Source organism: Rhizobium anhuiense (genome assembly GCF_003985145.1).
GTDB classification, from domain to species: domain Bacteria; phylum Pseudomonadota; class Alphaproteobacteria; order Rhizobiales; family Rhizobiaceae; genus Rhizobium; species Rhizobium anhuiense.
Window position 1 is genome coordinate 1 of the sequence record NZ_ML133537.1, and the last position, 53,834, is coordinate 53,834.

Annotated in this window: 59 protein-coding genes, 1 tRNA gene and 1 pseudogene (1 of these 61 running past the window's edge); 27 read left to right on the top strand and 34 right to left on the bottom strand. The window is 61.1% G+C overall.

Annotated features, from left to right (window positions below):
• The 4 genes from EEQ99_RS28890 to EEQ99_RS28905 all read right to left on the bottom strand — a co-directional run.
• Positions 1-284 (bottom strand): ACT domain-containing protein (locus EEQ99_RS28890; protein ID WP_127431528.1); only part of this gene is annotated, 284 nt, incomplete at its 3' end.
• Positions 285-546: 262 nt separating this feature from the next.
• Entirely contained in the window at positions 547-1,563 is a 1,017-nt protein-coding gene (locus EEQ99_RS28895) for an acyltransferase family protein (protein WP_127431529.1), read from the bottom strand.
• Positions 1,564-1,731: 168 nt separating this feature from the next.
• Positions 1,732-3,012, bottom strand: a complete 1,281-nt coding sequence (locus EEQ99_RS28900) for a hypothetical protein (protein ID WP_063474854.1) — start codon at positions 3,010-3,012, stop codon at positions 1,732-1,734.
• 2 nt (positions 3,013-3,014) lie between these two features.
• Positions 3,015-4,064, bottom strand: a complete 1,050-nt coding sequence (locus EEQ99_RS28905; protein WP_127431530.1) for a glycoside hydrolase family 5 protein — start codon at positions 4,062-4,064, stop codon at positions 3,015-3,017.
• Between the two features lie 135 nt (positions 4,065-4,199).
• On the opposite strand from EEQ99_RS28905, the gene EEQ99_RS28910 reads away from it, so the two are divergent.
• The 3 genes from EEQ99_RS28910 to EEQ99_RS28925 all read left to right on the top strand — a co-directional run bounded on the left by EEQ99_RS28910 (position 4,200) and on the right by EEQ99_RS28925 (position 6,860).
• A complete protein-coding gene (locus EEQ99_RS28910; RefSeq protein WP_028756349.1) occupies positions 4,200-5,813 on the top strand; it encodes a GumC family protein in 1,614 nt (537 codons plus the stop codon).
• A 57-nt stretch (positions 5,814-5,870) separates the two neighbouring features.
• Positions 5,871-6,200 carry a hypothetical protein gene (locus tag EEQ99_RS28915; RefSeq protein ID WP_028757897.1) on the top strand — a complete coding sequence of 110 codons (330 nt, stop codon included), beginning with the start codon at positions 5,871-5,873 and terminating at the stop codon, positions 6,198-6,200.
• Between the two features lie 363 nt (positions 6,201-6,563).
• Positions 6,564-6,860, top strand: coding sequence for a DUF982 domain-containing protein (locus tag EEQ99_RS28925; RefSeq protein ID WP_028756405.1), 297 nt, complete (start codon positions 6,564-6,566; stop codon positions 6,858-6,860).
• A 582-nt stretch (positions 6,861-7,442) separates the two neighbouring features.
• Here the strand turns inward: EEQ99_RS28925 and EEQ99_RS35505 are convergent.
• The 6 genes and pseudogenes from EEQ99_RS35505 to EEQ99_RS28955 form a co-directional block, all read right to left on the bottom strand.
• Positions 7,443-7,724 (bottom strand): poly(hydroxyalkanoate) granule-associated protein, encoded by a 282-nt coding sequence (locus EEQ99_RS35505; protein ID WP_080759943.1) that lies wholly within the window; start codon positions 7,722-7,724, stop codon positions 7,443-7,445.
• Positions 7,725-8,155: 431 nt separating this feature from the next.
• Positions 8,156-9,046, bottom strand: a complete 891-nt coding sequence (locus tag EEQ99_RS28935) for a hypothetical protein (RefSeq protein WP_127431531.1) — start codon at positions 9,044-9,046, stop codon at positions 8,156-8,158.
• A 121-nt stretch (positions 9,047-9,167) separates the two neighbouring features.
• Positions 9,168-9,526: pseudogene (locus EEQ99_RS35250) on the bottom strand (TSUP family transporter); the annotation flags it as partial.
• Between the two features lie 204 nt (positions 9,527-9,730).
• Positions 9,731-10,861, bottom strand: coding sequence for a hypothetical protein (locus tag EEQ99_RS28945; RefSeq protein WP_127431532.1), 1,131 nt, complete (start codon positions 10,859-10,861; stop codon positions 9,731-9,733).
• Between the two features lie 161 nt (positions 10,862-11,022).
• Positions 11,023-11,703: a hypothetical protein gene (locus EEQ99_RS28950; protein ID WP_127431533.1), complete on the bottom strand. Its 681-nt coding sequence runs from the start codon at positions 11,701-11,703 to the stop codon at positions 11,023-11,025.
• Positions 11,704-12,282: 579 nt separating this feature from the next.
• A complete protein-coding gene (locus EEQ99_RS28955; RefSeq protein WP_127431534.1) occupies positions 12,283-12,975 on the bottom strand; it encodes a recombinase family protein in 693 nt (230 codons plus the stop codon).
• Between the two features lie 528 nt (positions 12,976-13,503).
• Here EEQ99_RS28955 and EEQ99_RS28960 point away from each other — a divergent pair.
• Positions 13,504-14,154, top strand: a complete 651-nt coding sequence (locus EEQ99_RS28960; RefSeq protein WP_127431535.1) for a hypothetical protein — start codon at positions 13,504-13,506, stop codon at positions 14,152-14,154.
• A gap of 76 nt (positions 14,155-14,230) precedes the next feature.
• Here the strand turns inward: EEQ99_RS28960 and EEQ99_RS28965 are convergent, their stop codons facing one another.
• Complete coding sequence (locus EEQ99_RS28965; RefSeq protein WP_127431536.1) at positions 14,231-15,808, bottom strand: DUF6538 domain-containing protein; 1,578 nt, start codon at positions 15,806-15,808, stop codon at positions 14,231-14,233.
• 110 nt (positions 15,809-15,918) lie between these two features.
• Positions 15,919-16,005, bottom strand: a tRNA-Leu gene (locus EEQ99_RS28970).
• 168 nt (positions 16,006-16,173) lie between these two features.
• Between EEQ99_RS28970 and EEQ99_RS28975 the strand changes: the two genes are divergently transcribed.
• Positions 16,174-16,587 carry a BA14K family protein gene (locus EEQ99_RS28975; RefSeq protein WP_063474852.1) on the top strand — a complete coding sequence of 138 codons (414 nt, stop codon included), beginning with the start codon at positions 16,174-16,176 and terminating at the stop codon, positions 16,585-16,587.
• Positions 16,588-16,615: 28 nt separating this feature from the next.
• Here EEQ99_RS28975 and EEQ99_RS28980 read toward each other — a convergent pair whose 3' ends face one another.
• Entirely contained in the window at positions 16,616-16,909 is a 294-nt protein-coding gene (locus EEQ99_RS28980) for an Rdx family protein (RefSeq protein ID WP_028756410.1), read from the bottom strand.
• Positions 16,910-17,039: 130 nt separating this feature from the next.
• Here EEQ99_RS28980 and EEQ99_RS28985 point away from each other — a divergent pair, with 130 nt between their 5' ends.
• Both EEQ99_RS28985 and EEQ99_RS28990 read left to right on the top strand, forming a co-directional pair.
• Complete coding sequence (locus tag EEQ99_RS28985) at positions 17,040-17,777, top strand: type 1 glutamine amidotransferase (protein WP_127431537.1); 738 nt, start codon at positions 17,040-17,042, stop codon at positions 17,775-17,777.
• Between the two features lie 12 nt (positions 17,778-17,789).
• The gene (locus EEQ99_RS28990; protein ID WP_127431538.1) at positions 17,790-18,338 is read left to right on the top strand and encodes a sugar O-acetyltransferase; all 549 of its coding nucleotides are present in this window, start codon (positions 17,790-17,792) and stop codon (positions 18,336-18,338) included.
• A 54-nt stretch (positions 18,339-18,392) separates the two neighbouring features.
• On the opposite strand, the gene EEQ99_RS28995 is transcribed toward EEQ99_RS28990, so the two are convergent.
• A complete protein-coding gene (locus EEQ99_RS28995; RefSeq protein WP_127431539.1) occupies positions 18,393-18,869 on the bottom strand; it encodes a winged helix-turn-helix transcriptional regulator in 477 nt (158 codons plus the stop codon).
• Between the two features lie 114 nt (positions 18,870-18,983).
• Between EEQ99_RS28995 and EEQ99_RS29000 the strand changes: the two genes are divergently transcribed.
• Positions 18,984-20,417, top strand: a complete 1,434-nt coding sequence (locus EEQ99_RS29000) for an MFS transporter (RefSeq protein WP_210212252.1) — start codon at positions 18,984-18,986, stop codon at positions 20,415-20,417.
• A gap of 112 nt (positions 20,418-20,529) precedes the next feature.
• Positions 20,530-20,982 (top strand): GFA family protein, encoded by a 453-nt coding sequence (locus EEQ99_RS29005; RefSeq protein WP_028757882.1) that lies wholly within the window; start codon positions 20,530-20,532, stop codon positions 20,980-20,982.
• A gap of 4 nt (positions 20,983-20,986) precedes the next feature.
• Here EEQ99_RS29005 and EEQ99_RS29010 read toward each other — a convergent pair whose 3' ends face one another.
• The 4 genes from EEQ99_RS29010 to tenA all read right to left on the bottom strand — a co-directional run bounded on the left by EEQ99_RS29010 (position 20,987) and on the right by tenA (position 24,182).
• On the bottom strand, positions 20,987-21,286 hold the full coding sequence (locus EEQ99_RS29010; RefSeq protein WP_097543152.1) for a CcdB family protein: 300 nt from the start codon (positions 21,284-21,286) through the stop codon (positions 20,987-20,989).
• Positions 21,286-21,516, bottom strand: a complete 231-nt coding sequence (locus EEQ99_RS29015; RefSeq protein WP_047617515.1) for a type II toxin-antitoxin system CcdA family antitoxin — start codon at positions 21,514-21,516, stop codon at positions 21,286-21,288. The genes EEQ99_RS29010 and EEQ99_RS29015 overlap by 1 nt, the downstream gene beginning before the upstream one ends.
• A gap of 58 nt (positions 21,517-21,574) precedes the next feature.
• The gene (gene lepA / locus EEQ99_RS29020) at positions 21,575-23,407 is read right to left on the bottom strand and encodes a translation elongation factor 4 (RefSeq protein ID WP_028757881.1); all 1,833 of its coding nucleotides are present in this window, start codon (positions 23,405-23,407) and stop codon (positions 21,575-21,577) included.
• 76 nt (positions 23,408-23,483) lie between these two features.
• On the bottom strand, positions 23,484-24,182 hold the full coding sequence (tenA, locus tag EEQ99_RS29025; protein WP_127431540.1) for a thiaminase II: 699 nt from the start codon (positions 24,180-24,182) through the stop codon (positions 23,484-23,486).
• Between the two features lie 138 nt (positions 24,183-24,320).
• Here tenA and EEQ99_RS29030 point away from each other — a divergent pair, with 138 nt between their 5' ends.
• Both EEQ99_RS29030 and EEQ99_RS29035 read left to right on the top strand, forming a co-directional pair.
• On the top strand, positions 24,321-24,890 hold the full coding sequence (locus EEQ99_RS29030; RefSeq protein WP_127431541.1) for a helix-turn-helix domain-containing protein: 570 nt from the start codon (positions 24,321-24,323) through the stop codon (positions 24,888-24,890).
• A gap of 23 nt (positions 24,891-24,913) precedes the next feature.
• Complete coding sequence (locus EEQ99_RS29035; protein ID WP_028757878.1) at positions 24,914-25,432, top strand: GNAT family N-acetyltransferase; 519 nt, start codon at positions 24,914-24,916, stop codon at positions 25,430-25,432.
• A 15-nt stretch (positions 25,433-25,447) separates the two neighbouring features.
• Here the strand turns inward: EEQ99_RS29035 and EEQ99_RS29040 are convergent, their stop codons facing one another.
• On the bottom strand, positions 25,448-26,059 hold the full coding sequence (locus EEQ99_RS29040) for an HAD family hydrolase (protein ID WP_047617519.1): 612 nt from the start codon (positions 26,057-26,059) through the stop codon (positions 25,448-25,450).
• A gap of 135 nt (positions 26,060-26,194) precedes the next feature.
• Here EEQ99_RS29040 and EEQ99_RS29045 point away from each other — a divergent pair, with 135 nt between their 5' ends.
• From EEQ99_RS29045 to EEQ99_RS29055, 3 genes are all read left to right on the top strand, one after another.
• Positions 26,195-27,220 (top strand): histone deacetylase family protein, encoded by a 1,026-nt coding sequence (locus EEQ99_RS29045; protein ID WP_127431542.1) that lies wholly within the window; start codon positions 26,195-26,197, stop codon positions 27,218-27,220.
• 9 nt (positions 27,221-27,229) lie between these two features.
• Positions 27,230-27,781, top strand: a complete 552-nt coding sequence (gene recX / locus EEQ99_RS29050) for a recombination regulator RecX (protein WP_127431543.1) — start codon at positions 27,230-27,232, stop codon at positions 27,779-27,781.
• 169 nt (positions 27,782-27,950) lie between these two features.
• Positions 27,951-28,862, top strand: coding sequence for an EamA family transporter (locus EEQ99_RS29055; RefSeq protein ID WP_097543158.1), 912 nt, complete (start codon positions 27,951-27,953; stop codon positions 28,860-28,862).
• Positions 28,863-28,883: 21 nt separating this feature from the next.
• Here EEQ99_RS29055 and EEQ99_RS29060 read toward each other — a convergent pair whose 3' ends face one another.
• Complete coding sequence (locus EEQ99_RS29060; RefSeq protein WP_028757873.1) at positions 28,884-29,351, bottom strand: group III truncated hemoglobin; 468 nt, start codon at positions 29,349-29,351, stop codon at positions 28,884-28,886.
• A 171-nt stretch (positions 29,352-29,522) separates the two neighbouring features.
• Here EEQ99_RS29060 and mbfA point away from each other — a divergent pair, with 171 nt between their 5' ends.
• Complete coding sequence (gene mbfA / locus EEQ99_RS29065; protein ID WP_028757872.1) at positions 29,523-30,506, top strand: iron exporter MbfA; 984 nt, start codon at positions 29,523-29,525, stop codon at positions 30,504-30,506.
• A gap of 159 nt (positions 30,507-30,665) precedes the next feature.
• On the opposite strand, the gene EEQ99_RS29070 is transcribed toward mbfA, so the two are convergent.
• The gene (locus EEQ99_RS29070; RefSeq protein ID WP_028757871.1) at positions 30,666-31,265 is read right to left on the bottom strand and encodes a transglutaminase-like cysteine peptidase; all 600 of its coding nucleotides are present in this window, start codon (positions 31,263-31,265) and stop codon (positions 30,666-30,668) included.
• A gap of 165 nt (positions 31,266-31,430) precedes the next feature.
• The gene (locus EEQ99_RS29075; RefSeq protein ID WP_127431544.1) at positions 31,431-32,255 is read right to left on the bottom strand and encodes an alpha/beta hydrolase; all 825 of its coding nucleotides are present in this window, start codon (positions 32,253-32,255) and stop codon (positions 31,431-31,433) included.
• A gap of 177 nt (positions 32,256-32,432) precedes the next feature.
• On the opposite strand from EEQ99_RS29075, the gene infC reads away from it, so the two are divergent.
• The 5 genes from infC to pheT all read left to right on the top strand — a co-directional run bounded on the left by infC (position 32,433) and on the right by pheT (position 37,627).
• Positions 32,433-32,969, top strand: a complete 537-nt coding sequence (gene infC, locus EEQ99_RS29080; protein ID WP_080759946.1) for a translation initiation factor IF-3 — start codon at positions 32,433-32,435, stop codon at positions 32,967-32,969.
• Positions 32,970-33,296: 327 nt separating this feature from the next.
• Positions 33,297-33,500: a 50S ribosomal protein L35 gene (gene rpmI / locus EEQ99_RS29085; RefSeq protein WP_003570998.1), complete on the top strand. Its 204-nt coding sequence runs from the start codon at positions 33,297-33,299 to the stop codon at positions 33,498-33,500.
• Positions 33,501-33,538: 38 nt separating this feature from the next.
• Complete coding sequence (rplT, locus tag EEQ99_RS29090) at positions 33,539-33,943, top strand: 50S ribosomal protein L20 (RefSeq protein ID WP_027682113.1); 405 nt, start codon at positions 33,539-33,541, stop codon at positions 33,941-33,943.
• A gap of 149 nt (positions 33,944-34,092) precedes the next feature.
• On the top strand, positions 34,093-35,175 hold the full coding sequence (gene pheS, locus EEQ99_RS29095; protein WP_063474843.1) for a phenylalanine--tRNA ligase subunit alpha: 1,083 nt from the start codon (positions 34,093-34,095) through the stop codon (positions 35,173-35,175).
• 16 nt (positions 35,176-35,191) lie between these two features.
• Complete coding sequence (pheT, locus tag EEQ99_RS29100) at positions 35,192-37,627, top strand: phenylalanine--tRNA ligase subunit beta (protein WP_127431545.1); 2,436 nt, start codon at positions 35,192-35,194, stop codon at positions 37,625-37,627.
• Between the two features lie 55 nt (positions 37,628-37,682).
• Here the strand turns inward: pheT and EEQ99_RS29105 are convergent, their stop codons facing one another.
• Positions 37,683-38,042 carry a nuclear transport factor 2 family protein gene (locus EEQ99_RS29105; RefSeq protein ID WP_028757866.1) on the bottom strand — a complete coding sequence of 120 codons (360 nt, stop codon included), beginning with the start codon at positions 38,040-38,042 and terminating at the stop codon, positions 37,683-37,685.
• A gap of 90 nt (positions 38,043-38,132) precedes the next feature.
• Positions 38,133-39,128: an aldo/keto reductase gene (locus EEQ99_RS29110; protein ID WP_063474841.1), complete on the bottom strand. Its 996-nt coding sequence runs from the start codon at positions 39,126-39,128 to the stop codon at positions 38,133-38,135.
• 124 nt (positions 39,129-39,252) lie between these two features.
• Between EEQ99_RS29110 and EEQ99_RS29115 the strand changes: the two genes are divergently transcribed.
• Complete coding sequence (locus EEQ99_RS29115) at positions 39,253-40,161, top strand: LysR family transcriptional regulator (protein WP_047617531.1); 909 nt, start codon at positions 39,253-39,255, stop codon at positions 40,159-40,161.
• Between the two features lie 33 nt (positions 40,162-40,194).
• Here EEQ99_RS29115 and EEQ99_RS29120 read toward each other — a convergent pair whose 3' ends face one another.
• Positions 40,195-40,692, bottom strand: coding sequence for a YciE/YciF ferroxidase family protein (locus EEQ99_RS29120; RefSeq protein ID WP_028757863.1), 498 nt, complete (start codon positions 40,690-40,692; stop codon positions 40,195-40,197).
• Positions 40,693-40,842: 150 nt separating this feature from the next.
• On the opposite strand from EEQ99_RS29120, the gene EEQ99_RS29125 reads away from it, so the two are divergent.
• Positions 40,843-41,460, top strand: a complete 618-nt coding sequence (locus EEQ99_RS29125) for a hypothetical protein (protein ID WP_048338480.1) — start codon at positions 40,843-40,845, stop codon at positions 41,458-41,460.
• An 8-nt stretch (positions 41,461-41,468) separates the two neighbouring features.
• On the opposite strand, the gene EEQ99_RS29130 is transcribed toward EEQ99_RS29125, so the two are convergent.
• Both EEQ99_RS29130 and EEQ99_RS29135 read right to left on the bottom strand, forming a co-directional pair.
• Positions 41,469-41,912, bottom strand: a complete 444-nt coding sequence (locus EEQ99_RS29130; RefSeq protein WP_048338481.1) for a GNAT family N-acetyltransferase — start codon at positions 41,910-41,912, stop codon at positions 41,469-41,471.
• 15 nt (positions 41,913-41,927) lie between these two features.
• The gene (locus tag EEQ99_RS29135; RefSeq protein WP_048338482.1) at positions 41,928-42,875 is read right to left on the bottom strand and encodes an aldo/keto reductase; all 948 of its coding nucleotides are present in this window, start codon (positions 42,873-42,875) and stop codon (positions 41,928-41,930) included.
• A 181-nt stretch (positions 42,876-43,056) separates the two neighbouring features.
• Here EEQ99_RS29135 and EEQ99_RS29140 point away from each other — a divergent pair, with 181 nt between their 5' ends.
• Positions 43,057-44,043, top strand: a complete 987-nt coding sequence (locus tag EEQ99_RS29140) for a Gfo/Idh/MocA family protein (RefSeq protein ID WP_097543258.1) — start codon at positions 43,057-43,059, stop codon at positions 44,041-44,043.
• A 103-nt stretch (positions 44,044-44,146) separates the two neighbouring features.
• Here the strand turns inward: EEQ99_RS29140 and EEQ99_RS29145 are convergent, their stop codons facing one another.
• Positions 44,147-44,524, bottom strand: a complete 378-nt coding sequence (locus EEQ99_RS29145) for a GtrA family protein (RefSeq protein WP_097594984.1) — start codon at positions 44,522-44,524, stop codon at positions 44,147-44,149.
• Complete coding sequence (locus tag EEQ99_RS29150) at positions 44,521-45,528, bottom strand: glycosyltransferase (protein ID WP_097594983.1); 1,008 nt, start codon at positions 45,526-45,528, stop codon at positions 44,521-44,523. Before EEQ99_RS29150 ends, EEQ99_RS29145 begins: the two co-directional genes overlap by 4 nt.
• A 161-nt stretch (positions 45,529-45,689) precedes the next feature.
• Here EEQ99_RS29150 and EEQ99_RS29155 point away from each other — a divergent pair, with 161 nt between their 5' ends.
• The gene (locus tag EEQ99_RS29155; RefSeq protein WP_097543167.1) at positions 45,690-47,537 is read left to right on the top strand and encodes a hypothetical protein; all 1,848 of its coding nucleotides are present in this window, start codon (positions 45,690-45,692) and stop codon (positions 47,535-47,537) included.
• Between the two features lie 28 nt (positions 47,538-47,565).
• On the opposite strand, the gene EEQ99_RS29160 is transcribed toward EEQ99_RS29155, so the two are convergent.
• The gene (locus tag EEQ99_RS29160; RefSeq protein WP_063474837.1) at positions 47,566-47,811 is read right to left on the bottom strand and encodes a hypothetical protein; all 246 of its coding nucleotides are present in this window, start codon (positions 47,809-47,811) and stop codon (positions 47,566-47,568) included.
• Between the two features lie 306 nt (positions 47,812-48,117).
• Between EEQ99_RS29160 and xseA the strand changes: the two genes are divergently transcribed.
• A complete protein-coding gene (xseA, locus tag EEQ99_RS29165) occupies positions 48,118-49,698 on the top strand; it encodes an exodeoxyribonuclease VII large subunit (RefSeq protein ID WP_063474836.1) in 1,581 nt (526 codons plus the stop codon).
• A gap of 2 nt (positions 49,699-49,700) precedes the next feature.
• On the top strand, positions 49,701-50,294 hold the full coding sequence (locus EEQ99_RS29170; protein WP_063474835.1) for an NAD(P)H-dependent oxidoreductase: 594 nt from the start codon (positions 49,701-49,703) through the stop codon (positions 50,292-50,294).
• A 114-nt stretch (positions 50,295-50,408) separates the two neighbouring features.
• On the opposite strand, the gene EEQ99_RS29175 is transcribed toward EEQ99_RS29170, so the two are convergent.
• Together EEQ99_RS29175 and EEQ99_RS29180 are read right to left on the bottom strand one after the other, a co-directional pair.
• Positions 50,409-51,662, bottom strand: a complete 1,254-nt coding sequence (locus EEQ99_RS29175) for an aminopeptidase (RefSeq protein ID WP_097543168.1) — start codon at positions 51,660-51,662, stop codon at positions 50,409-50,411.
• Positions 51,663-51,788: 126 nt separating this feature from the next.
• The gene (locus tag EEQ99_RS29180; RefSeq protein WP_063474833.1) at positions 51,789-52,472 is read right to left on the bottom strand and encodes a glutathione S-transferase family protein; all 684 of its coding nucleotides are present in this window, start codon (positions 52,470-52,472) and stop codon (positions 51,789-51,791) included.
• A gap of 82 nt (positions 52,473-52,554) precedes the next feature.
• Here EEQ99_RS29180 and EEQ99_RS29185 point away from each other — a divergent pair, with 82 nt between their 5' ends.
• The gene (locus EEQ99_RS29185; protein ID WP_063474832.1) at positions 52,555-52,998 is read left to right on the top strand and encodes a MarR family winged helix-turn-helix transcriptional regulator; all 444 of its coding nucleotides are present in this window, start codon (positions 52,555-52,557) and stop codon (positions 52,996-52,998) included.
• A gap of 34 nt (positions 52,999-53,032) precedes the next feature.
• Here EEQ99_RS29185 and ybaK read toward each other — a convergent pair whose 3' ends face one another.
• Both ybaK and EEQ99_RS29195 read right to left on the bottom strand, forming a co-directional pair.
• Complete coding sequence (gene ybaK, locus EEQ99_RS29190; protein WP_063474831.1) at positions 53,033-53,506, bottom strand: Cys-tRNA(Pro) deacylase; 474 nt, start codon at positions 53,504-53,506, stop codon at positions 53,033-53,035.
• A 29-nt stretch (positions 53,507-53,535) separates the two neighbouring features.
• A protein-coding gene (locus EEQ99_RS29195) for an ArsC family reductase (protein ID WP_127431546.1) crosses the window boundary here: on the bottom strand, positions 53,536-53,834 show its 3' portion. It continues 52 nt past the right edge of the window; 299 of the gene's 351 nt are visible here — the last part of the coding sequence; its start codon lies beyond the right edge, outside the window — the gene reads right to left on this strand; its stop codon occupies positions 53,536-53,538.

Below are 53,834 nucleotides of genomic sequence, written 5' to 3' on the forward strand. Positions count from 1 at the left end.
AAGCGCGACACCATCAGCAGCACCTTCATGCGCTTCTCGCTGTCGTGAAACTCGTAATCCATCTCGAAGGGCGCGGCGACGGCTGTAAAACCGGCGTCGATATCGGCACCCGAAAGCCCTTCTTCCGAAATGAAGCTGACGCGCATGAAGAACTTGCCGGTATCGAGATCGTCGAACTGCGAGCTGTCGATGATGTTGCAGCCCTTCTCCGCCAGATAGCTCGAAATCGCCGCAACGATGCCGCGCGTCGATTTGCAGGATACCGTCAATACATAGTTTCTCATGTCTCTCCCTCTTCCTTCTTCAAGGCCGCAGCCGTGCTTAGATCAAAGCCCGGGCCGCGAATAGGCCGGCGCGCTTTCATTCCTGCGACAAATTGCAAGAGAAACCATCACGCTTCTGCAAGTTCTCTCATTGCCAAGTCTGAAGCTTAGGAGAAGTTGCGCAAAAAACTGTACCGTCAGCGCCGCTTGGATGCGTATTCTCGCCTTCGGTACGGAAACAGCGCTAAAGCGCGGCAAACGAATCTGACAGAATCGATGCGCGTTAGGCCGGCGGGCGGCTCGCCACGGCCGCTTTCCGGCGCGGCGTGGTGATTTCATAGATGATCGCGCCGCCGATCGACGAGAGCACCAATGAGAGGATCACGAAGAGCACCGGCTGCTGCAGGATGCCGATCGGCAGGCGATCGGCTGCGACCCTCAAGAAGGCGAGCGTGAAGGCGTGGGTGATATAGATGCTGTAGGAGCAGTCGCCGAGATAGTTCAGCCATCCCAGGACCGGCAGCCTGGAAAAATCGATGGAGACGGCGCCGTAAATGATGAAGATCGCCGGGATTCCCCAGGCATAGAACCGGCTTTCCGGCTGCATCAGCGCCTCGTTGATGAAGAGAAACGCAAAGCCCATGGCGAGTGCCGCCCAAGCCCAGCGGTTCGGCAGAAGCATCTTCTGCCCATAGAGCCAGGCGAGCACGACACCGGCGAGAAATTCCAGGATGATCGGCTCGCCGTAGAACCGGGTCACCGTCGATTCCGGCAGCAGCCGGCAGGCCACCAGAATGACGGTAAAGACGGCAAACATCGCCGGGATGCGGCGGACTTCCGAAAGCGGCAGCAGCAGCGCGAACACGAAATAGAAGAACATCTCGTAATTCAGCGTCCAGCCCGGAACGACGACTGGAGTGATCGTGCTGGGATCGGCGGGATTGCTCCATGGCAGGAAGAACAGTGAGGCGACGAGGTGCGGCAGGTCGAACACCGTCGATTTCAGCAATGACGGGGCCACCAGCGCCACCGCGGCCGAAAACAATGTCGCCAGCCAGTAGAGCGGCACGATCCTTCTGATGCGCCGGCGGGCGAAATCGATCGGGCTCATTGCGCGACCGCTCGTCGTCAGCCACATCACGAAACCACTTAAAACGAAGAAGATATCGACGCCGGTTTCGCCATAGATGAAGGCGGTGGCGTCGACGGCCGGATTGACCTTGGCGAGTTGCAATATCGCATGGAAATAGACCACCATCAGCGCCGCGATGGCGCGCAGATATTGAAGCTGGACAAGCATCGAGCGTCTTGCTCCCTAGCATGATGCCGAAAAGTGTGGGCGGTTTTCGGACGACATCATGCTCTATTTCTTTGATTTAGAACAGGATTCAGATTTTAGGCCAATCCGGCCTAAAATCATCCTGTTCTAGGGCTCGCGCGGGCGCCGGTCTCAGCCGCGCCGCTGCGGTCAACTCAATACATTTGTCGGACGACCCTGCCGGATGCGCGGGTTGTCGTGGAAACGCATATATCCGACGACGAACCACAGGAGACCGGCGATCTTCATCGAAAAGACTGCGGTTCCCCCGATCATCATATTCAGAAAAATGAAAAGAGAAAGTGAATGGGCGCAGCGCCGCTGCGCCGCCGTGCGTCCGGCGGGAAAGAGGCAGACGAACAGCCACAGGGCGATGACGCCGAAGATCGTCGCGGCATAGATCAGGTAGACATAGCCGCTATCGGCGAACTCGGCGACCCGGTCGACCGAAAGTCCGAGGATGGCGAGCGGATCGAGTTCCATGATCTTCTTCATCGTCAGGTTGATGCGGCCGGTGAAATTGTCGCCGGTCGCGTTGGGTTTCAGCACGTAGACGAGGAAGCCCGCGGCGACGATCAGCGGCATCAGCGCCAGATTGAAATTCTTCGGGATCTTCGGAAAGACGAAATAGCCGACGATGCAGGCAAAGCAGAAGATCAGCATCGTGCGCGTGTCGTTCGTCACCAGGATCAGGACTGCCGTGCTGATCATCAGCAACCGGTCCCAGCGGCCAAGCCTCTCCCACATCGAAATCAGGTAGACCGCGATCACCCCGCAGAAATTGGCCAGCGACACCTGTTCGAGGAAGATCGAGGAGGAACGATGGTCAATGATGCCGAAGGAGAAGCGTTCGGGAAAGCCGAGCGCATTCTGGAAAAGGCCTGTCGTGTTGTAGCTCAGCGGCAGCAGCCCGCGCGTATTGGCGAAATAGTCGGACGGATGGACGATGCTGACATAGAACGGCACGCTGACGATCTCGAAAATCAGGAAAATCATGACGACGAGGCTTGCCCAGCGAAAGACGAGCTTCATCGTCCTTTCGTTGCTCCAGCCGCCGAGCCCGGTGAAGCAGAAGATGATCAGCACGTTGCGGAAATGATCGATGAACAGCATGCGGTTGAGGACGCTGACATAGATGGTCACCACGAGCGTGAACAGCAGGAACAGGAAGGCTGGCAGGTCGGTTTCGTAGATCCCCTTGTGCAGGATGTAGATGATGGCGCTCGCCATGATCAGGCCTTCGCTGGCAGCGACATGCGTCAACGACAGCGGCATGATGTTGTGGTTGATGAAGGCGAGAATGCCGTTGTAAAGCACTGAGAGCAGGCCGAGCCAGAGCACCAGGTAATCGGTGCGCGACGCCGCCCCGGCAGCATCGAGCCGGTTGCCGGCGGCAGTAAAAGGCGCTGCCTTCTGGTCGACGACCGCCATGGTCAATTCCCCACAGGCTTGACGGCGGAACAAGTGCCGGCATCGGCTTTTGCCGATTGGGCGAGAAGCCGCATCTGCGGCCGCGCGGGGCCCTTTCGCGGCTGGACGTTGAACGGCTCGTTCGCGGGCCACCAATCGCCCGCCGCCCAATAGGACCAGCCGAGCCAGACGTCGCCATTACCTGTCATGGTGGCATAGATTTCGGTCAGCCCGCTCATGCAGTCCTTGTCGGCGGAGGCGCCGAATTCGCCGAGAAAGCCGCGTTTGTGGTTCCGCTTCAGCCAGGCGGTGACCCCGGCGATCGCCTCGACTGCGGCATCGGCACCTTCGCAGGTCGGATGGGTTCCGGAGGAATCGGCGTCGAGATACTGGTGGACCTCATAGGCGTAGAAATCCAGTGGATCGCGCACGCCGAGCATCACAGTGCCGTTGGCGCCGCCGATCACGTCCTTCTCCCAGCTTGCCGCGCCGCTCCATGCTGTGCCCGGCACCAGGATGAGGTTGCGCGCGCCGACAGCGCGGATACTGCGGATCGCGGCATTGGCCGCATCCAGCCAGTCTGTCGCCTTGATGTCGTGTGGTTCATTCATCAGGCCGAAGACAATGCCCTCCTGATTGGCGAATTCGACGGCGAGCCTCGCCCAGAAGTCACCGAAGGCGGCATCCGTCGCCGGCGCCGTGCCGACCTGGGTCTTGTCGTAATAACCGAAATTATGCGGGTCGAGCAGAACGGCCATGCCGCGCTTGCGGATCAGGCCGATCGTGTCTTTGATCCGCTGGAGCTCGTCCTCGTCGAGCCGCCCGCCGAGTGCGGGCTGCAGCCGTTCCCAGCGGAAGGGCAGCCGGATGATCGTCATGCCCTTTTCGGCGAAATAGCCGATCGTCTCTTCACTGGGATAGGTGTAGTTGGTGCCGTAGGTACCGCCGCGCTCGCCATATTCACCGCCGGAAAGATTGACGCCGCGGTAGCAGGGCGCCCCGACCGCAAGGGCCGGCGACGGGACGAGAGCCGCCGCAAGCAGCAGCGCTGTCAGATGTCGTGTCGTCCTCATGGCATCCTCGCAATCGCGGAAAATCGCAACATCGGCGTCGCTCCAGATTATTTTAACGGTCCGTTAGCTAAGAATTTCTAAAGTCTCGGCACCTCGGCTTCAGTCTTTCACGCTGGGCGGGACACGAGTGCGCGTATGAACCAGTATGACAGGAACAGGGTAAGCCGGCTCCCTGGCTGGCGCAGTTATGAGCCGTCTCAGACTGCGCCGGAAGGCGTACGCATGCGCAGTCCTGTCGTCCGCCCGGATGATTACGCCCGTCCGGCGCCTGAACCGACCCCGCCCCCTTTTGTGCCGCCGGCAAGCATGGCGGAAAGCCGTCAATATGAGCGTCCGGCGCCTCCGCCTCCGCCGGCAAGAGAGCCCGTCGTCGACGCGCCGTCGAACGCAGCCTCCCCACCTGCCGCACCGCTTCTCGACCTCCGCTCCAGCATCGCCGCGATCTGGAGCCGGCGGCTGGTCGTGCTGGGTCTGGCACTGCTCGGCGCCGCTGCCGGCGCTGTGGTGGCACCGCGGATCGCTCAGAAATTCACCGCCGTCAGCAGCCTCTATTTCGATCCGCGCCAGATCGGCCTTGCCGATGCCGGCGCGCAATCCTCCGGACCCTCGCCGGAAATGATCTCGACTCTGATCGACAGCCAGGTGCAGATCCTGACCTCGGGCAATGTGCTGCGCCGCGTCGTCGAGACGATGAAGCTCGACCAGGATCCGGAATTCACCGGCGGCCGCACCGATGGCGCCGCCGTGATCGGCGCCCTGCAGAAAGCACTTGTGATCACCCGCCAGGCCAGCACCTATGTCGTCACGCTTGCCGCCACGACGAATGATCCGGAAAAATCCGCAAGGCTTGCCAACCAGGTCGTCACCGCCTTCACCGAGGAGGAGAACAACGCCTCGAACGGCATTTACGAAAACACCTCCTCGACGCTCGACGGACGCCTCGACGATCTGCGCCAGAAGGTGCTGGAAGCCGAGCAGGCCGTCGAAACCTTCCGCGCCGACAACGACATGGCTGCGACCGAGGGCAATCTGATTTCCGATCAGCGGCTCGTCTCGTTGAACACGATGCTGGTGACGGCACAGGAAAAGACCATCCAGGCGAAAGCGCGCGCCGATGCCGTCGCCAATCTCCGCGTCGAGGACATCGTCGCCGGCAACCAGACGGAAGGCGGCGTCACCTCGCCGCTCGTCAGCCTGCGTCAGCAATATGCCACCCAGGCGGCCGCCGTCGGCAGCCTCGAAAGCCAGATGGGCACGCGTCATCCGCGCCTGCAGGCGGCCCGCTCCTCGCTCCAGAGCATATCAGGCGAAATCAAGGGCGAATTGCAGCGGCTCGCCACCTCGGCACGGGGCGAATACGAGCAGGCAAAGGCCGCCGAAGACAGCATCGCCAAGGAACTTGCGGTGCAGAAGGCGCTGCAGGCGAGTACCTCGGACAAGCAGGTGGAATTGAACGAATTGCAGCGCAAGGCGACTGCGGCGCGCGATATCTACGAGACGGTTCTGAAACGCTCCAGCCAGACGAGCGAGGAGCAGAACCTCAGCCAGAGTAACATTCGCGTCATCTCGCCGGCCGAGCCGCCTGTTAAGGCCGATGGTCCGGGGAAGATGATCCTGCTGGTTGCCGGCATCATCGGCGGTTTTCTCGCCGGTTTCGTCGTCGGTGCCGGTTTTGCCATCCTTGCCGGCCTCTTCGGCCATCCCGTCATCAGAAGTTATTTCAGGAAGTCGCCGGCTTCGGCCGCTTGATGACGGTCTTCGGTTTTCCTACATCTGGAGAGCGCCCATAGTCGGCAGGAGAGTTCCGTGCGGCTTTTGATGATTCTGATATCGCTGGTTGCCGTGTCGAGCCTCGCCCCGGCATCCGCCTCTGCCGTCGACTGGACGAAATCCGTCGATTCCGGCGTTCAGCCCCTCTATCCCTACAAGGGTCTTCCCGGCGTCAAGGCGCAGCCGGAGAAGAAGGAGGAAGAATCGTATAATTGCCGCACCGAAACCGTTCAGGTCCGCCGCCGTTATGACGAGATCTTCCGTTCGGGCGGCATGCCGACGCTGATGTATGTCTGCGAACGCGACGGCTTCATATCGATGGACGACAAGGTGCCGTTGCGCGGCCATTATCAGCCGGTGCGCTGACCGGACCTCCTAGGGGCTGCAACGTCGTGCGGTTGTGGCAGATCCGCGTCGACGCAAGATCGATCAGCATCGCCGCCACCCGCTCGATATCGGCCTCGCTCATGTCGTGATAGCTCGACGGGTTGATCGCCCGCTTCGGAATACTCCAGGCGTTGACGTTCTCGGCCAACTCGCGGGTGCTGCCGGGCAGGGCCGAAAGCCCCCTTATTAGATGTCCTGGTTGTGAAGCCGAAGGCCGCGAATGCGCGGCTTCTGCCGACGATCCCGGCGACTGGCGCGCAAAACCTCTAAAAACCGCCTCCGCCTCCACTGGCATTCTTCTTGCATTGTTACTAATATTCTAACTCTCAGGGAGAAAATGCCATGCAATGGAACACATCGGCGGATTTTGCGCCTCTTGTTCTCTTTCTCGGCGGCCGGCAAAAGTACAAGATCGTCAGGACGATCCGGGACGCAGCCGAAGTTCTGATGATGGACTGGCCGTTTGAAGATGGAGAGGAATACGTCGTGGCCGTAAAGGCCTGCGCCGATGCCATCACCGGGCAGATCGAGACGGGCGAGCTGAGGGAATTGCTCCTCAGCGCCGCCAGAGAAGCCGGCCTGGGGGTTTTGACCGTTATTCCCGACAGCGGGAAGACGACGCCCCACATGGCCGCCTGAAAAGCCGGAACCACGCCGCCATGCGTTGGTCGAAGCCGCGCTGATGCCTATCCGGATGCCGATACAGCGAATCGCCCGATAAGGGAAACGGCCCTCGCATCCCTGGTTCGTAGACTGCGCTCCCCGCCGTTCGAGCGTCTCCCGAGTGCCGAAGGTGCGTCCTTCCGCTTTACGAAGGGCGCCAAGCAGGCGCAGTTGATCCGAACAGAAGCGGCTGATCCCGATAGGACGGTGCTGGATACCGATGGCCGATGGTTGCCGACAGAGGCTGGCGCCTCGCACCAAGAAAAAATCCCACTTCGGATTCCCGAAATTCCCCCGCTTCGGGATTCCGAAATTCGTCGCATTTTCAGCGGTCTCGCCGTGAGCAAATATTCAATAATTTCAATCCGGCAACCAATTTCGGGATCCCGAAGTGCTCTATAGATAATGGTGGGAGTTCCCATGATCGCGGTGCGAATGTCCTGTCGGGCTTGATGATTTCCGACAGATCAAAAGAGGGCGGTTCGCCCTCGGGTCGCGGCTTGAGTTCGCAACCGCGAGGTTTCCAGCGCCGGCGCTTCCGGCATCGGCAACATGGGACTAGGCATCTAAACTAAGCTGGAGCGAAGTGTCGTCCGCTTCGACCTTAGGCTTGCGTTTTGTTGCTGCACGGCGCGGCGGCTTGGGGGTTTTCGGTCGAGTGTCGGAGCCGATCTCGCCTGACTCGGGGCTGGGCGGTAGCAGACCGGCCGCAGGTGCGGTAACCGCTGCATCAATGATCGGCGTGAGGGATCGCATTTCAAGGGCCGGCTTGGCGGCTGACACCACGCGGGCCTGTGGAGGCTCAGGGCGGCTGTCAGCGGATGCGGCGTATCGGATCATTGGCAAGACTCCATTCTGTTCGCTTTATGTTCGCATTTGGGGATGAGGGAGTCAATGGAGGGCAGCCCTCCAGAGCGGCAGGATATGCATTCTGGAATTGAGGATTTCGGCGCGTTCTTGGGAGCTATCTAGCGGCCAAGCCCTAAGCGCATCGTGATTGGCCTTTGTGACAAGGCATCAAATGCGCAACTTACCTGAAAAGGCTTAACTCCTTGATCTTGGTAGCGATCAAGAATGGAATGGTGCCCAGAAGAGGACAGGGCTCCAAGCGCTTCTTCTCATTGAAATTGCAAAGTAATTTTGCTCACGTTGGTTGCTTTGTGTAGCAGTCATGTGGGCATGATGCAACCTATCGATTTCAAGCCGCTAGATCGAAGTCCGGCCTATGCTCTCTCGTTGTCCATCACCGCGGCGACCAACACCGACGCTAATTAACGGAGCGCCGCTGGAAGAAACGACTTGATCGAAATAAGGGGGTCCGCGATATCCCAGAATATCTTAGCTCCAAGCGTCGCCACGATCAGCCACCAAAGGGCTCTGTGCTTCAAAGGCTTGGTCCTTTGCTCGGATATCTCCACGAGGGGAAAGGCCCACTTCGCATAGCTGAAGAGGATGCGGTAAATCCATATGGCGCAAAAGCCGATATAAAGATAGGCGGCACCGATCACGACGGGGCCCGCCTGGGAAAGGGCGCCATTGACGAAGGGGGCGAAAAACCAGCACGCATAGAGAGCAAGAGGGAGGCCAATCAGGACCAAAAAGAGATCGTAGATAAATGAGCCGTGAAACCAAGTCCGGACCGGTCGCCGTCGGGCTATATTCCTGATAACGGCTTGTGTAACCCCTGCTTGCCATGCATCTCTGCTTCCCGACACGGCGACTTTAGTGGCATTTGGCGTTGGAGCAGAAATGACACTTGAGGCATCCAGTAGCGGTGGCTGCCGAAAATCCAAGATGACTTCGAACGCGTGTTCCGGCTTCACTCCTATGCTTTGCTGATAAGGAGTGATGTGAGACATGTATATAAACCGTATCAACGGGCCATCTGGATCGATATTTACAATCTCCGGGTCGACATCGTGTATGGCAACGTCGTTTTCGAACTCAACAGTTCCGAGAATCCTGAAGACATTGTTTCGGGCGTTCTGTTTGTAGGCCTCAAACTCTTCGAGGGAATGCCCCTCTTGGCGCACCAAACGGCTCAACTCAATTTCACCCTGCTCAGCGACCAGAGCGTTGAGGTCTCTCCACATCCGTCGAATGCCTGGAAGGGTAACCGCGGCAGAGCCTATTGGGATGTTCTTCGTGGTTACCGTCGCCATTTGTCGCCCATTGTTGAACCTCGGATAGATATACATCAGATCGCGCTCGGCATGGTTTGGGGCAGGACTGCAATCCACAAGTATTCTCAGAGGTAAAGGCGCGGACGTCCGCTGTTGCTGTCTAATCGTGACGCCAGACCTTGAATGCAGAAAGAACAAGGATCAATGACAAGACAGGCAGCAACACTTTCTCGTCAACAAGCCGAGAAGCAAGCTGCCAACAAAAGCCCCAACGATGGAGCCGAGAACCATTGCCAGCGCAAAGCCTCGGTTCTCCTTTGACGGCGAAAGCGCTACTCCGGCTATACCGAGCGAAGCCGACGATCATCGTTGGAAGGCTGATAGCAAGGGAAAGGCTTCCCGCCAGCGTGATGTTTACGCCAAAGAGAAGATCAGCGTCGGGGTTAGTAGCTCGCCTCCCGCGACCCCCATCAGGGCCGCTACGACGCCTATTGCAAAGCCAACTACAATATCCGCGACTCTCATTATGTCAGGGAACTGAATATGCGGGAGTAGTTGGCTTGGCTAGTCTGTCGCCTTAGCCGGCGCTGACACCAAATTTACCATTACGGGGCCTCCTATGAGTAGCCCTAAGGTTGATATAGGTATCTAGGTAGGTAGTCGTAGGTGTCTGCGGTTAGAGGGCCACCCCCAAGGGGAGCCCCCAACCATGGTAGACCGAGGTCACCCAGAAGACACTGAGGAGACATCTACCAGTCCCGGAAAGCCGACATGGAAGGCGAACACGTCAACCATGACCTGCCCAGCAGCCGCTGCTTTAGAATCAGCAACAAGTATCGCGTCGTGAATGGGCAGTGCCACTATACTCTGCGACTTTAAGCGAAGCAGCGTATCGACCATGATCTGACTTTCTTGGAATTGCACACGATGTCCGACTCCCTTGAAGAAGAGGTCGGCTATGGCCGGATGGTAGCGCATGATGGCATCGGTAATGTCGCCTATGCTGGTACCTTTCGGGAATTTTGCTCCGGCCCCCCTTGGCATCCTGCTTAACGGTTTGTCGTGAAACACCATGGCACTGAAGACGATCTTTATGCCCTTCCGGTATTGCTCGAAGCCGGGGACGGAGTAGAGGTCGGTCATCTCGGGCACAGCGCCAACCATACCGTAAAGCTGCCTCGGCCCCATCTGAGCATAGTCCAGTTCGACTATCGCCTCCCCGTCAATTACCAATCGGTCAAAGCGGTCGTCCTTACCCATCACTTGCCAGAAGCCGCCAAACAGACGACCACCGCACCTGAAGTCTCCCCGAGTGAAGATACGGCGCAAGGTTCTCTCGGCGGTGTCGGGAATCGAATTGGTGTCGCCCCGCAAAGTGCCGTAATCCAGGTCGGCGGTCCGCAGCCAGTCGTTGATCTCCCGCATCTCGTGCCGGAAGCGGCTCGTGTCCATCGTGTCCTTGTAGTCGATAACCTGCGCTTCATCCCAGAAGTCCACCTTCTCGCTCTTCAGGATGATCTGTTCGGCGCCACAGGCATAGCCGAGGTCCGCGAAGGTCACATTCAAGTCGACCATACGCCCAACCAGACGCGGCCCCGGACGAATGGTCGTGCGCCGGGCACCATGTCGGCCATCGCCGTCGCCAACCTCTTGGAGGAGCCACCCGAGCCCCGTGGCGGCAAGCCTGTCGAGAACGGCGGGGAAGGTCTTTCCGTAGGCCCTTGCCCGGTATCTGTTCCGATGCCTGAGGACGGCATTCGAGCGCGTGACGTAGATGCTGCACGGACGACGGTAGAGTTTGTGGTGCATCAGGTCGCAGAGGATAGCTTCCACGGTCAGCCAGAAGGTCTCCAAGTCGTGCGGCTTCCGTGTGCGCTTGCGGAGCCCATGGAGCTCCTCGTAGCGCTGAATGTCCGCTACGGCTTCCGTAAGGATTGCTTTGGACGCTTTGGTCTTGGCGAAACGCCACGGGCAGAATGGACTATCTGTGGGCTTAGTAGAAGGTACGGCCCCAGTCATGCCTCGCCCCCTGTCTGCTCTGGACCAAGGATGGCGTCACGCTCCGCGCTGGCTTTCTGTCTGGCTATCGCTAAGGCTCTCGCCTTGCGACGGGCGATCTCCATGCCGTACAAGACAAGCTTGGTTTCTTCGATGATCGACCACAGAGCGCGTATGGTCCTCGGTGGTATCTCTCGGTAGACACTCCGCGTGAGGCCATTCACTGACCACTTGTATGCCGCCTCTCGGGGATTAAGCCTGAGAAGCATGCGCACGGTCTGAAAGCGGAAGCCTTCATCATACTTCCAACGGCGCTGGTCGTATTCGTACCAGAACCCCATAGCCATCAGGAGGCAGCATATGGTCTTGCTATCGGCTTCCCAAGACAAAGAGACGATAGCCTGGGCGGCCTGAAGCTCATGCACGTTGAACGAAACGCCGCGTGTGGTCCCGTCGATGTGAGCCTTGGCCTTCGCCACGGTGCGGCTCCAGATGTCGTCTATGATGTCGTTAGCGTTCGAGGCTGACACTGTCTTCAAATAGCTTTCGATCTCCTTCAGGTATTGTTTCAGGTCGGATTTCTTCACGCCGGTCTGCTGAGGATGACCATGGCGGGCTTTGGTTCTCTTATGGCGCTCGCAGTAGGAGCTGAAGCCGTTGGTCTGCGTGGAGCAGCCACCAGCCTTGCAGGTTTTCATTAGGATTGATGATCTCGTATTGGGATTAGGTCGTGGCAGAGGAGCGGCTAGCTCGCACTGTTCATGCAGCAGACTGCATGGCCGAAACCGTACCTGGACCCTGAGGCACGGGGGCGGGACTTATTTGAGCAGTGTCGATGATCTATGATTTCATGTCGTGTGGCTTTGGTTGCCTTGGCGGTGCATCTCAGGGGGCTTGGGTTGCGTCCCTGCCAGTCCCTCACCGCTCGGTTCAACGTGCCGGCCACCTGCCGTCCCGCCTTGCCACTGCTTACGGCCATTCGACCGTTCCCGATTTAGTGCTTTGGTTCCGCTCTACGGGCCGATGTCGGTTCCCTGCGCCGGGGTGGTGTCCCCAGACCGTTAGGCGAGGGGAATATGCTCCACGGTACATGTTTCGTCAATGGAAATTATTATGTTGAAACAGTTACTTAGCCGATAGTGTAGACACACAAGACATTTGTTCTGGTGGTGGATCGAACAAATTCAGGGGCTTGCTGTTGTCATGGGAAAGAAACTGTCGCGTAGATTGGGAGAATAAAAACAATCAGAGAGGCCAAACCGGGGTCAACCTCTCGCCTACTTCTGTCCCCGTGCAATCATCCGGGACACCTGCGTTGCGGTCCAAGCCCCGCCTCGGGAAGTGTGTACGCCCATGCTGGTGAGGGTTTCCGCTATTGCGCTCAGGGTTTGATCTGCCGCCCTTAGTGGCCCGACAATCTTCATGACCTTTGCCGCCTCTGCATCAGCCTTCTGCTGGATTGCTGCGTTGCGCTTCATCGTTTTGTCTCGGAGACCACCGATCTGCTTCGAGTAGGTGGGGTCTACCTTCCGCTTCGCTGCGTGAGTGATCTTGGCAGCAGCCAGCGCCGCTTTCGTCCGCGCTGAGATGAACTCCCGCTCCTGCTCGGCCAGCGCCGCGTAGATATGGAGCTGAAACTTGTCGGCCTGAGGCATCTGCGCCACCCGCAGCTTTACCTTCTTGTCATCCATAAGGGTTGCAATGAATGCGACCTTGCGGCTGAGGCGGTCAAGCTTCGCAACCAAAAGCTCCGCGCCGGTCTTCCGAACAAGGGCCAACGCCTTGGCGAGCTCAGGCCTGTCATTGTCAGAACCGGATTGGACGTCCTGAAACTCTCCAGCCACCTCGAAAGGCACCTCCGAGAATTGCTCAAGGAAGATGTCGATATCGCGTTGCTGCGCATCTAGGCCGTGACCGCTCTTACCCTGATCCTCGGTGCTAACACGCTTGTAGATGACGTACTGCTTCATGATTGGTTCTCCTCGTTGAAGGGAGCATGTCAGGGCAATTGTCTAATGTCAACGAACGTTGTGTTAGATAAATACAATGATTTCAGCAACGACATCAAGATGACCCCAAACGCCAACGCCGCTCCGGTCCGGATACCGCGCGAATCTACCGGGCTACGCAGCTCGCGACAAATACCACCGCAGCGCCCCGGTCCCGACTGAAGAAATCGAGGGTAGGCCGGGGGAAGACCGTGGGTTCATCTCTAATGATGCCGCCTCAAACTTTTTCGCCAAAAATATTCCGGCCCCTTTGCGGACTCAGGTTGTAAGGTGTCGACTAGTCCTGCATCGTTGCGTCGCTGAAAGGGAGACGCATGTGGCAGAGGACTGGTTGGAAGTTGCTCGGGAGAGCGAGTGTAGGGTGAGGGGGGCGCGAAGGGCGCGACAGGTACCTGAGAAACTGCGTGAGATTACCACGAGGCGCTGGCTTTCGGTGCCGGTGCCCCGCTTTTCGGCCCCTCGTAGGACCACGGGTGGACGAGGTCGAGTATGAAGAGTGCTGACCCCGAGACAGACAAAATTATCGGAAACTTCACGATGCGGCAGTTGGCCGAGCTTGTGGAGGCTCATGAACGCTACAACAGGTGGAATTTCCAATATCCCCATCCGCTCACCGAGGGTGTCACTATCTACTATACCTTTGATAGTGAAGATGGCTGGAAACAGTGGAAAGAATTTCAACGCACGAAGGGAGGTGCGAAGATTTGGGGATTTACCCTTGTGTGGGAACAAACACGGGGTGATACCTATGACTTTATAAAGATGGAGAAACGGGCAACTTCATCAACAGCCTACAAGATGTCGAAATTGCTCCCTGGGTTTGATGAGGTCAAGTACAAGCTTGCAGGCTGCTGGCCCTCCACAGGTTCCAACCCGGCTCAGGCAGCAGCAGATGTTGAAGCGCTCGATATCCTCTACAGAACCTTAGACAAGACATCTTCAAGTCTCAGCAACTGGTTGAGCTCGACATTCGCCGGGCTTGCAGTTTGTGGGAATTGTAGGCACGAAACCACTTTCCCATCCCCCGCGCTACGACACTTCCACGAAAGAGGTTTGACCGTAGAAGGTCTCAAAAGTCGGCTGCGGTGCGAGCGTTGTGGCAAAAAGAACGCCCTGCTTCTTCCAGTCACCCTGGAATAAATTACCGGGGGCTCGGCTGTCTCTGCGCCGTCTGTCCTCGCGCCGGCCTGTGCTATCGAGTCGTGCGACGGAAGAACTACAAGGGTGGCTTCACCTCGTACCGCGGAAACTTCGCAATGGCTGCTGCCTTTGCCTCCAACGAAGCCACACCGTAGTCGTCACCTTCAGCCCCCGGCTCATGACCTGTGATGGAAAAGCGGACATCCCTGGATATATCCAGGTTGCGGCCTATCGTCATGAAACGATGTCGCCAACCATGATTCGGCTGCACCTCAGGATCGTTTACGATCTCCCGAACGAAATCGGTAACGCGGTTCTTGGTGGTTCGCCATGCGCCCCTCTGCGCCTCCTCTGTAGAGCCGAAAACCTTCATGAAGAGGTAGCCCTCAGGCGCTTTTGCGATGAAGTCGAGGAAGCCTTGGTCAACAAGGTGTTGGTGGAGCGGCACGTCGCGGTAATCACCATCTTTAACTGTGCCCGCCTCAGGGGTTATTCTCATGATCCACAGGCCGTCCTCCTTTCGGAAATCTTGCTTTCGGAGCTGCGACACCTCCCCGACACGGGCACCGGAATACGCACAAAGCCACGGGACCCACCGCCTTGCGTTAGAGAGGTGCGTGGAACCCTTGCCGGTCCTTGTGTGATGATACGCATGAGAAAGGATGGCTACGGCTTCTTTGTCTGAGAACCCGGGGTCTCTGGTCCGCTTCTTCTTCACCTTGGCGACCTTCACGCCCATAGCAGGATTGTGGCTGACCTTCCGATTGGCGATGCCCCAAGCAAACAACTGTCGTATGCCTGATATGTCTCCGCCACCAATCGTCTTAAGACTGACGCCCTGGGAAAGCCGATGATCCTTAAATGCGAGTATGTCATCCTGCGTCACCGCCCGTGCATCGTCGTGACCAAGGAACTCAGAGAGCTGCTGCGCTACACGTTCATATGCTTCGTGGGTACTGACAGCTCGCCCTGCCGCCTTGGCCTCGCGCCACCACCCTACCACCAATCCGGTTATGGTCTGGGAGCCCTGCGGTAGGGGTTTAGCTGCCTTTGCTTCTCTAGTCAGCTCTAGGGCGGGGAAGCGCTGCTCAACTATGTCGGGGCTGTAATCCCCTCCGGCGTTGCGACCGAGTCGGGCCGATGCATCAACGATAGCCCTGCCAGCGGCCTCTATCAGGGCGGAACGGCTTTCGGTGTCTACGACGAGATGGTGCTTCGCTAGGATTTGATCGACTGTCGGGCCGAACCATTGTTCTTTGGTCTCAGCGCCACCTTCCATAGCTTCCGTATGAAGCCTATCGATCTCTTTCCAAATTAATGGTTTGCCGGGATCATCCTCGAATAGGCCCACCGGCTCTCGATAAGCTTCACCGGCTAGTGCGGCGATCTGCTTCTGTGTAAGGCGCTTCGGTCCTTCCCGGAGGGCTTGCCAAACGCTGTCAAGATAAGCTGCGGCGACTGTATGCCGCTCTTTGGCTTCCTGTGGGTCACGGGTTCGAAGAGAGCAAGTTATCTCTGCTGCGTTTTCCCCAACCACCATGCGGCAGAGGCCGTCTCCGACAGGAATGGCCAGCGTCACGCCACCGGCCTTGGGGAGGACATCCTTGGGGATACGCTTCCGAAACTGAATAAACGTGGAGCCTTTGCGGCGCATTGGACAGGCCATTCTGATACGCACTGTGTGTCACCCATGTGTAGCAGTGGGTGAGCGAAAGACCTATCAATATCAGGAAGTTGAACGCAATCAATACGTTCTGAATGGAATGGTGCCCAGAAGAGGACTCGAACCTCCACACCCTTTCGGGTACCAGCACCTGAAGCTGGCGCGTCTACCAATTCCGCCATCTGGGCGACGGAGAGCGATGTAAGGGGGCGGCTCCTGACTGTCAACTGGGTTTTTGAAGTTTTCCTGACAGTTGGCGAAAAAGCAGCCGATCACATGCGGGAGAGAGCCGCAGGATAGGCATAGCGCTCCGGTTGGTACGCCCTATATAAAGGAAATACCGAAAGGATTGCATCATGGCCGTTTCTCGCACGCTTCTGCTCGCCGGTCTTTTGGCTGTTCTCGCACCCGCCATCGCCGGGGCCGATTCGCTGAAGCTGGGCAAGCCCGGGGTCGGTCCGCTCAACACCGGCTCCACGCTTTGCGATTTTCGCGGCTGCTTCGGTTTCGGGCCGCAGCAATGGCATCGTCCGGCCTATGTCCAGCCGAATTACCGGCCGAGGGGCGCGGGGCCGACCTACTACCTGCCGGGCGCTGCCGGACGGCCGCAACTGACCTATGATCCGCCGCCGGTGCGCCGCGTGCAGCCGAAGGATCCGAACAAGCATATCGCCTGGTGCACCAACGAATACCGCTCCTACAATCCGAGGACGGATCACTTCCTCACCTATGAGGGTGTCTACAGGGTCTGCCGCTCGCCTTTTCGCTGAGGCCGCTCGCGCTGGCGCCGAGCTCTGCTCAGCTTTCGAGCGAGGCTCGGTCGACGTGGCCGAGATCGCGGCCGGGCTCGACGATGTCGCGGACCCGCTGCTTCAGCTCCTTCGGCCCGGGAAAGCCGCCGTCGCGCTTGCGCTCCCAGATGAGATCGCCGTTGACGCGGATCTCGAAATTGCCGCCGGTGCCGGGGATCAGCGCCACTTCGCCGAGGCTGTCGGAAAAAGTATACAGCAGCTCTTGCGCCATCCAGCTGGCGCGCAGCAGCCAGTTGCACTGGGTACAGTAGAGGATCGAGACACGGGCTTTTTCGGTCATGGCGATTTCCTTTCGTTTGACGAGATTTAAGCTCTGTGGTGCGCATGCGCAATCGCCCCTTACACAAGCGTCTTGCGTGCTGCCCGCCGGCATGATCTCTTCCCGTCGTCGGCCATATCAGGGAAAGTCCATGCGCGTCGCAGTCATCGAAAACATGAGGAATACCGGCCTCGGCGCGCTTGCCCAGGCCCTCGACGAGGCGGGCGCTGACATCGAGTGGTTCCGGGTGTGGCAGGATGGCATCCTGCCGCGGGATGTAGTGGGCCATGATGCGCTGGTCGTTCTCGGCGGCGAGCAGAGCGCGCTGGATGATGAGACACACGCCTATCTGCCGGAGCTCGTTCGGCTTACGCGGCGCTTCGGCGATGCCGGCAAGGCGGTGCTCGGCATCTGCCTGGGCAGCCAGATCCTCGCCCGCGCCTATGGCGCCGACAATCATCTGGGAACCGCCCGCGAATTCGGCTGGCATAAGATCGGCGTTACCGCCGAGGGCCGGGCCGATCCGCTGCTGTCTTCGCTGGGCGGCGAGTTCACCATCTTCGAATGGCATGCCGACACGTTTTCCCTGCCCGAGGCGGCGGTCCGTCTTGCCTCGAGCCCCGTCGCCGAAAACCAGGCGTTCCGCATCGGCCGCGCCGTCTATGGCACCCAGTTCCATTTCGAGGCCAATTCAGCGGTCGTCGAACAATGGAAGGCTGAATTCCCCGAGACGATCGCGCGCATCGCCCCCGGCTGGCTGGAGAGCCACGCCGAACTGGCGGCAAGACATGGGCGTGCAGCCGATGCCGCCGGCCTTGCCATTGCGCGGGCCTGGGTCAGCCTGATCGAACGGCAAGAGGTCGAAATTCTGTCGCAGGCTTCGGCGTGAGGGAGTGATGTCATGCCGGCGAGCGAACGCGAGAAAATGGCGGCAGGTGAATGGTATTGCTGCCTCGATGACGAGCTCGATCATTTGCGCCGGCAGGCGCGCTTGGCCGTCCACGCACACAATACAATGCCGCCGGATGAGCGCGGCGCGATGGCGCCGGCCCTGAGGGCGCTGTTTGCGCAGGCAGCATCGGATGTCTTCATCGAAGCGCCGTTTCACTGCTCCTACGGCATCAACATCACCCTCGGCGAGCGCGTCTATTTCAATGCCGGCTGCACCATTCTCGATTCCGGCCGGGTGACGATCGGCGATCGCAGCATGTTCGGCCCCGGCGTGCAGATCTACTGCGCCGAGCACCACAAGGATGCCGCGCTTCGCAGCACCGGCATCGAGATCGCCCGGCCGGTCACGATCGGCAACGAAGTCTGGATCGGGGGAAGCGCCATCATCCTCGGCGGCATCACGATCGGCGAGGGCGCGATCGTCGGCGCCGGCGCGGTGGTGACCAGGGATGTGCCGGCCGGCGCCACCGTGGTCGGCAACCCGGCCCGCATCCGGTAGTTCGGACGATGCAACATTAACTATCCCTAACGGCCGACAGAATTCATTCTCCGGCTACAGACCATCGCTGGCCCGTTCGTCGTAGCGTTGCCGCGCGGCGATAATGCCGGCCTGGTTCTGCTCGGTCCACAGCACCAGCGAACGGATCGTCTCGTGCAGGGTGCAGCCGAGCGGCGTCAACGCATAATCGACCTTCGGCGGCACGACGGGATAGACGGTGCGCTCGATGATGCCGTCTCGCTCCAGGTGCCTGAGCGTCGTCGTCAGCATGCGCTGGCTGATGCCGTCGATATTCCTCTTCAATTCAGTGAAGCGAAGCGTGCGTTTTTCGAGCAACGCAATGACGAGCAGCGACCACTTGTCGGCGATCCGGTCGAGGATCTGCCGGACCTCGCACTCCTCGCGCGCATCCCATTGCAGGACGTCGTAGTCCTTGCCGGGCAGGACGCTATCGTCCTTGCCGGGCAGGACGTTGTCGTCCTGGCCGGTGCTGCAAATGTCACTCGGTGAGTTTGAAGTGCCTTCTTCCATGGTGCCGGATCATGTCTTACCTAAGCATCGGTTACAAGAGGGAACCGAGGCATGAAAAGTAACTTTCATGCCTCGCCCCGTTGTTTCAGCGTGTCAACCGAAGGAACGGATTTCATGTCCAACCCATCTTCCCCCACCAAGTCGAGTGAAGGCCGCATGAACGCCCGCGTAGCCGGTGCGCTGATCGTGCTCTGCGGCGCGATCTTCCTCGAAGGCATCGATGTCGCCATGCTCAATATCGCGCTGCCGGCGATCCGCGCCGATCTCGGCCTGTCGACAACGACGCTCAGCGCCGTCGTCAGCGCTTATGTGCTGGGTTATGCCGGCTTCATGCTGCTGGGCGGCCGGGCCGCCGATATCTTCGGCAAGAAGCGGGTCTTCCTGACGGCGCTGACGATCTTCCTCGCCTTCTCCGGCCTCGGTGGTTTCGCGAGCGAGGGCTGGATGCTGCTTGTCGCGCGTTTCGTCACCGGCGCCGCCTCCGCCTTCATGACGCCAGCAGGCCTTGCGCTCATTACCGCCAATTTCCCGGAGGGGCCGCAGCGCAACAGGGCGGTGATGATCTATGCATCGACGGCCTCGGCCGGCTTCTCGCTCGGCCTCGTCGCCGGTGGCCTGCTTGCTGCCATCGACTGGCGCTGGGTATTCTTCGCGCCGGTGGTGCTGGCGGCGATCCTGCTTGCCGTCGGCCCTCGGCTGATCACAGACAGGGATGCGGGAACCGCCCGGGGAAAATTCGATATATCAGGCGCGATCGCGCTGACCGGCGCCATGCTGCTGGCCGCCTATGGCGTCATCCGGCTCGAGAATCCGGGCGAGGGTACGGAATGGACGATCGCCGCCTTTGCAGTGAGCGCGCTGCTCTGGCTTGCCTTCATCCTGATCGAGCGCGGCTCGTCCGCTCCGCTGGTGCGCCTTGGGATCCTGCGTTCGGCCGCGCTGATCCGCGCCAATCTCGGCGCCCTGCTGTTTACCGGCTCCTTTTTCGGCTTTCAGTTCATCGCCTCGCTTTATCTGCAGGAACTGCTCGGCTGGACGCCGATGCAGACGAGCCTGGCGCTGATGGCGATCGGCATCGATGCGGTGGTCGCGCCGATCCTGACGCCGCGGCTTGTCGACCGCTTCGGCAATGTCCGCGTCATCCTCGCCGGTTTCCTGCTGGCGCTTGCCTGCTATGGGCTGTTCTTGCGCATGGGCTTCGACTGGACCTATGCCGCCATGTTCCCGTCGATGCTGCTGCTCGGCCTTGCCTTCGCGCTCGGCTATGGCCCGCTGACCATCGTCGCGACCGACGGCATTGCCGAGGACGAGCACGGGCTTGCCAGCGGGTTGGTCAATACAGCAACCCAGTTCGGAGCCGCACTCGGGCTTTCCGGCGTCAGCGCGATCGGCGCCTATATGCTGGGTGACGAAGTCTCTCCAGAAGCGCGGCTGGAATCCCTGCGTGTCGCCCTTCTGGTGCCGCTCGCCGCCGCCGCGCTTGGCGCGCTGGTGATGGCGACGGGCTTGCGCGGCCGTGACGGCTCCCGCCGCGAAGCCGTCGCTTAAGGCGCTCGACAAGGCCACCCATTTCGCGGCGGCCTTGCCGTCCGCAGTGGCCTTGTCATCTCGACAGCGGCGAAAGCTCCGCTAGATCAAAGGGCAAAACGGGAGGAAAATCATGAGCGAACTGAATCTACCCATGCAAGGCGGCTGCCGTTGCGGCCAGGTGCGGCTGAAGATCAGCGCCCCGCCGCTGCTGACCATGGCCTGCCATTGCACGGGCTGCCAGAGGATGACCGCGAGCGCCTATTCGCTGAGCGCCGCCATTCCCAGCGAAGGCTTCGAGGTCACAAAAGGCGAGCCGGTGATCGGCGGCCTGCACGGCGTTACGAAACATTATTTCTGCCCGCATTGCATGAGCTGGATGTTCACCCGGCCGGAAGGCATGGACTGGTTCGTCAATCTGCGCGCAACCATGCTCGACGACCCAAGCTGGTTCACGCCCTTCATCGAGACATGGACAAGCGAGAAGCTGTCCTTCGCCGAGACCGGCGCGGTGCACAGCTACGCGGCGCTGCCGGAGATGAACGCCTATGAGGGGCTGGTGAAGGAATATATGGGCAGGGGGTGAACGCTCAAAAGCCCTGGAAGAGAAAATCTACGGCGCTGGTGATGGCATCGCTTTTGCCCGATAGATCTGCGACTATTTTTCCTATTTCCGCCGTCGGGATCGATGCCATGCGCTGGGTGGCCATGACATAGGTTTCACCCTCGATGGCAAAGCGTGGGTTCAGTCGCGAGATCGACCAGCTCAGCTCTTGCACCGGATGCAGCGGGACCATGACTCGCGAAGGCAGATCGTCAAGCAGATTGGCTTGAAGATCGATGGCCAGGACATTCCCGCTTTTAAGGCGATAGACGTGAAAGCGTGCCATTAAAACTGACGGTATTTGGCGAATGGCAAGCCGTGCTTTTCAACATATTCGTTTTCCAGCCGGATAGCCTCGGCGTTCTCGATACGCCATAGCCGCTCGCGCTCGGCCTTTATTGCCTGTGCGATGCCATCTTCCGCCGCCCGAGATATGTTAATCTGGAGTTCGCGCGCCTGGGAGAGGAGACCTTCATCGAGGGACAGGTTTGCTGCTTTTCTTGGTCGCTGAGCCACAGCGATCTCCTCAATTTTATGCGCAGATCATATGCGCATAAAATGTCGTTGAGAAGCGTTATTCGTCGCCCATCTTCAGAGCAGCAATAAAGGCTTCCTGCGGAATCTCCACCTTGCCGAACTGGCGCATGCGTTTCTTGCCGGCCTTCTGCTTGTCGAGCAGCTTGCGCTTGCGGGTGGCGTCGCCGCCGTAGCATTTCGCGGTCACGTCCTTGCGCAGCGCCGAGATCGTCTCGCGGGCAATGACGTTGCCGCCGATCGCCGCCTGGATCGGGATCTTGAACATGTGCTTCGGGATCAGCTCCTTGAGCTTCTCGCACATGTCGCGGCCGCGCTTTTCGGCGGCCGTCCGGTGCACCATCATCGACAGCGCGTCGACCGGCTCGCCGTTGACGAGGATCGACATCTTCACGAGGTTGCCCTCGCGGTGGTCGGTCAGCGCATAGTCGAAGGAGGCATAGCCCTTGGAGATCGACTTCAGCCGGTCGTAGAAATCGAAGACGACTTCGTTGAGCGGCAGGTCGTAGGTCAGCATCGCGCGCGTGCCGACATAGGTGAGCTCGATCTGGATGCCGCGCCGGTCCTGGCAAAGCTTCAGGATGCCGCCGAGATAATCGTCCGGCGTCAGGATCGTCGCGCGGATCCACGGCTCATGGATTTCGGAGATCTTGACGACATCGGGCATGTCGGCCGGATTGTGCAGTTCGCGCTCCGTGCCGTCGGTCATGTACATCTTGTAGACGACGGAGGGTGCGGTGGCGATGAGGTCGAGGTCGAACTCGCGCTCGAGCCGTTCCTGGATGATTTCGAGATGCAGCAGGCCGAGGAAGCCGCAGCGGAAACCGAAGCCGAGGGCGGCCGACGATTCCATTTCGAAGGAGAAGGAGGCGTCGTTGAGGCGAAGCTTGCCCATGGCGGCGCGCAGATCCTCGAAATCGGCGGCATCGACCGGGAACAGGCCGCAGAACACCACCGGCTGCGCCGGCTTGAAGCCCGGCAGCGCTGCGGCCGTTGGCCGCTTGTCCTCGGTGATCGTATCGCCGACGCGGGTATCGGCCACTTCCTTGATCGAGGCGGTGATGAAGCCGATCTCGCCGGGGCCGAGGCTGTCGACAGTGACCATCTTCGGTGTCAGCACGCCGACGCGCTCCACCTGGTATTTTGCATCGGTGCCCATCATCCGCACCGTCTGGCCCTTGGTCAGCACGCCGTCGATGATGCGCACGAGAACCATGACGCCGAGATAGGTGTCGTACCAGCTATCGACGAGCAGCGCCTTCAGCGGCGCCTTGTCGCCGCCCGGGCTCTTCGGCGCCGGCAGCTTGTGGACGATCGCTTCCAGCACATCGGGAATGCCCAGGCCGGTCTTGGCCGAAATCAGCACCGCCTCCGAGGCGTCGATGCCGATCACTTCCTCGATCTGTTCCTTGATGCGGTCGGGTTCGGCGGCCGGCAGGTCGATCTTGTTGAGGACGGTGACGATCTCGTGGTTGTTGTCGATCGCCTGATAGACATTGGCGAGCGTCTGCGCTTCGACGCCCTGGCTGGCGTCGACGACGAGCAGCGAACCCTCGCAGGCCGACAGCGACCGCGAGACTTCATAGGCGAAGTCGACGTGGCCGGGCGTGTCGATCAGGTTGAGAATGTATTTCTCGCCATTGTTTGCCTGGTAGTGCAGGCGCACGGTCTGGGCCTTGATGGTGATGCCGCGCTCGCGCTCGATATCCATATTGTCGAGCACCTGCTCGGACATTTCGCGCTCGGCAAGCCCGCCCGTCGTCTGGATCAGGCGGTCGGCCAGCGTCGATTTGCCGTGGTCGATATGGGCCACGATCGAAAAATTGCGGATATGGGAAAGCGGAGTGGTCGAATTGGTGCTCATGCGCGCCATATAGCAGCGCCGTCCCTTGCCGCAAAGCGGTAATTAGCCCGCTGTTTACGCTATTTTGCAGCTTATCGGACGCGTGTCAGACCGGCCACGTCTCCAGCCGCCAGGCCGAATCCCAGAACATCCATTCATATTGCGAGGCCCGCACGAAGACATCGGTCATCTGGGCACGCTCCACCGGCGATGCGGCGCGGGCGGCGATGTCGGTCAGCGCGATCACTTCACGGGCGCCGGCGGCAAATTGCGGATCGCCATAGGTGTTGATCCAGGCCTGGAAGGCATTGCCCTCGATAGCAGGCCGGTTCTTGATCGCTTCGCCAACGTGCCAGTAGATCCAGAAGCAGGGGAGGATGGAGGAAAGCGCAACCGCGTAGGAACTGTGGTAGGCGGTGGCAAGCAGGAAGTTGGTATAGGCAAAGCCCGCAGGGGAGGGTTCTGCGGCTGAAACATCCGCCGACGTGATGCCGAACTGGGTGAGGAAGCCGGCATGCAGGCCCTGCTCGACGGTAATGGCCTTCTGCGCCGAACCGAGGAAGCGCAGCACCTGCGCATTGTCGGGCGCCTTGGCCGCAACGATGGCGAGGCATCGCGCATAATGCTTCAGGTAGAGCGCGTCCTGCAGGATATAGTGCCGGAAGACCTCCGGGGGCAGCGTGCCGTCCGAAAGGCGCTGCAGCAGCGGCAAGGCCTCGATTTCAGCCATAACAGGGGCGATCCTGTCCCAGGCGGCAGCTGTGAAGCTTCCCGTCAGGTCCGGGCTCTGCGTGCTGGCGTCCATCATTGTCTCCTATCCTCGATTGCGCCGTCATATATCGACGCTGCCGTGGTGAAAGCAAGGCGGGTTTCGCCGCGCGAGGAGACTTGATTCCATCATCGGATAATGTATTTCTCTTATAGTAGAATCATGGATTGAGAGATGGAACCGGAACTCGAACAGGCGATCGGCATCCGCATCCGCACGCTGCGGCTCAAAAAAGGTCTGACGCTGGATGATCTTGCCGCGGCCTCCGGCGTCAGCCGCGCGATGATCTCGCGCATCGAGCGGGCGGAGGCGAGCCCGACCGCTTCGCTGCTGGCAAGGATCTGTGCGGCGCTCGGCCTGTCGCTGTCGGCCTTCTTCGCGGAGGAGGGACAGCAGGCCTCGCCGCTTGTTCGCCGGCAGGAGCAGCAGGTCTGGCGCGACCCGGAGACCGGTTATATTAGGCGCTCCATCTCCGCACCCGGCACTGCCTCCGATGTCGATATCGTCGAGGTCGAATTCCCCGCTGGCGCGCGTGTCAGCTTTCCCCCGCATGCCGCCTCCCACGGCATGACGCAGCATATCTGGCTGTTCGATGGCGAGCTGGAAATGACGGCGGGTGAAACGGTCTACCGGCTGCGGCCGGGCGATTGCCTGTTCATGCCGGTCGGCGAGGGTCACGTCTTCCACAATCCCGGCAACGCGCCGGCGCGTTATTGCGTCGTGCTCGATCGCGGCGGCCGATAACAGCATCTATTCAGGAGAGCAGCATGCCCGATATTCGTACCCTTTCCGCCGACGAGGCCCGGGCCGCCGTGCCGGCGCTGTCGCAGGTGCTGGCCGATTGCGTCGCAGGCGGCGCCTCCGTCGGCTTCATGCAGCCCTATGGGCCTGAAGATGCCGAGCCCTATTGGCGCGATGTCGCCGATGCCGTCGCCTCCGGCGGCAACCTGTTGCTGGTCGCCGAACTCGACGGCAGGATCGTCGGGACCGTGCAGGTGGGCGCCGCGCAGATGCCGAACCAGCCGCATCGCGGTGATCTGAAGAAGCTGCTGGTGCATCGCTCGGCCCGCGGCAAGGGCCTCGCCCGGCTGCTGATGGATGCCGCCGAGCGCGAGGCGGCCAAGCGTGGCAAGACCCTGCTCGTCCTCGATACGGCAACCGGCAGCGATGCCGAGGCGATCTATCCGCGCCTGGGCTGGCAGCGTGTCGGCGTCATTCCCGATTATGCGCTGTGGCCGGAAGGCGGCTTCTGCGCCACCACCCTGTTCTACAAGCGGCTTGCCTGATTGCGCCGGCCTCGCTCAGGCCGGCCTGGCGAAGACGGGAAGCGCGCCGCCAAGCGTCGCGCCCGCCGTCCATTGCGCAGCATTCCAGCCGAACTGCCGCGCCGCTTCGATATTTTCGGCCATATCGTCGATGAAGGCGATTTGGCCGGGCGCCACGCCGGCGCGTTCGGTCGCCAGCCGGAAGAAATCGGGCGAAGGCTTGCTGTGCCCGAGTGCTGCGGAATAGATGATGTCGTCGAAATGCGCGTCCAGGCCGGCCTGCTCCATCAGATAGCGCGCCCGCCTATGCTCCTGGTTGGTCGCCAGGAAAAGGGTGATGCCGCTTTGCCGGAGGATAGCGAGCTCTTCCAGCAGATTGCGGTCGAGGCGGGAATCGTTTTCGAACCAATAGTCGATCAGCGTTTCGGCGCTGAGATGCGGCGCGATCTTTGCGAGCACGCCGGTGAGCCTGGGTTCCAGCGCCGCGCGGCCGACAATGATCTCACGCCAGTGGGTCTGAAAGAATTCCTGCTGCAGCAGGTCGACACGCAGGCCGAGATCGCGCTCCAGATAGGTGAAGTGCGGCAGCCCGTCGGTCGGTCGACCATGAATGAGCACGCCGTCGACATCGACCATCAGCACTTTCATGCGGAAAATTTCCTCGTTCTCAAAACACCGGCGAAGGTGGCGTCATATAGCTTGACGATCAAGAGCGCCGTTCCGCTTTTTTGTCGCGGCCGAGCCGTGTAAGTCTCGATTGTCAATCAAGGGGCAGGATCTGAAATGCGCGTCATCTATTCCGAAGACCACAAGCTGCGCGATGCCAAAACGGAACTGCATGCCGGCCAACTGGTGACGCCCTTCGAGGCGCCGTTCCGTGCCGAATGGATCCTGGCGGCGGTCAAGGAGGCGGGCTTTACCGACGTGGTGGCGCCCGATGCGCACGGGTTGGAAACGGCGCTGAAGGTGCATGATCCCGCCTATCTGGATTTTCTCGCCAGCGTCTGGGATCGCTGGGTGGCCGCCGGCTTCACCGGCGAGGCGATCGCCAATTCCTTTCCCGTTCGCCGCACCAGCCAGCGCGTGCCCGACAATATCGTTGGCGCGATCGGCCATTATGCCAATGCCGCCGACACCTCGATCACCAAGGGTTCCTACGAGGCGGCGATCGCCTCCATGCGCTGTGCCGTCACCGGCGCCGACTGGCTGGCTGAGGGCAATCGTTTCGCCTTTTCGCTCTGCCGCCCACCCGGCCACCATGCCGGCATCGATCTCTTCGGCGGCTACTGCTTCATCAACAATGCCGGCGTCGCCGCACAGCGGCTGCGCGACCATGGTGCGTCGAAGGTCGCGGTGCTGGATGTCGATTTCCATCATGGCAACGGCACCCAGGATCTCTTCTATCACAGAGGCGATGTCTTCACCGCCTCGCTGCATGGCGATCCCATGCATGCCTTTCCCTATTTCCTCGGCCATGCCGACGAGGAAGGCGAGGGGGAGGGCGTTGGTGCCAACCGCAACTATCCAATGCCACCGGGCACGCCCTTTGATGTCTGGTCTTCGGCGCTAAACGATGCGCTGGCGCGGGTCAAAGACTTCGGCGCCGAGGCGATCGTCGTGGCGCTCGGGGTCGATACCTTCGAGCGCGATCCGATCTCCTTTTTCAGCCTGACCTCCGATGATTTCACCCGCATGGGCGCGATGATATCAGCCGCCGGCCTGCCGGTGCTGGCCTGCATGGAGGGCGGTTACGGCGTGCCGGAAATCGGCCTCAACGTCGCCAACGTCCTCAAGGGTCTGGAAGCCTGATCACTGCCGATGACTGACGCGACTGTTCCTTCCGACATCCCGACACCCCGCATGCTGAGCTGGGCGCGCAATTCCGCCATCTATCGCCTGGAGCGGCGGATGATGACGGAAAAGCAGCTGTTTGACGCCATCACCCGCAAGGCGAAGGAGAAATTCGAAGATATCAGCGCGGCGCAACTCAAGGCCGTTGCCGATTTCGCCGTCAAATTTGCCTATGACAACAAGGTGCTCGACGATAGCGCCTATGCGGAGATCAGCACCCGCTCTGCCGTGCGCGGCGGCAAATCGAAACGCGCGATCGCCCAGAAACTTGCCGTCAAGGGCGTCTCCAGCGACAAGGTCGAGGCAGCACTTGAGCAGGCCGACGATCTCTATGCGGCCGCGATATTTGCCCGCAAACGCGCCTTCGGCCCTTTCCGCCGGGTCGAGCTCGACGACAAGCGAAAGGCTAAAGAGCTTTCAGCCTTCGCCCGCAACGGCTTCAGCTTCGACATCGGCAGGAGGGTCTTCGACATGAGCTTCGAAGACGCCGAAGAAGTCATCCTTGCTGGCCGCCGGTGATATTGCATCACCATCGGCGATCGCCTGGTTAAAGCGTGAACTCGATCTCCCGCATCACCTGTCGTTTCCTGGCATTCCCCAGCATCAGCGCTCTTGATCCCGGCATGAAAAGTTTGAATTTGGTTCTCCCCCGTCTTCGGCTTAGAACCGCGCCAGGATCGGGGGCCACATGGACATCAAGACTATCGAGACCGGGACGGATGGCGCAGCTTTGATGCCGCAGCCGGGTATGGCGTCGTCTTCGGGCGGCCTGGCGGCCGGTGTCGCGATGTGCCTGATGTCGATGTCTTCGATCCAGTTCGGCGCGGCGCTGTCGTCCCCGGCCATTGCGATCTATGGCGTTGCCGGCGCCACCTGGCTGCGGCTTGCTTTCGCGGCGATCATCCTGGCCGTTGTCGTCAGGCCTTCACTCCTGCGTTATAGCGGCGCCCAGTGGCGGGCGACCCTGCTGCTCGGCACGACGACCGCCGCAATGACGCTGTGTTTCTTCGCGGCGATCCAGCGGCTGCCGCTCGGCCTGGCGATCGCCATCGATTTCCTCGGGCCGCTCTCGGTCGCCGTCTTCGGCTACGGCCTGACCTGGCGCCTGCTCTGGCCGTTGATTGCTGCGGCCGGCATCCTCTTCCTCGCCCATGACGGCGAAGGCTGGGTCGGCAATCTCCCCGGCGTCCTCTTCGCTCTCGGCTCGGCTGTGGGATGGGCGGTCTATATCCTGCTGACGAAGAAGGTCGGGGCTGCCTTCAAGGGGCTGGAAGGCCTGTCGATGTCGCTGATCGTTGCCGGCCTCGTCGCAACCCCCTTCGGCCTTGCCGAGACAGGCGGCGCCTTCACGTTGAAGGGGCTGGCGGAGGTTCTCGGCCTCGCCATCCTCGTACCGCTCTTGCCCTATGCGCTGGAGATGGTGGCGCTGCGGCGCATGCCGTCGGCCTCCTTCGGCATCCTGATGAGCCTCGAACCGGCGCTCGGCGCGCTCGCCGGCTTTCTGATCCTGGCCCAGCCGATGACCGCGCTGCAGATGCTGGGTACCGCGCTCGTGGTGGCGGCCAGCGCCGGCGCCACCGCCTCGGCGGCGAAAACTTAGCATAAAGATTTAGAATATAGATCAGGCGGGTGTGCGCTTGGGATCGTCGAGCGCCGGATTGTAGAACAGCGAAAGCGTCAGGCTCTTGGCGATCCGCTCCGCCGTCGCCATGAACCAAGCCTTGGCCTCCGGCGATGGAGCGATGTCGTCCAGCGTTGCGGCAAACAGCGACAGCCATTTCGGAAAGAGCTCAGGCGTCAGGTTTGCAACACCTGTATGCGCCTGCACCGGCTTGCCGCCATAGGCGCCGCTGCGGAAGGCGACGGCCGACCAGAAGCTCTTCATCTTCGCCATATGCTGCGGCCAGCGGCCGGATAGCCTGGCGTCGAACACCGGGCCGAGATCGGGATGCGCCAGCACGCGGGCGTAGAAAGTCTCGACCAGCCTGTCGATGAAGGCCTCGTCGACGCCCATTTCCCGCATTTCGGCCTCCGCCCTTTCGCGGATCGCCGCGATATGGGCGGGGCGGCCCTGAATGTCATTGTCCATTCGAAAACCCCGGCGCCGCGTGATGCGGCAGCCCTCATATAGGTGTTTATCGCAACGAGCCAAAGTCGTCCGTGCCCGCTTGCGGCAATCTGTCAGCATCCTTTCCCACGCCCTTGACCGTCATCGCCTGCTTCTTTAGATTTAGAATAATTCTAAATTTTGGAGAAAGTCATGCTGGCGCGATTTTTCAGATCCTCGAAACGATCTTTCGAATCACTGTCCGAGCAGGAGATCCTTGCCCTCGGGATTGCCTCCGAGGAAGACGATGCCCGCATCTATCTCGCCTATGCCGACAGGCTGCGCCGCGAATTTCCGGCTTCGGCCAAAGTCTTCGAGGATATGGCCGAGGTCGAGGATACGCATCGCAAGTCGCTGATCGAAATCCATCGCCAGCGTTTCGGCGAGCGCATTCCGCTGATCCGGCGCGAACATGTGCAGGGCTTCTACGAGCGCAAGCCCGACTGGCTCCGGGCAAATCTTTCGCTGGACGCGATGCGGCAGGAATCCGAGGCGATGGAGGAGCAGGCCTATCGTTTCTATGTCGAGGCGGCAAAGCGGACCTCGGACGCCTCGACGCGTGAGCTTCTCGGCGATCTCGCCCTTGCCGAACAGGGGCATGAAGATATCGCCCGCATGCTGGGCGACAAACATACGCCTGAAGACGTCAAGCGCGGCGAGGACGAGACCGTGCATCGGCAATTCGTGCTGACCTATGTGCAGCCGGGTCTTGCCGGGTTGATGGATGGTTCGGTCTCGACGCTGGCGCCGATCTTCGCCGCCGCCTTTGCCACGCAGGATACCTGGCAGACCTTTCTCGTCGGCCTGTCGGCCTCCGTCGGCGCCGGTATCTCGATGGGCTTCACCGAAGCCGCCCATGACGACGGCAAGATTTCCGGCAGAGGCTCGCCGGTCAAACGCGGCCTTGCCTGTGGCATCATGACCGCGCTCGGCGGCCTCGGCCACGCGCTGCCCTATCTGATCCCGCATTTCTGGACGGCGACGATCACCGCCGCCATCATCGTCTTCTTCGAACTCTGGGCCATCGCCTTCATCCAGAACCGCTACATGGAAACCCCCTTCCTGCGCGCCGCCTTCCAGGTGGTGCTCGGCGGCGGTTTAGTGCTCGGCGCGGGGATATTGATTGGCAACGGGTGAGTTGCGATCGGCGAAGCCGAGCAATCGATTCAGCGAATCGATCGCAGCGACGAACGCCCTGAGCCCAAAGCGAAGGGCCGGGAGACGGTGTGGCATCCCAAACCAACAAAACGAAAAAGGCCGGCAAACCGCCGGCCTTTCCATATTCTCTGTTGACCCTTAGCGCAGCGCGCCGACCAGAACGTCGCGGCCGTTCTCGATGGTGACCCAGCGGCCGGAATTGTAGCTCGACTGGCGCTTGACGAAGGAATAGGGCGTGCCGAACCACGGCTTGACTTCGGAGGCGAGGTTGTCGAGCACGAAATCGCCCTCGGCGGTGCGCAGCGTCAGCACGGCATGGCCCTCACCATCCGGCTTGCGCACGACGGTCATCAGCAGGTCGGCGGCTGAAAAGCCGCGCTGGATCAGCATGCGACGCTTCAGCAGCGCGAAATCCTCGCAGTCGCCGGCGGTGGTCGGATAGGCCCAGACTTCGTCCTTGCCGTAGATTTCCTTGTCGGTCATCGGCGTGATCGTGCGGTTTACCGTGGCGTTGACCGAACGCACCAGCGACCACTTTGCCGGGGTCATTTCAACCGGGCCGGCGTTGCGGTTTGCGCCGCATTCATTGCGGTGGATCTGACAGAAATCATAGTGCCCGATGGGCTGTGAAGTGGCATTGCCCGTTACCATTGAAGCATTTCTGCTTGGGGCCGGTATGGCGGCCGTTGCCATCGCAAATACGGCCATCATGGCCACAAAGACACCCTTGATCCGCACGCCCGCTCTTTCCTTGCATCGCCCCTTATTTATTAACAAAGTGTTAATGGAGAGGGCCGGAAAGAGTCAATCGTTACTTATTGGGAGGACCTTGCGACCCGCCGACATGGTTAAAATGCAACGGGTTGGGAACCTGCATCAGGCGAATTTATACGCCGATGCCCTTCAGGCGGGCATCTGCCTATTTGTTGATGAACGGATGATGCCTTTGACGGCGCTCAAGAGAAGCGCGATATCGCCGGGGCGCGACAGGCGGTGGTCGCCGTCGCGGATGAAGGTCAGCACCACGTCGTCGGCGGGAAGGTGTTCGACCAGTTTCATCGCATGTGCATGCGGCACGTCGGGGTCCTTCATGCCCTGGAGGATGTGCACCGGGCAGCCTGTCTCGATGATGCCGTCGAGCACCCGGTTTGCGCGGCCGTCCTCGATCAGCGCCCTGGTATAGATATTCGGCTCCGGGCTGTATGGCGAACGCTCTTCGAAATAACCGCGCTCGGTTAGCGACTTGCGCTCCTTGGCCTTGAGGTTCGGTTCGATCAGCTCGGAGGTGAAATCGGGTGCGGGTGCGATCAGCACCATGCCTGCAAGCTTTGGGCCGCCTTGCCGCGCAAGCTCCTGCGCCAGCCTGAGCGCGATCCAGCCGCCCATCGAGGAGCCGACGAGGATCACCCGATCGGGGGCGATATGGTGGATGACGGCAAGCGCCTCCTCCAGCCAGCGCGAGATCGTGCCGTCGCCGAAGCTGCCGCCGGAAAGTCCGTGGCCGGAATAGTCGAGGCGGATGCAGGCGACGCCCAGTTCCGCCGCCAGCCCGTCGAGTTCCACCGCCTTGGTGCCGCTCATGTCGGAGCGGTAGCCGGACAGCCAGACGAGCGTCGGCGCGCCATTGCCGGCCTGCGCCGGGCGGACGATCATGGCGATCTCACGCGCTGCTTCGCCCTCGCCGACCGTCAAGAACTGCGGCTGGGCATCGGGCATCTGATCGGACATCGGCGAAACTCCTATTGTTTTGGCCTATAAAACAGATTCTTGGCAGGCTGACAGCGGGTGATTTTTCCGCTAAAGGATGATATTGACTCCGTTGCAGCGATGACGCGACACGTTTGTGCACCCTGATTGGGAGCGCGATGCTGCAACGTTCCGAAACAACGCGAGGAGAATACGACCATTCGCAGACCTTTTAAAACCGACGCGCCCGTGAAGGACGGACCGCGCTCGAACCGTGAAATCCGCATTCCCAAAGTTCAGCTGATCGCGGCTGACGGACAGAATATGGGCGTCGTGCCTACCGACCAGGCCTTGAAGATGGCGGAAGAAGCCGGCCTCGATCTCGTCGAAATTTCCCCCAATGCCGAACCGCCGGTGTGCAAGATCCTCGATCTGGGCAAGCTGAAATATGCCAACCAGAAGAAGGCTGCCGAGGCGCGCAAGAAGCAGAAGATCGTCGAAGTCAAAGAAATCAAGATGCGCCCGAACATCGACACCCATGATTATGAGGTGAAGATGAAGGCGATGGGTCGCTTCTTCGATGAAGGCGACAAGGTCAAGGTGACGCTGAAGTTCCGCGGCCGTGAAATGGCCCACCAGGAACTCGGCATGAAGCTTCTGCAGCAGGTCAAGGCCGATACGATCGAGTTCGCCAAGGTCGAAGCCGAGCCCAAACTTGAAGGCCGTCAGATGATGATGGTGCTGGCGCCGAAGTAAGCGCCAGGCACTTTTTCGCCCAAGGCCGTCCGCAAGGGCGGCTTTTGCGCTTTCTGCCCTTATTGCTTCAAGAAGGGTGTTTTCGGAGGTTGCGAAGATTCCTCCGCGGCCCCGTTGCACTTTCAGGACGCTGCGGTTATAAGCGCGCGTCCGAACTGACCGGCAGGGCATGCCGTGGCAGTTTCGAATGCTTGCGGAACGGTTCGTCGCCGATGCCGCGGATCAACAACAAACGCTCCCGCACCTTGTTGCGACGGCCGGAGAACCGGACTTCGCGAGAAGGGCTTTTTTGATAAAGCGCGCAGGGAGGACAGAAGGAGTAGCAAAATGCCCAAGATGAAGACGAAGTCCTCTGCCAAAAAGCGGTTCAAGATCACCGCAACCGGCAAGGTTAAGGCTGCCGCTGCCGGCAAGCGCCATGGCATGATCAAGCGTACCAACAAGTTCATTCGCGATGCACGTGGCACCATGGTTCTCGCAGAACCGGATGGCCGCAAGGTTATCAAGAATTACCTGCCGAACGGTCTCTGAGACTCGTCCGCGAACGCTAGATTTAAGGAGATCATGATATGGCACGTGTAAAAAGAGGCGTCACCTCTCACGCCAAGCACAAGAAGGTTCTGAAGGCCGCAAAGGGCTTTTACGGCCGCCGCAAGAACACCATCCGTACCGCCAAGGCCGCTGTCGACCGTTCGAAGCAGTACGCCTACCGCGACCGCAAGGTCAACAAGCGCAACTTCCGTGCGCTTTGGATCCAGCGCATCAACGCCGCTGTGCGCGAATTCGGCCTGACCTACGGCCGCTTCATCGACGGCCTGAACAAGGCTGGCATCGAAGTCGACCGCAAGGTTCTCTCCGACATGGCGATCCACGAGCCGGAAGCATTCGGCGCGTTGGTCAACGCTGCCAAGAAGGCTCTTGAGTATCTCAAGGAAGCCGGCACGGCGAACGAGTTTGAAGGCGCGGTCAAGTAACCAGCGCTTCCCAAGCTTTGAATTTTTGATTTTGGGAAACCCGCGCTGGTTTGGGCTAGCGCGGGTTTTTCTTTCTTTATATTCCTGGCGCCGGCCGGCGCCGCCTGCCTCCCGATCGCCCGCCTGATACTGGACGGAAAGAAGTGACAATGTCAGATATCGACCAGCTCAACGCATCGCTGCTCGCCGAAATCGCCGCCGCCAATGACGAGATGGCGCTCGAAGCCGTGCGCGTTTCCGCCCTCGGCAAGAAGGGCTCGATCTCCGAACTCCTGAAGACGCTCGGCGCCATGACGCCGGAAGAGCGCCAGACCAAGGGCGCGGCGATCAACGTTCTGAAGAATGCGGTGACCGAGGCGCTCGCCGCCCGCAAGACAACGCTCAAGCAAGCGGCGATCAATGCCCGGCTGAAGGCCGAGACGGTCGACGTCAGCCTGCCGGTGCGCTCTTCGCCGGCCGAACGCGGCCGCATCCATCCGATCAGCCAGATCGTCGACGAGATCACCGCGATTTTCGCCGACATGGGCTTCTCGATCGCCGAAGGTCCCGACATCGAGACCGATTATTACAATTTCACCGCGCTGAATTTTCCCGAAGGCCATCCGGCCCGCGAGATGCACGACACCTTCTTCTTCAACCCGGATGAGAATGGCGAGCGCAAGGTGCTGCGCACCCATACCTCGCCGGTGCAGGTGCGCACCATGGAGACGCAGAAGCCGCCGATCCGCATCATCATTCCCGGCAAGACCTATCGCCAGGACAGCGATGCCACGCATTCGCCGATGTTCCATCAGGTCGAAGGCCTGGTCATCGACAAGAAGGCCAATGTCGCCAATATCCGCTGGGTGCTCGAGGAATTCTGCAAGACCTTCTTCGAGGTCGACAGCGTGACGATGCGTTTCCGCCCGTCCTTCTTCCCGTTCACCGAGCCATCCTTTGAGGTGGATATCCAGTGCGACCGTTCCGGCCCGATCGTCAAATTCGGCGAAGGCACCGACTGGATGGAGATCCTCGGCTGCGGCATGGTTCACCCGAACGTGCTGCGTTACGGCGGCCTCGATCCGGACGAATATCAGGGTTTTGCCTGGGGCATGGGCCTCGATCGCATCGCCATGCTGAAATACGGCATGCCCGACCTGCGCGACTTCTTCAACGCCGACGTCCGCTGGATGACGCATTACGGCTTCCGCCCGCTCGACATGCCGACGCTGTTCGGCGGCCTCAGCGCTTGAACGGAGAATTGGGACGATGAAATTCACGCTCTCCTGGCTGAAAGAGCATCTGGAAACGGATGCCGGCCTCGATGAAATCTGCACGCGCCTCACCGAAATCGGGCTGGAGGTCGAGGATGTCGACGACAAGGCGGCATTCAAGCCCTTCGTCATCGCCAGAGTTGTCTCGGCGGAAAAACATCCGCAGGCCGATCGCCTGAAGGTGCTGATGGTCGACACCGGTTCCGGCGCGCCGGTGCAGGTCGTCTGCGGCGCGCCGAATGCGCGCGCCGGTCTCGTCGGCGCCTTCGCAGCACCCGGAACCTATGTTCCCGGCATCGATGTGACGCTCGCCGTCGGCAATATCCGCGGCGTCGAAAGCCGTGGCATGATGTGCTCCGAAAAGGAGCTTGAGATTTCCGACAGCCACGATGGCATCATCGATCTGCCCGAGGATGCGCCGGTCGGTCAGAGCTATGCGGCTTATGCCCATCTCGACGATCCGGTCATCGAGATCAACCTGACGCCCAACCGGCCGGATTGCACCTCGATCCACGGCATCGCCCGCGATCTCGCCGCTTCCGGCCTTGGCACGTTGAAGACGCGGCCCGCACCGTCCTTCGCCGTCGAAGGCGAGACGCCGGTGAAGCTGACGCTCGATCTCGACGATCTCAAGCTTTGCCCGGGCTTTGCGCTGCGCCTGGTGCGTGGCGTCAGGAATGGCCCAAGCCCGCGCTGGATGCAGCAGCGGTTGATCGCCATCGGGCTGCGGCCGATCAACGCGCTTGTTGATGTCACCAATTACATGACCTTCGATCAGGGCCGGCCGATCCACGTCTTCGATGCCGCCAAGATCAACGGCAACCTGACCGTCCGCCGCGCCGTCGATGGCGAGACGGTGCTGGCGCTCGACCAGCGCGAATACAAGCTCTCGCCGAACAACGTCGTCATCTCCGATGACGATGGCATCGAATCGATCGGCGGCATCATGGGTGGTGAACATTCCGGCTGCGACGAAAACACCGTCGACGTGCTGATCGAATCCGCTCTCTGGGACCCGATGAACATCGCCAAATCAGGCCGCAGCCTCGGCATCATCACCGATGCCCGCTACCGCTTCGAACGCGGCGTCGATCCGGAATATATGGTCCCCGGTCTCGAACGCACGACGGAATTGGTCCTGGAGCTGTGCGGCGGCACGGCTGCCAAGGCCGAGGTCGTCGGCTACGAGGGTTACCAGCCGAAGATCGTCGATTTCCCCTATTCCGAGGTCAAGCGCCTGACGGGCCTCGACGTTTCGAATGACGAAAGCGACACGATCCTCACCCGTCTTGGTTTCAAGGTTCTTGGGAATAGCGATATCGGCTCTTCGTCTGTCCGAGTCGCCGTTCCGTCCTGGCGTCCCGATGTCGACGGCAAGGCCGATCTCGTCGAGGAGGTCATGCGCATTCACGGCGTCGACAATATCAAGCCGGCGCCGCTCGAAAGCCATGCGGCCGTCAACGGCAAGATCCTGACGACGCTGCAGATCCGCACCCGCCTCGCCAAGCGGGCGCTGGCGGCGCGCGGCATGCTCGAAGCCGTCACCTGGTCCTTCATTCCGGAAGACCAGGCCAAGCTGTTCGGCGGCGGTTCGCCTGCCCTCAAGCTTGCCAACCCGATCGCTGCCGAAATGTCGGATATGCGTCCCTCGCTGCTGCCGGGCCTCTTGACCGCTGCCCAGCGCAATGCCGACAAGGGTTATGCCGACGTCGCCCTGTTCGAGGTCTCCGGCACCTATGAGAACGACAGGCCGGACGGCCAGCGCCGGGTGGCCGGCGGCATCCGCCGCGGCACGGCCTCGCTTGCCGGCGCAGGCCGCGCCTGGTCGAACGCCGCCAAGGGCGGCGGCAAGCCGGTCGATGTCTTCGACGCCAAGGCCGACGCGCTCGCCGTCATCGAAGCCTGCGGCCTGCCGATGGGCAATATCCAGATCGAGCAGGGCGGGCCGGAATGGTATCATCCGGGCCGCTCCGGCACGATCAAGATGGGGCCGAAGGTCGTGCTCGGCTATTTCGGCGAATTCCATCCGCTGACGCTGGAAGCGCTCGATGTCTCCGGCGCGCTCTGCGGCTTCGAAGTCTATGTCGACGCCATGCCGGACGCCAAGCGCAAGGCGACGCGCACCAAGCCGGCGCTCGAACTGTCGCCCTTCCAGGTGGTGCGGCGCGACTTCGCCTTCGTCGTCGACAAGACTGTTGAAGCCAGCGCCATCGTCAAGGCGGCGACCGGCGCCGACCGCAAGCTGGTGACCGGCGTCAATGTCTTCGACATTTTCGAGGGCGCATCGGTCGGCGACGGCAAGAAGTCGGTGGCGATCGAGGTTCAGATCCAGCCGGTCGAGCGCACGCTGACGGATGAGGATTTCGAGGCGCTGACGCAGAAGATCGTCGCCAGCGTCACGAAATTCACCGGCGGCGTCCTCAGAAGCTGAGCTTTACAGCCTTCGACAAAAGACAATGGACCGGTCGCGATAGCGGCCGGTCTTTTCACAGATGCAGATGGAAGAGTTTGCTGACGATCATCCAGCGGCCGTCGATCTTCAGCAGCGAGAGATAGTCGGTAAAGCGCATTCCGGCGAAATCGTCGGTCACCTTGACGCTTGCCGCATCGCCTTCGACATCGACGCTCTGGATATCCATGTAGGGCTGCGTGCCGGGCGGCGCCGGCTCCTCCGCCAGGATCGCAGCGATGAACTCGTCCCGCGTCAGCCATTCGACGGCATTCTCATAATGACCGATGATCGCGCTTTGCGGATGAAAGGCCTTTTTCAAGGCTGCCTCATTGGCGAAGGCCATGCCTTCGACATAGAGATGAACCGTCTGTTCGACTGCCTGCCTGTCCGACATGTTTTCATCCCGTTCTCCGAGATGGCGTTAGATAGTTTCGCCAATCCCGAAGACAAGCCCGGCCGGTTGCATCAGGCCGGGCTTGCCCGCTCACAGGTTTGTCATCGCAAGCGAGGCGTCCGAATAACGTTTGCCGGCAACCTGCCCGGCCGGGATGATCTCTTCAAGCCGCGCAAGTTCCGCCGGGCTGAGCACGATATCGGCGGCCGCGGCGTTCTGTTCGAGATGGTGAAGCTTGCGGGCGCCGGGGATCGGCACGATGTCGTCGCCCCGGCTTAACACCCAGGCCAGCGCCAGTTGCGCCGCCGTCACGCCCTTTTCGCCGGCAAGCCGCTCGAGTGTTGCGACGAGGGCGGCATTGGCGTCGAAATTTTCCGCCTGGAAGCGCGGCACCTGGCGGCGGAAATCGTCCGCGTCGAGATCCTCCGCCTTGCGGATCGCTCCGGTCAGGAAGCCGCGGCCAAGCGGACTGTAGGGCACGAAGCCGATGCCGAGTTCGCGGCATGTCGCAAGCACCTCCTCTTCGGGATCGCGCGTCCAGAGCGAATATTCGCTCTGCAGGGCGGCAATCGGATGGACCGCATGGGCGCGGCGGATGGTGGCGCTGCCGGCTTCCGAAAGCCCGAGGGCGCGGACCTTGCCTTCCCTGACCAGTTCCGCCATGGCGCCGACGGTCTCCTCGATCGGCACGTTGGGGTCGACCCGGTGCTGGTAGAGGAGGTCGATGGTCTCGATGCCGAGGCGTTTCAGCGAGGCCTCGGCGACATCACGCACATGCTCGGGGCGGCTGTCGACGCCGGTGATGGCAGCGGTGCCCGGCTTGCTGGCATCGATCTTGAAGCCGAATTTGGTGGCGATCACCACGCGGTCGCGGAACGGCTTCAGCGCTTTGCCGAGAAGAACCTCGTTGGTAAAGGGGCCGTAGACCTCGGCGGTGTCGAAGAAGGTGACGCCGAGATCGATGGCGCGATGCAACGTCCTGATCGATTCCGCATCGTCGCTGGCGCCATAGGCAAAGCTCATGCCCATGCAGCCAAGGCCGACGGCAGAGACCGTCAGTTCGTTTCCGAGTTTCCGGGTTTTCATGATGCGCTCCTTTTGAGCTGATTGTGAACCGCTTGATCGCTTGCGGTACGGGCAGACCATATTCCTGGCGCATCAATCAGAAAATACATGCAGTTTCTAACAGGCTGTTCTATCATTTCGATCAATGAACAGAACACAGCTCTCGCAACTCGCCGTTCTTGCCGCCGTCTCGGAACATCGCAGCTTCCGAGCTGCGGCGAAGGAACTCCTCGTCGCGCCCTCGGCCGTCAGCCATGCGATCTCCAGCCTCGAGGAAAGTCTGGGTGTCAGGCTTCTGGCGCGCACCACCCGCAGCGTCGCGCCGACCGAGGAGGGTCGCCTGCTGCTCGAAAGACTGCGGCCGGCGCTCGAAGAGATCGGCATTGCCTTGGAGGCCGTCCGCGACACGCGCGGCAAGCCCGCCGGAAATCTGCGCATCACTGCGCCGCGTTTCGCCTCCGATATCCTGCTTGCCCCTCGCCTCGGCGACTTCCTCAACCTCTATCCCGATATCACTTTGGAGATCGCCAACGAGGACGGCTTCACCGATATCGTCAAGGAGGGTTTCGATGCCGGCATCCGGCTGGAGGAGAGCCTGGAGGCCGATATGATCGCGGTCAGGATCTCTCCCCATCTGACGACGGTGATTGCCGCTTCGCCCGATTATTTCGAGCGCTATCCGAAACCGGAGCACCCGCGCGATCTCGTCCGTCACCGCTGCATCAAGCGGCGCTTCACCAATGGCTCGATCTATCGCTGGGAATTCGAGAAGGATGGGCAGGAACTGGTCGTTTCGGTCGACGGGCCGCTGATCGTCAGCGAGGATCGCCTCGCCTTGCTGGCAGCGCTGAACGGCGCCGGTCTTGCCTATCTCTTCGACATGCGGGTGCACGCCGAGCTGGCGGCCGGCAGTCTGGTGCGGGTGCTGGAGGATTGGTGCGCGCCCTATCCCGGCCCGTTTATCTACTATCCCACCCGGCGGCAGATGCGCCCGGCACTGCGCGCCTTCATCGATTTCTTCAAGCTTGCCGAGAAGGATTCGGGCGGCCGATAAATATTGGGACAGCCGCCCGTTGGCATCATGTCATCAGGCAGCTTTCGCCTTCTGGTTTGCTGCTGTCGTGGCGAGCTGGGAGAGGGTCTTGTCGGTGGCCGTTTCTTCCTGCAGCGTCTGGTCGAGCAGGCGGACGGCATCCTTGAGGCCGAGCGTTGCGGCCCAGGTCTTCAGCGTGCCGTAGCGGGCGATTTCATAATGTTCGACGGCCTGGGCAGCCGAGATCAGACCGGCATCGAGGGCCGATGTGCCCTTGAATTCCTCCATGATTTCTTCGCCCTCGGCCAGAATGCCCTGGATCGCCTCGCAGGTTTTGCCCTGTGCGCGTTTGCCGATCAGTTCGAAAACCTGCTGCAGCCGCTCGACCTGAGCTTCGGTTTCCTCACGGTGTTTTTCGAAGCCCGCCTTCAGTTCGGTGGATTGTGCGGCGCGCGCCATCTTTGGCAGGGCGCGCAAAATCTGCCGTTCGGCAAAGTAGATGTCCTTGAGTGTGTCGTGGAATAGATCTTCCAACGTCTTTTCCTTGGCCATTTTCTCGATCCTTGTTTTGGGAAAAACCGCGAATGCGGCGACACATTAAGAAGCGAGGATCGCGCTAATTGTTCCCGATCGATTTCGGGTGGACTGGAAAAGGGCTCCAGGCGATGATTCCGGCCATCGGTATGGGAGGAAGATAACGTCATGCGAAAGCCGGGTTCGATGAAGGGGCTGGAAGATCTTGGCCGCGTAAGGCTGTCGCAAAACTTCTTCCTTCGCGATTTCCTGCACTCCGAAATCGCCGATTTCTACCGCATCCCCAACATCCCCGAGGATCCCGATCTGGCGATCGAGGCAGGCAAGAGGCTCTGCGAGGAATTGCTGGAGCCGCTGCAGGCGACGTTCGGGCGCCTGCATATCCGCTCCGGCTATCGCTCGCCGGGGGTGAACAGGTTTGGCAACGAGAACAATCTGAACTGCTCGACCAATGCCGCCACATCAGCGCATCACATCTGGGATATGAGGGATTTTGACGGCTGCATGGGTGCTGCGGTCTGCATTGTCGTGCCATGGATGCTCGACCGCTACCGCGATGAAAGCGACTGGCAGCGGCTCGCCTGGTGGATTCACGACCACCTGCCTTATGCCTCGCTCTGCTTCTTCCCGAAGCTCTGGGCCTTCAATATCCAGTGGCACGAACGCCCGAAGCGGGTGATCCAGAGTTATGTCAGGCCACGCGGCATCCTCACCAAACCGGGCATGGCCAATTGGGAAGGCGATCACGCCGCTGTCTACGAAGGTTTTCCCCCGCTCAGAAACTGATGCCCCGCTCAGAAACTGATGCGGTAGCGGATGTGGCCGTCGCTTTCGACATAGCTGTCGTAGAGTGCCCGCGCCGTCTTGTTCTGCTCGCTCGTATGCCAGTAGAGCCGCGACCAGCCCTTGGCTTTCGAGGTGGCGATGAGATCGTCGATCAGCGCCCGCCCAAGGCCCTTGCCGCGCGCATCGGCATCGACGAACAGGTCTTCGAGATAGCAGTCTCTGCCGCGGATCCACGTGCCCTCATGCGTGAGATAGAGTGCAAAGCCCATCATCCTGCCATCGACCTCGGCGACGCGCATCGAAATTGCCGACGCCGGATCGAAGACCCGGCGCCATGTCTGATCGGTGATATCGGCATCGACCGTGACGTCGTAAAAGGCGAGATAGGCCGCCCAGAGCTCGCGCCAACGGGCTTCGTCCTCGGGGCGGGCATCGCGTATGGTCGCGGTCATGGGCTCTCCCTTTCTTCAGCCGCCGGCTTCGTCGAGCAGCGCCATCGCATCATCGGAAAGCGCCAGTGTCGCCGATTTCACCAGGCTTTCAAGCTGCGAAAGGCTGGTGGCGCTGGCGATCGGTGCCGTCACGCCCTTCTTACGCAGCAGCCAGGCGAGCGAAATTTCCGCCGGGCTGGCGGCGGTCTCGGTCGAAACCTTGTCGAGCGCGGCCAGGATGCGCAGGCCCTTGTCGTCGAGATATTTCGAAACCCGGCCCTCGCGTGCGCGGCCTTCCGTATCGGCCTTGCTGCGGTATTTACCGGTGAGAAAGCCGGCGGCGAGGCTGAAATAGGTGATGACGCCGATATCCTGGGCGATGCAGAGCTCGGCGAGTGGCCCTTCGAAGCTTGCGCGCTCATAGAGATTATATTCCGGCTGCAGGACGTCGTAACGCGGCAGGCCGGCCTTTTCGGCCGCGTCGAAGGACGCCTGGAACAACTTTGCATCATAATTCGAGCAGCCGATGGCGCGGATCTTGCCCTGCTGCTTCAGCTTGGCATAGGCGCCGAGCGTTTCCTCATGCGGCGTATCGGCATCCGGCCAATGCGAGAGATAGAGGTCGATATAGTCCGTCTGCAGCCGGCGCAGCGAATCCTCGACCGCCTTCAGGATATAGGTCTCCTTCAGCGTCTTTCCCTGTCCCATGTCGGAGCCGACCTTGGTGACGATGACGGCCTTGTCGCGGGAAACCCTTGCCTGCCTCAGCCAGCGCCCGATGATTTCCTCGGAATCGCCGCCCTTGTTGCCCGGAACCCATGCGGAATAGACATCGGCCGTATCGATCGTGTTCAGGCCCGCATCGAAGAAGGCGTCGAGAATGGCAAAGGATGTTTTCTCGTCGGCCGTCCAGCCGAACACATTGCCGCCGATGACGATCGGCGCGACCGAAAGACCTGTTTTTCCAAGCCGGCGCATTTCCATGACGCTCTCCAGTAAGGTGATGTGATTGAAATCGCGGATACGGCAGAACGCCGCCCTCGCCCAAACTTAGCGCGATCGGCGCGTGAGGAAAGGCAAACTTCCGTGATTTGAGGTCTCGCCATTGCGCCGCAGCGAAGGCCTGCATATGGTTCGCCGAAATCAGTTCTGGGAGGCTTGGATCATGCTGCGTTTCGGTATCATTTCAACGGCGAGGATCGGCCGCGACAATGTCATTCCCGCGATCCAGGATGCGGAGAATTGCGTCGTTACGGCGATTGCGAGCCGTGATCTCACGCGCGCAAGGGAGGTGGCCGACCGCTTCTCCGTGCCGCATGCCTTCGGCTCCTACGAGGAGATGCTGGCCTCCGACGTCATCGACGCCGTCTACATCCCGCTGCCGACCTCGCAGCACATCGAATGGTCGATCAAAGCCGCCGATGCCGGCAAGCACGTGCTCTGCGAAAAGCCCATAGCGCTGAAAGCCGACGATATCGACGAAGTGATCGCCGCGCGCGACCGTAATCGGGTGGTGGTCACCGAAGCCTATATGATCACCTATTCCCCGGTCTGGCAGAAGGTCCGCGCGCTGATCGCCGAGGGCGCGATCGGTTCGCTCCGCCATGTGCAGGGCGCCTTCACCTATTTCAACCGCGACCCCGCCAATATGCGCAACGTTCCCGAGCTCGGCGGCGGCGGCCTGCCCGATATCGGCGTCTATCCCGTCATGGGCACGCGTTTTTCCACCGGCAAGGAGCCGCTCAGGATCCAGGCGGTCACCGAGCGCGATGCGGATTTCGGCACGGATATCTATTCGAGCGTCAAGGCCGATTTCGGCGATTTCGATCTGAGCTTCTATATCTCGACGCAGATGGCCAACCGCCAGGTCATGGTCTTCCACGGCACCGACGGCTACATCGAGGTCAAGTCGCCGTTCAACGCCAATCGCTGGGGGCCCGAGGAGATCGAGCTTGCCAACCGCAGCCACACCGAATCGCGCATCTTCCGCTTCCAGGACAGCCGCCAGTACAGGCGGGAGGTCGAGGCCTTCGCCCGGGCGGTGACGAACGGCAAGGAAGAGATCGTCACGCTCGAAAATTCGAAGCTGAACCAGAAGGTGATCGACGCGATCTACCGGGCCAGCGAGAAGGATGGCTGGGAAGCAGTTTAGCGCATAACCCCGAAAATCGAGATCGATTTTCGGAAAGGATTATGCGCCAATTTAAAGTGTTAGAGCGTCCTTTGCGCGTCCTCTTGGACGCGCGGCGCTCTAATCACTCAGCGCGGAAGACGAAGCGCGAATAGCCGAAGAAGCTGAAGACCATCGAGGCGGCGGTGGCGATCACCATCGCCGCAAGCGGCTGCAGGGATGGCAGCGACAGCAGAAGCGCTGAATAGAGCCCGTAATTGACGAGCGCTGCCGTCACCCCGACCGAGCCGTAGCGGAAGCCTTCGGCGGCAAGCGAATGGCCGGAGCGATCGAAGGTGAAGGTCCGGTTGAAAGCCCAGGTCGCCGCCATGGCGAAGGCGATCGCAATGAGCCGCGCCAGAAAAGGCCCGAGCGGCGTCAGATGGAGCAGCGCCGACAGGGTGCCGGCATCGACGACGAAGCCCATGCCGCCGGCAATCGCGAAGCGGATGAGCTTTCTCATGCAGCATCCGCCTTGCCGCGGCCGGCGCGCGATACCGGCGCGGCGTGGCTCAGCGGCGTCTTCATCGCACTCGGCGTCTCCAGGCCGATATAATGGATACGAAGCTGTTCGGCGCGGGCGCGCGCAACGGAATCCAGGATGACGCCGGCGGTGAACAGCATGAAGGAAATCATCATCAGCGCCGTCGACAGCACCCAGGTCGGCATGCGGCTGACGAGACCCGTCTGGAAATATTCCGCCAGCACCGGCGCCATGAAGCCGAGGCTCGCCAGCATGAAGGTGGCGCTGATCGCGCTGAAGAAGGCGAAGGGCCGGGTTTCCTTCATCAGCATCGCGAACATCCAGAGGATCTTGGCGCCGTCGCGGAAGGTCGACAGTTTGGAATGCGAACCTTCCGGCCGGCGGCCATAGTCGAGTTCCAGTTCGCTGACCGGCAGCTTCAGCCGGGAGGCATGCACGGACATTTCGGTTTCGATCTCGAAGCCGCCGGATACCGCCGGGAAGCTCTTGACGAAGCGGCGCGAAAAGGCGCGGTAGCCGGAAAAGATATCGGTGAAGTCGGGTCCGAAGATCGTCCTGTAGAGCAGGTTGAAAAGCCGGTTGCCGAGCGCATGGCCCTGACGGCCGGCATCGTCGTGCACGCCGCGCCGGGTGCCGACCACCATGTCGGCGCGCTCGGTCAGCAGCGTGCGCACCAGTTCTTCGGCATCATCAGGCGTATAGGTCCCGTCGCCGTCGGCGATGATGTAGATGTCGGCCTCGATATCGGCGAACATGCGGCGCACGACATGGCCCTTGCCCTGGCGCCGCTCGCGCACGACATGCGCCCCGGCAAGCATTGCCTGCAGCGCGGTGCCGTCGGTGGAATTGTTGTCGTAGACGTGGATCGCGGCATCCGGCAGCGTTGCCCGGAAGCCCCGGACGACAGGGCCGATCGTCGCGGCTTCATTATAGCAGGGAAGCAGGACGGCAATATTCAGATTGTCGGTACGCGATCGGGCCATGACTCTACTCGTTACACTTAAAAGCCGCGCTCAGCCTAAATCATCCGGCGTTAATAAGACCCTATGACGCAGGCAAAATCGGCGGTCGTCGCAACGGCTTTACACTTTCTTGATCGGCGGCGGCTAAGCTTGCCTCATCCGGAAACGAACCGCTAACCACAATGAACGCTGTGCAGCCGATCACCCATGCATCATCCGCGATCGATACCCCTCGGGGCAGGATACGCGACCTGCTGACGCGTCTCTGGCCAACTGTCATCGCTTATAGCGTCATTTTCGCCGCCGTCATTCTCGTCACCAGGCTTTCCGGCGCCACCGATTATGTCGGCCCGGACAATGACGACGGAATGCGTCTCGTCGAGGTTCGCGACTTTCTCGCCGGGCAGGGCTGGTTCGATCTGATGCAATACCGGCTCGGTCTCGCCGGCGGCACGCTGATGCACTGGTCGCGGCTGATCGATCTGCCGATCGCCTCGCTGATCTGGTTCTTCGGCCTGTTTGCACCCCGCGAGACGGCCGAGGCGCTGGCGCTCGCTGTCTGGCCGGTATCGCTCATCCTGCCCGCCATGCTCGCCATGGCCGTGGCCGGTCGGCGCATTGGCGGTGTCGCCGGCATGCACATCAGCCTCGGCTTGACCGGCCTTGTCATCTACGCCGGCAACCGTTTCGCGCCGGGCGCCATCGATCATCACAATGCGCAGCTGGCGCTGGTCGCGACGATGATAGCGATGCTGCTGGATCCCGAGCGTCGCGCCTGGAGCTACGCGGTCGCCGGCGTCGCGGCAGCCATCGCCATTGCCATCGGCGCCGAGACGACCCCCTTTGTCGCCGCCGTCTGCCTGACCGTCGCTCTGCTCTGGGCCTGGGAGGGCGAAGATTTTGCCGCTGCTGCGAAGGCCTTCGGGCTGGCGCTAGCGCTGGCGATCAGCATCCTGTTCTTCGCAACGGTACCGCCCCGGCTTTATTCGATGGTCACCTGCGACAATCTCTCGCTCGGCTATTACAGCCTGGCGGCGATCGGCGGCGGTTTGCTGTTGTTTTCGGCGGTTTTTGCCAGCCGCCTCACCCGTCTCTTGCGTTTTGCAGCGCTCGCCGTCGTCGGCGCCGGTGTTTTCGGTTCGGCGATCGTGATCGCACCGCAATGCCTGAGCGATCCGCTGGCCAGTCTCGATCCGATGCTGGTCGAGCTCTGGCTGAAGAATGTTTCGGAAGCGCAGTCGGTTTTCGTCCTCGGGCGTACCGATCCTTTCTCTCTCGGCGCCTTCTATGCGGCCGGCCTCTTCGGCATCGCCGTCTGCATCTTCCGCATCGTTCAGCGTGACCGCGTGCAAATCCATCTGGTCCTGCTCCTGCTGCTGACGACGAGCTGGGCAATCGCGTTGGTCCAGGTGCGCGGCGCGACCTTCTCGAACCTCATCTCCATCCTGCCGCTTGCGCTGCTGATCATCGATATCAGGCGCATTTCGAACGGCGACAGCGAGAATGTCGCCGCCGCCTTCGTCTACATCGTGACCGTGCTCGCAAGTGTTCCGGCCGCCTGGGCCGTCGGCGGCGGGCTTATCTCGATGCAGACGGAGAATGCCGCGCAGAAGAAGACGGCCGAGCCGGCAAAGAAGATTTCCTGCACATCGCAGGAGGCGCTGGCCCCGCTTGCCGGGCTTCCGGCCGGGCTGGTCTCCGCACCATCGGAAATGGGCGTCCCCATTCTCCGCTTCACCCAGAACCGGGTTCTCTCGGCGCCCTATCATCGCAATCAGGGCGGCATGCTGACGGAGTTGCATATCGGCCTGGCGGAGCCGCAGGAGGCGGAAGCTTTCTTGAAGGGGGCTGGGGTGACCGTGCTAGCCTTCTGCCCCAAAGACCCGCAGACGCGCGAGATCGCCAAGCTGAAGCCGGATGGGCTCTATGCTGCGCTCGGCAAAGGCAATATCCCGCCCTATCTGGAACCGCTGCCGAAACCGGCCGACGCAGGCGTGCAGTTCTTTCGCTATCGGCCGACGACGAATTGACGCCGGCCGTCCTCAGCATGGATGATTGTTAGTTCGAGACGCGCATGGCGCGACGAAGACGCTGGTTGGCATAGAGGCCAAGCACGAAGAGCATGAGGCCGCCATTATAGCCGAGCACGGCATAGACGAATGCCAGAATGGACACCGGACCGGGCGAGGTTATCGCCGCCAGCGCGAATGTCATTCCGATCAGCGCCGCGACCAACGCGATTGCGCTGGCCGAGCGCGTTTGCCCGGCGCTGATGCCCAATGCTGCTGCTGTGAGAATAATCATTTCAGCACCTTCCCAGAGATAACGAGGGGAAGAATAGGAAGCGCCAACTAACAAAGATTTACCGGCGATCTTGCCCGAAAAGCCTTTGTATTGCGGTGGTTAGCAATCCCTTTCGGGTAAAACGCGAATTGTACCTATCCGTTCCGCAACAAAACGGATTTATCGCGTTCGGTGTCGGCCGCCATCGCGGCCGAACTCAGCGGAGCGGCGATGACGTCGGCCCGTTGCCGAGTTCAAAGCCGGGAAAACGGCCTCTGCATCGATGCCGAGCTTCCCGTTTGCTGCTGATCGACATAAAAAGGTGAGATGAGCAACGTCTTCGACGGCGATTCGCCGACCAACCTTGCCGAGTATTCGGTTTCGGAGCTTTCCGGCTCGATCAAGCGCACCGTCGAAACCGCCTTCGACCAGGTTCGTGTGCGCGGCGAAATCTCCGGCTATCGCGGGCCGCATTCTTCGGGTCATGCCTATTTCGCGTTGAAGGACGACCGCGCCCGCATCGACGCCGTCATCTGGAAGGGCACCTTCTCGCGGCTGAAGTTCCGTCCGGAAGAGGGCATGGAGGTCATCGCCACGGGCAAGGTCACCACCTTTCCGGGTTCTTCGAAATATCAGATCGTTATTGAGACGCTGGAGCCGGCCGGTGCCGGCGCGCTGATGGCGCTGATCGAGGAGCGCAAGCGCAAGCTGGGCGCCGAGGGCCTGTTCGATGCCGCCCGCAAGAAGCGGCTGCCCTTCATGCCGAGGGTTATCGGCGTCGTCACGTCGCCGACCGGGGCGGTCATCCGCGATATCCTTCACCGCATCTCCGATCGTTTTCCCGTACATGTCCTCGTCTGGCCGGTGAAGGTACAGGGCGAGGGGTCCGGCGAGGAGGTGGCGAACGCCATCCGCGGGTTCAATGCGCTGGAGCCGGCAGGTACCATTGCGCGCCCCGATGTGCTGATCGTCGCGCGCGGCGGCGGCAGCCTGGAAGATCTTTGGAGTTTCAACGACGAAATCGTCGTGCGTGCTGCGGCCGAAAGCCGGATACCGCTGATCTCGGCCGTCGGCCATGAGACCGACTGGACGCTGATCGACTATGCCGCCGATGTCCGCGCCCCGACGCCGACCGGTGCCGCGGAAATGGCGGTGCCGGTCAAGGCGGAGCTCGAGGCGCAGGCCGCCGCTCTCGCCGCACGCCTGCAAGGCTGCATGAACCGGCAGATGGATCAACGCCGTCAGTCCGTCCGTGCCCTGATGCGGGCATTGCCGTCGCTCGATCAGCTTCTCGCCTTGCCACGCCGGCGTTTCGACGAAGCGGCTGCCGGCCTTGGCCGCGGGCTGGAACTCAACACCATCAACAAGCGCCGCGGCTTCGAGCGCGTCGCCGCGCATCTGCGCCCCGATGTGCTCTCCAATCGCATCGCCGAACGCCGCCAGACGCTGAACGAGCGGATCGTGCGGGCCGAGCGTATGGTCGAACGGCTGATCGACCGTTCGAAATCGCGCGTTGAGCGCGCCGAAGCAATCCTCGCCTCGCTGCCTGCCCGGCTGAAGACCCAGACCGACCGCGGCCGCGAACGGCTCGGCAATCTTTCGCGCCATGCCGATACGGCGATCCGTCACCAGCTGACCCGTGCGCGCGCCGAGCTTTCTTCGCAGGACCGCGTGCTGCAGTCGCTCTCCTATAAGAATGTGCTGAAGCGCGGTTACGCCGTCATTCGCGATGAGGATAACAGGCCGGTCTCGCAGGCTGCTCAAATTTCCGCCGGCATGGGCATCGCCATCGAATTCGCCGACGGTCGTGTCGGCGCGATGACCACGGAAGGCGGCACACCGCCGGCCGGTGCCAAGAAGCGCAGCGCAAAACCCGCAGAACCGCAGAAACAGGGAAGCCTGTTCTGACGATGCGGATCCTGCTGGTGCTTGCCCACCCATTGCCGGACAGTTTTGCCGCCTCCGTGGCGCGCACCGCCCGCCAAGCATTGGAAGCCGCCGGGCATGCCGTCGATTTGCTCGATCTCTACGCCGAGAATTTCGATCCGCGTTTGTCCGAGACCGAGCGCCGCGGCTATTTCGACGTGCCCTACGATAGTTCAGCCGTGGCCGGCATCGTGGACCGACTGAAGGCCGCCGACGGCCTCGTTCTCGTTTTTCCGCAATGGTGGTTCAATTTCCCTGCTGTCCTGAAGGGCTTCTTCGATCGCATCTTTGCGCCGGGGGTCGCCTTCACCCATGATGCCGCCGGAGGCCGTATTGTGCCGCAGCTCACCAATATCAGGCTGCTCTACGCGCTGACGACGACAGGTTCGCCCTGGTGGCTGGTGCGTCTCTATATGGGCGATCCGGTGCGCCGGCTGTTGAAGCGCGGCATCGCCGCCTTCTGCTCGAAGCGGTTGAATTTCCGGATGCTCAGCCTGCACGACATGGACCGTGCCACCAATGCAAAGCGGACGGCGCATCTCGATCGCGTGCGCAAGCTGCTATCGGCGATCCGATGACTCGGCGTCCGAAAGGAACTTGCGCGGCAGGCACCGTCGCGAGCCCTTTCAGTCAGCGTGATGAGCACGGTCCTGCGGTCAGCGCTTCATACTGTCAGCGTAGGATGACGCCGCTCAGGCCCATTCGCCCTGCCGCATCACCGGAACCCGCGAACCATCCGGCTTGATCCCGTCGATATCGACCTTGCCGGAGCCGATCATCCAGTCGATATGGATCAGGCTGGAATTGCCGCCCTGCGCCTTGATCTGCTCCTGGCTGAGCGTCGCACCGTTCAGGAAGCATTTGGAATAGCACTGGCCGAGCGCGATGTGGCACGAGGCGTTTTCGTCGAACAGGGTGTTGTAGAACAGGATGCCGCTGGCCGAGATCGGCGAGGAATGCGGCACCAGCGCCACTTCGCCGAGCCGGCGCGCGCCCTCGTCGGTATCGAGCACCTTGTTCAACACCTCCTCGCCGCGCGATGCCTTGGCCTCGACGATCCGTCCGCCCTCGAAACGCACCTGAATATTGTCGATCAGCGTGCCCTGATGCGAAAGCGGCTTGGTGCTGGAAACATGGCCTTCGACGCGCAACGCATGCGGCGTGGTGAAGACTTCCTCGGTGGGGATGTTCGGATTGCAGGTAATGCCGTTCTTGGCGGTGGAAGCGCCGCCATGCCATTCATGCCCGTCGGCAAGGCCGACCGTCAGGTCCGTCCCCGGTCCTTGGAAATGCAGCGAGGCGAAACGTTCGCCGTTCAGCCAGGCGGAGCGCTTGGCGAGATTGGCATTGTGTTCGGCCCAGGCGGCGACCGGATCGCTGACATCGACGCGCGAGGCGGCAAAGATCGCCCTGGCAAGCTTGGCGATCGCGATCGGTTCCGGATCGTCGGGGAAGACCACCTTGGCCCAGGACGGGTTGGGATAGGAGACGATGTTCCAGTTGATGTCGAAATTCGAGATCTTCTCCAGCGCCGGCTTGTAGGCGGTGGAGTTGGCGCGATTGGCGCGGCCGACCTTGCCGGCATCCTGCTCGGAAAGCAGCATCGGATTGTCGCCGGCGACGGCAAGACGGGCCGCCCCGTTGGCATAGGCCTTGGCCATGCCCTCGTAGAGCCAGCCGGAAGCGCGGTCGAAGCTCTCGTCGCCGCCATATTGATAGCGCGCCAGCGTCGTTTCCTCGTCGGAATAGAAGGCGGTGACCAACCCGGCGCCGGCCTGATAGGCGTGTTTGGTGATCAGGCGCACCAGCGGCAGCGCCACGACAGGCGCGGTGACCACCAGATCCTGACCCTTCTGCAGCTGCAGCCCGACCTTGACGGCGACTTCCGCAAGCTTTTCCAGCTTGTCGGGATCAACGGTGTTCTGGCTCTGGGGCATGAAAGTCATGGTTCAACCTGCCTTCTGTCATTAACGGTGAGAGGCTGGAAGACTTAGACCCGTTTGCGGCGAAAATGAAGCGTATCGCCGCCAAATTGCAAGCGGTCGGATGGACGTCCGGCCGCAGCGCGGGCTTCAGGCGGCCGCCTCCAGCCTGAGCAGGATCGAGTTATGCTTTTCGAGGAATTCGACCAGCCGCTGCGGGTAGTCCGCACTGACGGCGGCCTTGACGCTTGCCCGTTCGGACAGCGCCTTGCGCCAGTGCCTCACCCGCTCCAGCCCTTCGAAGATGCCGCTGTCGCCGAGCGTGTCGAAGAGATCGAAATAACGAAAGACCGGCGCGAACACGGCGTCGACCAGGCTGAAGCCGTTGCCGGCGAAATAAGGCCCGTCCGTCAGCACCGTCTCGATTGTCGCGAATTTGGCGATGAGCGCCTTGCGTTTGATTTCCAGCTGCGAGGCATCCTCGGCCGTTTCATAGCCCCAGAGATCGGAAAGCACGGACGAGCCGAATTCCATCCAGCCGCGATGGCGGGCACGCGTCAGCGCGTCTTTGGGATGCAAGGCGACGCCAATCTGCGTTTCCTCGAGATATTCGCAGATGACGCTGCTTTCGAACAGCACGGCCTCGCTGCCGTCCTCCTCTTCGATCCTGAGCAGCGGTACCTTTCCGAGCGGAGAGATCTTCAGGAACCAGTCCGGCTTGTCGGCAAGATCGATGTTGATGCGTTCGAAGGGCACGCCCTTTTCGAGAAGCGCGATCGCGGAACGCTGCACATAGGGGCAGAGGTGATGGCTGACGAGAGTAAGCTTGCTCATGGCGGTCTCCACGGGATGATAATAGATGTAATTGCATGTAATATCACTTGCGGCTGAATTCAAGGTAGATGTAATTGCATTTATGTCCGAAAAAACGCCGAATCCGAGCGAAGCTGTCACCTCTGCCTGGACGAGCATCATGCGCGCCCGCGAGCGCTTGCTTGGCGCGATTGAAGCCGACCTGAAAGCGGCAGGCCTCCCGCCGCTTGCCTGGTACGACGTGCTGTGGGAATTGGCGCGCTCGGAAGACGGCAGGCTGCGCCCCTACGAGATCGAGGAGCGGACCTTGCTGGCGCAGTATAATCTTTCCCGGCTGATCGACCGGCTGGAAAGCGAGGGCCTGGTCCGGCGCGAAACCTTCGCCAGCGATGGCCGCGGCCGCTGGGTGGTGATGACGGATGCCGGCCGAAAGCTTCGCGAGCGCATGTGGGCCGTCTATGCCAGATCGATCGAGACCCATATCGGCTGCAGGCTTGCCGAAAGCGAGGCGAAGACGATCGCCGGCCTGCTCGACCGCTTCTTATAGTTTCAATCGCCAGAGCATCGGCATCCTGTTCTGATCAGGCAATCAGCGGCGCGGCGACGGCCTTGAGCACCGTCAACGCATCCTTCGGATCGATCCGCACCTGCAGCCCGCGCTGCCCGCCATTGATGAAGACCAGCGGCTCGGCAAGGGCGGCTTCCTCGATCGCCGTCGGCACCGTCTTCTTCTGGCCGAACGGGCTGATGCCGCCGACATGATAACCTGTCAACCGCTCGGCATCGGCGGGCTTCATCATGTTGGCCGATTTGCCGTGAAAGGCGTTGGCGAGCTTCTTCATGCTGACCTCGCGGTCCGACGGTACGACGACGCAGACCGGTTTGCCGTCCACCTCCGCCATCAGCGTCTTCAGCACCCGGTGCGGCGCCTCGCCGAGCGCTTCGGCCGCCTGCAGCCCGACGCGCTCGGCATTGGGATCGTAATCATAGGCATGGACCGTGAAGGCGATACCTGCCTGCGAAAGAAGCTGTGTCGCGCGCGTGGTCTTGGACATCTCTCCCCCTGAGCTCAGCGAGCCGTCTGTCAGCCGCCGAACGTACCGGCGTAAATCTCCGGCTTGAAGCCGACCAGCAGTTTGCCCTTCGTCTCCAGCACCGGTCGCTTGATCATCGACGGCTGATCGAGCATCAGGGCGATCGCCTTTTCCCGGGTCAGGTTCTCACGCTCGGCATCGGGCAGTTTGCGGAAGGTGGTGCCGGCGCGGTTGAGCACGGTATCGAGGCCGGCCTGGTCGATCCAGGCTTCGAGATGGGCACGGTCGATACCGAGCGCCTTATAATTGTGAAACTCATAGGCGACGCTGTGTTCTTCCAGCCAGCTGC

Bases quoted from the DNA above. Each gene is read 5' to 3' on its own strand.
- EEQ99_RS29175 (WP_097543168.1), bottom strand. From the start codon at position 51,662: ATGACTTTCATGCCCCAGAGCCAGAACACCGTTGATCCCGACAAGCTG.
- EEQ99_RS28960 (WP_127431535.1), top strand. From the start codon at position 13,504: ATGAAGAGTGCTGACCCCGAGACAGACAAAATTATCGGAAACTTCACG.
- EEQ99_RS28895 (WP_127431529.1), bottom strand. From the start codon at position 1,563: ATGCTTGTCCAGCTTCAATATCTGCGCGCCATCGCGGCGCTGATGGTG.
- EEQ99_RS28925 (WP_028756405.1), top strand. From the start codon at position 6,564: ATGCAATGGAACACATCGGCGGATTTTGCGCCTCTTGTTCTCTTTCTC.
- EEQ99_RS29055 (WP_097543158.1), top strand. From the start codon at position 27,951: ATGGACATCAAGACTATCGAGACCGGGACGGATGGCGCAGCTTTGATG.
- EEQ99_RS29150 (WP_097594983.1), bottom strand. From the start codon at position 45,528: ATGGCCCGATCGCGTACCGACAATCTGAATATTGCCGTCCTGCTTCCC.
- EEQ99_RS29140 (WP_097543258.1), top strand. From the start codon at position 43,057: ATGCTGCGTTTCGGTATCATTTCAACGGCGAGGATCGGCCGCGACAAT.
- EEQ99_RS29160 (WP_063474837.1), bottom strand. From the start codon at position 47,811: ATGATTATTCTCACAGCAGCAGCATTGGGCATCAGCGCCGGGCAAACG.
- EEQ99_RS29060 (WP_028757873.1), bottom strand. From the start codon at position 29,351: ATGGACAATGACATTCAGGGCCGCCCCGCCCATATCGCGGCGATCCGC.
- EEQ99_RS28980 (WP_028756410.1), bottom strand. From the start codon at position 16,909: ATGACCGAAAAAGCCCGTGTCTCGATCCTCTACTGTACCCAGTGCAAC.
- EEQ99_RS28950 (WP_127431533.1), bottom strand. From the start codon at position 11,703: ATGAAAACCTGCAAGGCTGGTGGCTGCTCCACGCAGACCAACGGCTTC.
- EEQ99_RS29075 (WP_127431544.1), bottom strand. From the start codon at position 32,255: ATGTCCGATCAGATGCCCGATGCCCAGCCGCAGTTCTTGACGGTCGGC.
- pheS (WP_063474843.1), top strand. From the start codon at position 34,093: ATGTCAGATATCGACCAGCTCAACGCATCGCTGCTCGCCGAAATCGCC.
- EEQ99_RS28965 (WP_127431536.1), bottom strand. From the start codon at position 15,808: ATGCGCCGCAAAGGCTCCACGTTTATTCAGTTTCGGAAGCGTATCCCC.
- EEQ99_RS28995 (WP_127431539.1), bottom strand. From the start codon at position 18,869: ATGGAAGAAGGCACTTCAAACTCACCGAGTGACATTTGCAGCACCGGC.
- EEQ99_RS29130 (WP_048338481.1), bottom strand. From the start codon at position 41,912: ATGACCGCGACCATACGCGATGCCCGCCCCGAGGACGAAGCCCGTTGG.
- EEQ99_RS29145 (WP_097594984.1), bottom strand. From the start codon at position 44,524: ATGAGAAAGCTCATCCGCTTCGCGATTGCCGGCGGCATGGGCTTCGTC.
- EEQ99_RS29135 (WP_048338482.1), bottom strand. From the start codon at position 42,875: ATGGAAATGCGCCGGCTTGGAAAAACAGGTCTTTCGGTCGCGCCGATC.
- EEQ99_RS28900 (WP_063474854.1), bottom strand. From the start codon at position 3,012: ATGGCGGTCGTCGACCAGAAGGCAGCGCCTTTTACTGCCGCCGGCAAC.
- EEQ99_RS29000 (WP_210212252.1), top strand. From the start codon at position 18,984: ATGTCCAACCCATCTTCCCCCACCAAGTCGAGTGAAGGCCGCATGAAC.
- EEQ99_RS29155 (WP_097543167.1), top strand. From the start codon at position 45,690: ATGAACGCTGTGCAGCCGATCACCCATGCATCATCCGCGATCGATACC.
- tenA (WP_127431540.1), bottom strand. From the start codon at position 24,182: ATGGACGCCAGCACGCAGAGCCCGGACCTGACGGGAAGCTTCACAGCT.
- EEQ99_RS28985 (WP_127431537.1), top strand. From the start codon at position 17,040: ATGCGCGTCGCAGTCATCGAAAACATGAGGAATACCGGCCTCGGCGCG.
- ybaK (WP_063474831.1), bottom strand. From the start codon at position 53,506: ATGTCCAAGACCACGCGCGCGACACAGCTTCTTTCGCAGGCAGGTATC.
- EEQ99_RS35505 (WP_080759943.1), bottom strand. From the start codon at position 7,724: ATGATCCGATACGCCGCATCCGCTGACAGCCGCCCTGAGCCTCCACAG.
- rpmI (WP_003570998.1), top strand. From the start codon at position 33,297: ATGCCCAAGATGAAGACGAAGTCCTCTGCCAAAAAGCGGTTCAAGATC.
- EEQ99_RS28935 (WP_127431531.1), bottom strand. From the start codon at position 9,046: ATGGCGACGGTAACCACGAAGAACATCCCAATAGGCTCTGCCGCGGTT.
- EEQ99_RS29010 (WP_097543152.1), bottom strand. From the start codon at position 21,286: ATGGCACGCTTTCACGTCTATCGCCTTAAAAGCGGGAATGTCCTGGCC.
- EEQ99_RS29125 (WP_048338480.1), top strand. From the start codon at position 40,843: ATGCGAAAGCCGGGTTCGATGAAGGGGCTGGAAGATCTTGGCCGCGTA.
- EEQ99_RS29005 (WP_028757882.1), top strand. From the start codon at position 20,530: ATGAGCGAACTGAATCTACCCATGCAAGGCGGCTGCCGTTGCGGCCAG.
- EEQ99_RS29170 (WP_063474835.1), top strand. From the start codon at position 49,701: ATGCGGATCCTGCTGGTGCTTGCCCACCCATTGCCGGACAGTTTTGCC.
- EEQ99_RS29185 (WP_063474832.1), top strand. From the start codon at position 52,555: ATGTCCGAAAAAACGCCGAATCCGAGCGAAGCTGTCACCTCTGCCTGG.
- EEQ99_RS28975 (WP_063474852.1), top strand. From the start codon at position 16,174: ATGGCCGTTTCTCGCACGCTTCTGCTCGCCGGTCTTTTGGCTGTTCTC.
- EEQ99_RS29030 (WP_127431541.1), top strand. From the start codon at position 24,321: ATGGAACCGGAACTCGAACAGGCGATCGGCATCCGCATCCGCACGCTG.
- EEQ99_RS29180 (WP_063474833.1), bottom strand. From the start codon at position 52,472: ATGAGCAAGCTTACTCTCGTCAGCCATCACCTCTGCCCCTATGTGCAG.
- EEQ99_RS29110 (WP_063474841.1), bottom strand. From the start codon at position 39,128: ATGAAAACCCGGAAACTCGGAAACGAACTGACGGTCTCTGCCGTCGGC.
- EEQ99_RS29040 (WP_047617519.1), bottom strand. From the start codon at position 26,059: ATGAAAGTGCTGATGGTCGATGTCGACGGCGTGCTCATTCATGGTCGA.
- EEQ99_RS28905 (WP_127431530.1), bottom strand. From the start codon at position 4,064: ATGAGGACGACACGACATCTGACAGCGCTGCTGCTTGCGGCGGCTCTC.
- lepA (WP_028757881.1), bottom strand. From the start codon at position 23,407: ATGGCGCGCATGAGCACCAATTCGACCACTCCGCTTTCCCATATCCGC.
- xseA (WP_063474836.1), top strand. From the start codon at position 48,118: ATGAGCAACGTCTTCGACGGCGATTCGCCGACCAACCTTGCCGAGTAT.
- recX (WP_127431543.1), top strand. From the start codon at position 27,230: ATGACTGACGCGACTGTTCCTTCCGACATCCCGACACCCCGCATGCTG.
- mbfA (WP_028757872.1), top strand. From the start codon at position 29,523: ATGCTGGCGCGATTTTTCAGATCCTCGAAACGATCTTTCGAATCACTG.
- EEQ99_RS29045 (WP_127431542.1), top strand. From the start codon at position 26,195: ATGCGCGTCATCTATTCCGAAGACCACAAGCTGCGCGATGCCAAAACG.
- EEQ99_RS28910 (WP_028756349.1), top strand. From the start codon at position 4,200: ATGAACCAGTATGACAGGAACAGGGTAAGCCGGCTCCCTGGCTGGCGC.
- EEQ99_RS29115 (WP_047617531.1), top strand. From the start codon at position 39,253: ATGAACAGAACACAGCTCTCGCAACTCGCCGTTCTTGCCGCCGTCTCG.
- EEQ99_RS28955 (WP_127431534.1), bottom strand. From the start codon at position 12,975: ATGAAGCAGTACGTCATCTACAAGCGTGTTAGCACCGAGGATCAGGGT.
- EEQ99_RS29120 (WP_028757863.1), bottom strand. From the start codon at position 40,692: ATGGCCAAGGAAAAGACGTTGGAAGATCTATTCCACGACACACTCAAG.
- pheT (WP_127431545.1), top strand. From the start codon at position 35,192: ATGAAATTCACGCTCTCCTGGCTGAAAGAGCATCTGGAAACGGATGCC.
- rplT (WP_027682113.1), top strand. From the start codon at position 33,539: ATGGCACGTGTAAAAAGAGGCGTCACCTCTCACGCCAAGCACAAGAAG.
- EEQ99_RS29105 (WP_028757866.1), bottom strand. From the start codon at position 38,042: ATGTCGGACAGGCAGGCAGTCGAACAGACGGTTCATCTCTATGTCGAA.
- EEQ99_RS29035 (WP_028757878.1), top strand. From the start codon at position 24,914: ATGCCCGATATTCGTACCCTTTCCGCCGACGAGGCCCGGGCCGCCGTG.
- EEQ99_RS28990 (WP_127431538.1), top strand. From the start codon at position 17,790: ATGCCGGCGAGCGAACGCGAGAAAATGGCGGCAGGTGAATGGTATTGC.